This window comes from Reichenbachiella sp. 5M10 (genome assembly GCF_002742335.1).
Taxonomy (GTDB): domain Bacteria; phylum Bacteroidota; class Bacteroidia; order Cytophagales; family Cyclobacteriaceae; genus Reichenbachiella.
In genome coordinates this window covers 288,357-346,027 of sequence record NZ_MDGR01000007.1, presented here as the reverse complement: position 1 = coordinate 346,027, position 57,671 = coordinate 288,357, and the positions used below count along the sequence as shown (strand labels likewise).

The following is a 57,671-nucleotide window of genomic DNA, read 5'->3' as shown; positions in this document are numbered from 1 at the left end:
TACGATCCTTTTCATACCTCTTTCTGGTGAAGCCTTCGTAGTAAGTGTTCGTGTTCTTGTAACTGAAAATAGCATTGTAACCCCAAGTCAACTTTTCTCTTTGTATCTGGTTTCTATGCGAAACAGACAGCCCCGTATTCATAAAACTAGTCGTACGATCAACTCCTAGCGTTGGATCAAATTTACGAGTTGTCTCTGCTACAAAATCATTGGGCAAAGTAGGGATCTGAGTATTGGTGGAGATGGGCAGCTCTCTCTGACCATTGTCCCAACCCAAGAAATCCGTAGAGGACCCTTGATAGCTGACGCTATTGGACTGGAAGTGCATGTCGGGGTTGTATCCTACCATGAGTGAAATCGACGTAGTCTTTTCTTCTGGAAATGCCTTGGTTTGGATATCAACCAGCCCTCCTGCAAAATCTCCATTCAGATTCGGAGTAAATGTCTTGTAGACCATCACGTTTTCCAATACTCCTGTAGGGAAGATATCGATCTGTACATCGTTTCGGTCTGGATCCAAACCAGGTACGACCATACCGTTGAGTGAGGTTTTGGTATATCTATCCCCCAATCCTCTCACGTAGACATATTTACCGCCTTGCACGGTCACTCCAGTGACTCTCTTCATCGCAGAAGACAGGTTGCTATCTCCTACTTTTTTGAAAGCTGCAGATGATATTCCATCAACTGTATTCACTGATTTCTTTTGAACAGACAACAGTGCTACGTCGTTGTCTCTGATCTGCTCAGCCGTCACGACTACCGCATCCAGTTGCTGCACATCTTCTGAAATCGTCACATCCAAATTCGTCACTTTACCAGCCACGATCTCTACACCTTCTATGGTTTTGGATTGGTACGAGATGAACTGCACCTCTATAGTGTGTATTCCAGGTTCTAAACTCAAGGAGAAGTTACCATCAAAATCAGCAACCGAACCTTGTGAAGTTCCCTTCTTGGTGACTGTCGCACCAAAGAGTCCCTCACCTGTTTCTCCATCAATTACTTTCCCTCTAAGGAACCCGTTCTGCGCTGAGGCCGCTCCTGCTAGACAGGCCATTAGCGCTACTAATAAAATCTTTTTCATTTTCTGAATTTCTAAATCTGCCGCAAATTTAGATGGACAGCCCTCTGAGAATCAGTTTTGTAGTTTATCAATTATTTACGAATACAGGTACTCATTCAGATTGAATAACATTTAGATAATATTGAAACAGTATTGAGTTAACAAGTGTACCCCAAGGGTAGTATGGCTATTGTTTCCCATCGCTTACATTCTCATCATCCATTCTAACAACGAAAGGCGCCATGCTAATGCACGAGCGCCTTTCTAATTCAGAAAATGAACTTTAATATTCTTACTCTTCGAAGCTAGTAGTGTATGCCTCGAACTCAGTAGTATTCACTTTTGAGAAGATCAATGTACCTGCTGCTACGTTATAAGCTGCATCTTCTTCTTCATCGTAATCAGGAGTCTCAGCATCGAAAGAAGCAGAAAGCTTCACTTTGCCGTTCTCGAATACTACGTTAGTCACAGATCCTTTTGCCTTAGACTTGAAATCAGCAGTAGTAGAAGCTCCAGCGATTGATAGGATAGACCCGTTCTTCAATACGAAAGTATCATCCATAGCACCTTCTCTACCGTCGATTTCCAACCCTTCGTCAGAGTTTTCATCTACATATACTACGAAGTTGTCTACTGTACCAGCGTATGACTGATCTACATCCAGTCCGTCATCACCTACTGCATATACCAATACGTTTGACACGTCTACTGTACCTCCGAAGAACTCAACCCCGTCATCAGAGTTTCCATAGACCTCTACATAGCTGATAGAAGTTCCAGCACCTACACCACCGAGAGTTAATCCGTTGATTTCACTACCTTCAGCGATTTGAGCACCACCATGTCTGATAGACACATACTTCAACACTCCAGAGTTGTCATTGGCATCATCTCCACCGTACTGACCGTTGGTATCAGAAGCATCCACTCCTTCGATTTGTGGGTTGTCTGTTTTAGCACTTACAGGCGCTTTTCCTAGGAGAACAAGACCTCCCCATTTGCCTTTATCGTCTTGATCTAGGGTAGTACCTGCCAATTGACCTGGCTCGATATCATCGTCTGTAGATGTCATGATGATTGGCGCATCAGCAGTACCTTCTGCCATGATTTTACCGCCTTTTGCGATCATCAACACTGCAGCGTTAGCACCTGTCAAAGAAGCGTCTCCTTTGATGACAGTCCCAGCTTCGATAGTCAAAGTAGCACCATCCAATACTGTAACTCTTGCTTTCAACACATATACATTGTCAGCAGTCCATTCCGTATCCGCAGAAATATTTGCAGTTACTTCCACTTCTGGAGCAGCAGTCGTACGGCTACCCCCGTCAAGTTGATCTTCGGTGAATGTCAATGTCCAATCTTCAAAAACAGACACGTCAGAAGCACCTGTAGCAGAAGCATCTGGTGTAGCCTTTTCATCCACTGCATTTTGAGATTCCATCAATACCATCTCTTGCTTTTCTTCTGGAGTCAATTCAGTTGATCCACCGTCATCTTCAGAACATGAAATCATGGAAACCATTGCTCCCCCCATCATTAAAAGTGATAATAACTTTTTCATTGTTTTAATTTTAAATTATTCTGTTTGTATCGTTTCAATTTTGTTTCGCAAAGCTGATTCATGACACGCACAGAAGACGGCAAGTAGTAGTTATGTTTATGTTAAAGAAGGGCAATCCATTATGACGGCTTCTTTACCTGTGTTAAGGATTTATGAAGTGGCCACAAAAAAAGCGCCTCCATTGGGGCGCTTCGCTGTTTGATTCCATGAAAGCGATTGCTTCACTCTCTGTAGCTACGTTTTATCGATTGACATTGACTTTTTGTAGTAGTGTCTCGATCACCTGATGGGTCGTGACGCCATCTGCCTCTGCTTCGTAGTTGAGGATGATTCGATGATTGAGTACATCAGGAGCCACTTCTTTGATGTCTTCGGGCAGAACAAAATCCCTCCCATCCAAGAAAGCAACCGCTTTGGCTGCCAAGTTCAAATTGATAGAAGCCCTCGGCGAGGCACCAAACTGAATGTAGTTCGCCTCCTCTGTCATCCCGTAGGATTTTGGGTCTCGTGTGGCAAAAATCAACTCAATGATGTACTTTTCCAGTGACTCAGAAAGATTCACCTCATTGATTGCCTTTCGAATCGCAAAAACATTTTCTTTGGTAAGTACTGTTTTCACTTCTTCTTTGAAACTCATGTTGGACATACGACGCATGATTTCCAACTCGTCCTCCTTGCTTGGGTAGTCGACATGTACTTTCATCATGAATCGATCTACCTGTGCCTCTGGTAGTGGATAGGTCCCTTCTTGGTCAACGGGGTTTTGAGTAGCCAACACTAGAAACGGACGATCCAGATGAAAAGTAGTCTCTCCGATCGTCACTTGCTTCTCTTGCATCGCCTCTAGTAGTGCCGACTGCACCTTGGCTGGAGATCGATTGACCTCATCCGCCAAAATCAGATTGGCAAAAATAGGCCCTTTCTTCACTTCAAAATTAGATGCCTTCTGATTGTAAATCATTGTTCCAATCAAATCAGCAGGAAGCAAATCTGGGGTAAACTGTATCCGCTTAAAATCCAAGTGGAGAACATTGGCCAGCGTATTGACAGTCAAAGTCTTGGCAAGACCCGGCACCCCTTCGAGCAAAATATGCCCTTGGGTAAACAAGCCAATCATCAAACGGTTGACCATGTATTGCTGTCCAACGACAACCTTGCCAACCTCATCATAAACCTGCTTTACTTTATTTTGCAGCTCCTTTTTTTCTTCAGTACCAGCGCTTATTTCCATTTCTTAGCTATTCGCATTTGATTCTCAACTAGACAAATCTAAAAGACTTGACGTATTTATAAAATAGTCTCCCCTACTCCCATCGCCCAATTCGGTCTACTTGTGCCTATTCACGTAGGCGATGGCCTACGCAAAACGCATCCAATCCCCGATATCTCCACTATTCGCAAAGATTATGGAAGGCCATTCTCTCCGAGTTAAAAATTGTTAAATCTCACTGATGTGTATCTTTGAGCAAATCATTGACCGTTTTGACCGGGTTGAAGGTCGAAATCGGCACCTCCACAAAAAGGGTATTCCAATAGGCCATCGCTCCATTCCATAACCCTGGCAGCTCCATTGCCTTGAGATCACGACCGTTTTTGGACTTGGCAGTGACAAAACCTGTATTGTCGTCTCGATAGGCCAGCAGGTCAAATTTGTTTCCTTGATAATCCTTGGTCGCACAGATCAAATCCACTGGATTGAAATGCGTCGACCCCTTGAGCATCTCTGCTTTCTGCGGATCATCTAAATCAATCTGTGCAGTCTCTGCAATCTGCAACGACGCACTCCCATCCGCTGCACTTACCCAAAACGGGCCTCCGCCTGGCTCACCTGTATTTTTGACCATTCCACAGACACGAATCGGTCGATTAAGCTTGTCTCTCAGTTCACTCACCTTGTCCTTAGTAGATTTGGCAGCAAACCCTTCGCTCATTTTCAAAAAGTACTCTCTCTCAAAACGAACCGCCACCTCGTCAGGATCCGAAACCTCTCCTGACAACACCTCAAAGACCTCTTTCTGATAAGTGACCAACAGCCCTGCCAAAGCTTTCTTATACGTATAAGTATCTCCTTTCAAACGATCTGGCACCACATTGTCTATGTTTTTGATAAAAATCACATCGGCATTTAGGTCATTGAGGTTTTCGAGTAATGCTCCATGGCCTGCTGGCCTGAAAAGCAAACTGCCGTCCTCTTCGCGAAATGGCTCGTTGTTCAGATCTACGGCGATAGTATCCGTCGACTTTTTTTGCTGCGAAAAACTAATATCGAAACGCACATGGTACGTGGACTCATATACCTCACGAACTTTGTCTACGAGTGCTTCAAACTTTGGCAAATGCTGAGGAGAAACCGTAAAGTGGAGATGTACATCACCTTCTCCAGACTGGGCATAATTGGCGCCTTCTACGAGATGTTCTTCGAGGGGAGTCCGTGCACCGTCCTCATAGGCATGAAATGTCAACAGAGCTTTGGGCAAAGAGCCATACTCCATCCCCTGATCTGACAACAACCTGTCTACGATGACTTCAGGAGCTACGTCATCAATATCTCTAAATTGGGCAGAGAGTTCCTCATAAAATGCAAACCCTTCTAGTTCTCTGATGAACTGCTGAGCGGCCGAATTGCCCGCCATATCATGGTCCTCCAAAAAAGCAAACAGGTCCTTGAACATCCGCGTAGCTGCTCCCGAAGCAGGTACAAACTTGAGCACCTTCTTGCTACGCTGAACCTCTTCATAGCATCTGGTCATAGTCGTAATCTGCTCTTCGGTGAGCTTGATCACTCCCTCTCCTATTGAGGCTGCCCTATTGATATCCAAAAATGGAAACCCTTTTTTGAAATTGGCAATTTGTTCGTCTACTAGAGCGATATCGCTCCCTCTCTCCTCGATAAATCTTCTATCCTTGTCGTTAAACATCTTTTGATAATACTGTTAATTAGGTGTACGTTAGTTTTCTATAGGGAATTTCTCACAGGCAATCGCATATGCCGCTTCGTAGTGCTTGATCAAATTCTTCCAATCAAACTCTTCCGAAAGATCCTCCGCTTTGTTTCTTGTTTGTGTCCGGGCTCTACTGTTACTTTTAGTATAGGCAAGCAACTTCTCCGACAGTTCCTCAGCTGCTGAATAAAAATCCTGATTGGCCCGTTCGATCATGTATATTCCATGACTCTCATCTCCGATTTCTAGGTTTTTGACATAATCCCCAAACCCAGACAAGTCGGACGTCACTGCAGACACTCCTCTGGCGAGACACTCTACTGGCGTATACCCCCACGGCTCATAGTAGCTCGGAAATATCCCCATGTGACACCCTCTTACAAACTGACCGTATTCCATCCCAAACAAGGGATTGGTCGAAGAAATGAAATCTGGGTGATACACGATTTTCACTTTGTCACTCTCATAGTTGAGCAAATTGGCACCACGCAAAAACGTCAATATCTGATCCTCCCCATCGTTGATCAAATTATGGGTCACAACACTAGGCAACCTATCTGTCTTCCAAGATTGAATGGTCCTACGGTAGCGAAGCTTCCAATAATCATCTACGAGTTCGTTGAGCTCAGGCAATCGGTGATCTGAATTGACTGCTGCCGACTCAAATAGGCGCTCTTTGACCTGCTCCATGATCGCATCACAGTTGTGATCTATTTCCTCCAGCATCGCACGAGAAGTCAACACTTCTTGATTGATGCTATGAAAAGGCTGCTTCGTCACGAAAAACATCACAATAGTCATGTCAATGTTCTGCTCCTTCATCTTGTGATTGAGCCGAGCCAAAGCTTCCAGAGTCAAGTCATACCCCTTGTTTTTGTACTCAAACCGCCCTGAAGTAAAAAAATACATCACTTTGCCCAAGTCGAATGTATAGGACTGAAAAAAATGTCCCATCACAAAGTGATTGATTTGTTCTTTGTATTGATGATGAAGGTTTTGTACCTCGTGCAGTACCGAGAACCGTTCGATATTGAGGCCATTCGGCAAAATCGCATCAGGGCTCCTCCCCAGCAAGTGCACACATTCTTTGGCTGTCACTTCACTGACCGTGGTGAGTACATTAGCTCCGTGCGCACAGGCCCGTTCGATACGTGCAATGGTATCGACATTGAAATTTCGTGCCTCAGTCTCCCAGTTGAGGTAGGGTAGATGATCGTAGAAATAAGGATCATTCATCGCCAAGTACCTCCCCAGTAGCGTCGCATGCGTCGTAAAAACTGTCTTGATAGGGATCTGTTCTCTGCGAATATCAGGGATACACGTCCCAGCCATCCACTCATGAAAGTGCGCCAGCATCTCCATCCCCTCCTCCAAGCAGACACGAGCATACCTTGACAAAAACTCATGGACCATATACCCCAAAGCCATCACTTGATCCATCAAAGGATCGTGGCTAGAAAAATCGATGTGATGGTTTTGCCAATAATAGTACTTGATGTTGCCCAATTCCCCCATCACACTACCTGGGTTGAAAAGCACCGTCTGTGGCCGTCCAGATACGAGCCACGTACCAAATTGTACATCCCAGCCGAGTTCATCCCTCATTTCTCTCACGACTTGTGCGATAGAATTATCTGCAGATACACAGGATTCAAAATCGGAACTGACGTTGGGGTGGATATTGGGACCGAGCAACACATAGTTGTCTCCCCAATTTTTGACCATGACAGGGACCTTGGAGCGAATCACCGTATATATCCCTCCCACCTGATTACAAACTTCCCAAGCTACTTCGGCAAGGAACTTACCTTCTCTATCCAATACCTTCGGCTTCTTTTTCTTCACAGTCATGTTGATCTTTTAAGATTTGAAAGATAATAAGTCTTGTGGGGCCCCATGAATTTTTGGTTTACAAATTTCTATACCTACCGTTTATTTATTTTTTGCCTAACAAAACGCAGTGTTTAATCACACAAATGACAGTCTTACATGATATAATTCAAATTGTCACCCACGCCTCACATACTTTTTTCAAAAATCGTGATAGATAAACTGTATTTATATTCAACTTTAACATGAGTTTAGCAAAGAACAAATAGGGGTAGAAAAATTCACAAAGACTTAATCTAGATGTATACCACACCTCTCACACAGACTCATAGAAAAGGTATATTTACACCTATTAAAACATTATAGAAATGGAAGGGACTACAGCCGAAACCACATCAGGAAACGAAGGACAAGATTTTTCGGGCAACTACATTGAAAACTTTCAAAACAAGGGAGTTGAGGAGTTTTTTGCAGGAAAATATGTCTCTTGGGAAAAGAAAGGGCACGCCTTCATCATACATGGTCAGCATGCCTCACTAGAGATCACTATCATCGATCAAGACATCCTCAAATTCCGACACGGGAACGACGGCTATTTCGAAGATGACTTCTCCTATGCTATCGATCCCAATTACGAGCCGCCTCTCACAGAATATAAATTCGAAGAGCTCAAAGCCAGTTTCGTCATCAAGACGGCTATCCTGCGCTGCTATGTATCCAAAGAGTCACTGTCTGTCAAAATCACTAATCTAGATGGCACAGTCATACACCAAGATGAAAAAGGCTACCACTGGCAAGAACACAAATACCACGGTGGCACGATCAACATTTGCACGAAAGTGCTCCACAAAGGAGAGAAATTTTATGGTTTGGGAGACAAAACTGGCAAACTCAACCTGATCGGAACCAAGCGTCAGCTCTGGGGCACAGACTGCTACGGCTATGGCAATGACACTGACCCAGTCTACAAAAACATCCCTTTTTATCTAGGTCAACATAGCCAAGTCGGCTATGGCATCTTTATGGATAACACCTTCAGAAGCTATTTTGATTTTGGCAAAGAGCGAGATAGCGTATCCAGTTTTTGGGCACAAGGAGGAGAGATGCGCTACTACTTCATCTATGGACCCAAACTCCTAGACGTCACCCGAAAATACACGCAACTCACAGGTAAACCACAGCTCCCCCCAAAATGGGCGCTCGGCTACCACCAGAGCAAATGGAGTTATTACCCAGAGTCGGTCGTACGAAAACTCGCCGAAGAATTCAGAAGCAGAAAGATCCCTTGTGATGTCATCCACTTGGACATAGACTACATGGACGGATTTCGCTGCTTCACATGGGACAAAAAGAAATTTCCCAAACCTCACAAAATGATTGCCGACCTGAAACAGGATGGCTTCAAAACCATTGTCATCATCGATCCTGGGATCAAGATTGACAAAGGGTACAAGGTATACGAACAAGGACGCAAAGGCGACCACTTTTGTAAACGCATGGATGGGGCACTTCTCAAAGCCAGCGTATGGCCCGGCCCGTGTCACTTCCCAGACTTCACCAAAAAGCGCACGCGCAAATGGTGGGGTACACTCTATGAGGGCTTGGTCAACGACGGGGTAGATGGCGTGTGGAACGACATGAACGAACCAGCGACATTTGAAGATGGGACCTTCCCAAATGATGTACGGTTTGACTATGACGGACACCCATGCAGTCACCGCAAGGCGCACAACGTCTACGGTTCTCTCATGGCACAGGCGACCTGTGAGGGGCAGCAGCGCTACCTCGACAACAAACGAGCCTTCACCATCACGCGATCAGCCTATGCTGGCGTGCAGCGATACGCTTCGGTATGGACAGGTGACAACTCGGCTAGCTGGGAACAACTCAAGCTCGCCAACATCCAATGCCAACGACTGAGTGCATCAGGAGTGTCTTTTGCAGGCTCTGATGTCGGTGGATTCATCGGCTCTCCTAACGGCGAGCTGTTCACCCGCTGGATACAAATGGCCGTATTCCATCCGTTTTTCAGAACACACTCCTCGGGTGATCACGGAGACAAGGAACCTTGGAAGTTTGACCAACAGTATGTCGATATCGTGCGTACATTCATCGAGATGCGCTACCGCATCTTGCCCTACATCTATACGGTATTTTGGCAGTACAGTACGACTGGACTACCCATGCTCCGCTCGCTACATATGGAAGCGCACATCGACCCAGAAACATTCTACCGCGAAGAAGAATTTTTGCTCGGGGAGCACCTGCTGATTTGCCCGATATCAGAAGAGAAAGCGACAAGCCGACTCATGTATTTGCCAAAAGGCGTATGGTACAACTACTGGACAGACCAACTCGAAGAAGGCCAGCGTGAAATCAAAGTAGATGCACCACTGAATCAAATCCCTCTTTTCGTTAGGGCGGGCTCCATCATTCCAGAGCAACCTGTCATGCAATACGTCGGAGAATTTGTGATCGAAGAGTTGACGCTCAACTTCTACAAGCCGTACATCGATACCACATCTGAAATATATGAGGATCGTGGTGATGGCATGGAGCACAAGGACGGTCAATACCTCCACAAAACCTATGTCTCTCAGCAAACGGACGATCTCAAATGGAAAGTCAAGCAAAGTTGCGAAGGACAGTATGCCACGGAATATAGCAACTACCTAGGCAAGTTTCATGGACTGGACGGAATGCCTTCGTCTATCCTCGTCGATGGCCAAGAGCTCATCCTCGAAGCTGAAAGCGTCGGTCAAGTGATCCAAGTCAAATTACCGAAAAATTTCAATGAAATATTAATAAACTAAATCCACCCACATGAGTATCAAGAAACAGTTTTTCAAATCAAAAGATGTCTGCAAAATCACCTGGTCGATTGACAAAAAAAACGTGCCTGGCGCAGAAAACATCTCGTTATCCGGAGACTTCAACAACTGGAGTCTCAGCTCACACCCTCTCAAAAAAATGAAGAGCGGAGATTTCAAATTGGTCCTTGAACTGCCAAAGGACAAAGAATATCAATTTAGATACTTGGTTGATGGCACGACTTGGATCAACGATGAAGAAGCAGATGGATTCGTCAACAACCAGGTATCCAACGAGTCCAACTGTATCCTATCCGTATGACCGCACCATGATGATATGGAGTTAGATTTCGATCAGATCTGACCACATATGAATGAGTTCCATAGACCTCCTACCGGTCAATGGAACTTTCCTTACTGTACAGAGTAAAAACCACAAATCTACCGACCTATGGAAAAAACACGAATATTGATGCTTGGCCCTGGCGAACCCAGTTCCAAAAATAGCGGCCTAGGGATCGCTGCACACGAAATCGAGCAATTTCTCTCGCGCCATTGTCAACTGACACTCATCCAGCCCAATGACATGGAAGCCCTCACTGATATCGAAAACAACCTCTCTCTCTCCAAACAAAAAGTCGACATAGCAGACTTTGACGACTTCAGTGTGATCGCAGAGATGTCCAAGATCAACATCGAATCCATCATCTCTCCCTACTGGAGTGATCAAAATGCCACACGTACTGCCCCTCAACCAACAGCTCACCCTCTACAGGGTCAGCATGATGACTTTTCGAAGCAAATCAGTGCTGCAGCGGACAAGGTCAATTTTGACGTCATCTATGCCCATGATTGGATCACGTTCAGAGCAGCGATTGACATCAAAGCTAAACTCGACAAACCTCTCGTAGTACATATCCACTCACTGGACTATGATCGCAACTGCGGCAACTTGAGCTCATGGGTTTTCGATTTAGAAAAAGAAGCACTGCAGGTCGCAGACCAAGTCATCTGTGTCAGCCATTATTCCAAAAGCATCATCGAAACCATCTACGGCATAGATGGAGACAAAATCCAAGTCGTCCACAACGGGTATTCACCAAAAAAATACCCCGAACACAAAAGTCCGTTCAAAGAAAAAATCATTCTATTTGTCGGAAGACTCACGGGCCAAAAAGGCCCTACAAAATTCCTGGAAATTGCCGAAAAAGTCTACGAAGAATACCCCAATAGCCGGTTTGTCATGGCAGGGGAGGGAGACCTCTACAAGCCGCTCATCGAAGCGGGTGCCCACTCCACCGTGGCGGCTAGATTTCACATCACAGGCTATCTCCAAGAACCCGACCTGCTCAAAACATACGCCATGGCGGACATCTACTGTATGCCTTCGGTATCCGAGCCCTTTGGGCTCACTGCTATGGAAGCGGCTGGCGCCAAAATCCCCATGGTCCTCTCCAAACACTCCGGTGCTTCTGAAGTACTGACCAATGCGCTCACCGCTGAATTTGACAACACCGAACTCTTCGCCAAACACATTGTTTCCCTACTGAAAAACGAAAAAGTAGCCCATCACATCGCTAGCGAAAACAAAGCTCTCCTGGCAGGACTATCATGGGAGCAAGCCAACCAAAATATATTGCGTATCATTGAGGCTACTGCACAATGAACAAAACACTTTCGATCATACTCACTTTTGACTTTGCCCCTGCGGTCACCCCGTACTCTTTGTTTGACATAGGTCAAAACAAAAAGTACTACAACCAACAACTCTCTGATCAGGAGTACATGGTGGCATATGAATCAACAATCAAGGTCGAGCTCAAAAACATACTAGCACTCTGCCTGACCAAATCCACTCCACTGGCGGTCTATTTTTCTGGGACCTTTTTGGAGATGCTTCAAAAAAATGACCCTGCCATGATCAAACAAATCAAGGCAGCACTCGCCTCCAATCACTTGGAACTACTGGGTGGCACTTATCATCATAGCCTTGCTTCGATCTACTCAAGCACACATTTTGACCGAGAGATAGTACTGCATCAGCGATTGTATGCAACCCTATTGGGATACAAAGCCATGCATTTTTACAACACCGAAAACTTATATTGCAAAGAAATCACTGACAGGGTCTACCAACATGGCTACCGGGGGATTTTCGCCGGCACGATTGACTGGTATCTATGGAAGGACAAAAACAGACGGATCTTTCATGCTCCAGAGCATCCTGACCTGAATGTATACTTGCTGGATACAGATGGAGGGACGGCACTATTCTCCCTTCCAGAGCGAACCAGCCATTTCATACAGTTTGACTCAAGCCAACTCACACACTATGGAGGAGTCCAAAGTATTGTCCACAAAGCCAAAACCAAAGCTGAGATTCTACCTCTGAAGGAGCATGCTCAAACTGAACCATCACTCACTCCCTACCACATCAAATCTCCCGTCATGGGCAGCAATCGAGGGCTCGATACCGAATCTCTACACTCCAATAGCCTCCAAAACAGGGCCACCAAGGAGTACTACAAGTTGGAAAAAGCAATCGTGCAGACTAAAAATGAATCGCTGATCAATGATTGGAAACGACTGGGCCACCTGGCTTACATTCTACAAATGTCCAAGGACGAAAACAAACACGTGATCCCCTATGATTTCTACAATTCCTACCTCAATATCCTAAACGACATGGAAATCCGAACCAGAACCAACAAATGACCATCCTGACGCCCACCCATTCTAACTAGCCTATTTGACAACCCCATACACTTGTGCCGAGCGACAAGGTGTATACAGACTCAATTGAAGCTGTCCGTCCAGGAGAACCGTCTGATGTATGACACTTGCATCGCATCGCGAATGTCCTCCAAAAGCTGCAGCATCACTGTCCAACAAAAGCTTGAAGGCTCCTTCTCTGTGAGCATAAAACCTATAATCAGCCACCGAACGACTCACACTAAAATTGAATACAAAAAGCAAATTGTTACGCTCAAAAATAACAACCTTATTGTCTTCATCCATATTGAGCTGTTGTGCTGGAAACGCAGATAGCACTTCTTTCTCTTTGAGCAGATGAATCATCTCTCTATCAAATGCATTGAGATATTGATACTTCAGGTCTGGATTATCCACTAGTGACCACTGACGTCTGGCATACTTGTAGCTCCAGCCATTGCCCTCTCTCGGAAAATCAATCCACTCGGGGTGCCCAAACTCATTGCCAATAAATGTCAAATACCCTTCTCCTCCCAGAGCAGCCGTGAAGAGTCGCAACATCTTGTGCAATGCCACCCCTCGATCAATTACTGGATCTGTATCCTCCTTAGTCATATGCCAGTACATCTCTTTGTCCATCAGCCAAAATGCCAACGTCTTGTCTCCCACTAGGGCTTGATCATGTGACTCTGCATAGGCTATTGTCTTTTCTTTGTATCGACGATTGGTTAGCACATTCCACATTTCATGAATGTCCCACTCCTCATCTGCCTTGTGCTTGAGTGTCTTGATCCAGTAATCTGGAATCCCCATCCCTAAGCGATAGTCAAAACCTATCCCTCCATCCTCTATGGCACGACACATGCCTGGCATACCGCTCATATCTTCAGCTATAGTGATCGCACCTGGCTTCAGTTCATGCGTCAATGCATTCGCTAATTGCAAAAAACAGATTGCATCCCAATCCACCATTTCCTTAAAATACTTGTCGTAATGATCAAACGCCACCCCTTCACCATGATGATGATAGAGCATAGAGGTCACCCCATCGAAGCGAAAACCATCAAAATGAAACTCCTCTATCCAGTAGCGTACACTGGACAACAAAAACTGCAGCACTTCATCTTTGGAATAATCAAAAAGCTTAGAATCCCATCCGGTATGATAACCTCGTCCGCCGGGATGAAAATATTGGTGCTCCGAACCATCAAAGTTGTTGAGCCCCTCTGCGATGTTTTTAACCGCATGCGAATACACCGCATCCATCACCACAGCAATCCCCATACCATGCGCCTTGTTGATAAGGTATTTGAGATCATCTGGAGTCCCAAATCGCGAGCTAGGAGCAAAAAAGTTAGACACATGATACCCAAACGAACCATAATAGGGGTGCTCCTGCACCGCCATCATTTGTAGACAGTTGTACCCCAGCTTACCCACTCTTGGGAGCACCTCATCAGCAAATTCTCTATAAGTGCCTACCCCCTCTTTCTCCTGTGCCATTCCTACATGGCACTCATAGATCACAGGGTTGGAAATCACCTTAGGATCGAACTTCTTGTCAGTCCATCTAAATGTCTTTTCCGGTGCCCACACCTGCGCTTTGAAGTCATAGGTCTCTGGATCTTGCACCGTCCGCTTAATATAGGCTGGGATTCTATCTCGATCTTCAAAACCGTTCTGCACCTTGACCTTGATCAAATCACCATGTCTCAGTGGGTGCTCTGAGTCATCCGCTACGAATACCCCCCAAACTCCTTGCTCGTTTTGGGTGAGGGGGTGCAGCTCTGCATCCCAACCATTGAACTCGCCAATGAGTGACAAGCCATCTGCAGCAGGTGCCCACTCTCGGTACCACCAGCCTTTGGCCTTGCGGTCATAGTTAAGCCCAAAATAAGCATCCGCAGAAGCAAACTCCCGCAATGATCCCGACACTGCCTCAAGGGACGCAAGCCTATCTTGATAAAACTGATGACGTTGCTCTATATCCGATTCGTAAGGCTTGAGCCATCCATCGTCTGCTACTAAACCAATTTCTTCTTTCATGGGAGATTCTTCCAAGTAGTATTTTCCTTTAACATAAGATTACTATTTAATCTTATTCCCATACAAGATATCATTCGTCCTTGGTGAATCGAAACAACTTGCTCAATATCTTTTACTACTTAATCATCAACTGTGCATGAATGGAAATAAGCAGCACATTTCATATCAACTTATCCATCCTTCTCAATATAAGAATCAGAAAGGACTCTGCCCTGTAACGTTACCCGCAGGGTCGTATTGGCAGACCCATATTTCTTGTCCATCACAAGTGGTTGTCCCACACCCTACCTTGGTAGTATTCTTCCACACGATTTGAGTATAGTGTCCGCAAACAGCCCCTGTAGCACAAGTATGATCCATCGCACTGTAGTCTGTCTCTTCGGATCCCCAAGAGTCTACCACATCCGTCGGTGCAAAAGCTCCAGCTGTACCCTTCCATATGTTTTCACCATAGCTACTATTAGAATGACTGAAACTACAATTATCTCCAAGGTGGTTTGCCCATTCTTGGGCAGAAGCAGCTACTTCGTCCGACCATACTAAATTTGCAACCCCCACTGCCTTTCTATATCTATTGTGGCTATCTACAACTTCCTGAATCGTAGATGTATCGAAATCACCCACCGTTTGTTCGGAGGCATCGTCACTCGATACACAACGGACAGCAACAATCGCTACAAGCAGAAAAAGAACATATTGATATTTCATTGTATTCAAGGTTTGGTAGAAGTAGTAAATCTAATCTGAACAAAAAGTAATGCGGCAGTCTCGATCCTAAAAAACCATCTCAAAACCAAGACTTTGGCCCTCGCACTTCATCTCCTCAAAAAAACAAAAAAGCTGCCTTGGTTAGACATATACCCAACCAAAGCAGCCTTTCAACTTGACGTCATATTATATAACCTAAACGGACATGCTATTGTACTTTATCAAAAAATGAATTGACAAACTCCACTTTATTGAAAACCTGTAAGTCATCGATCCCCTCACCTACGCCGATGTATTTGACAGGGATTTTAAATTGGTCAGAGATACCGATGACTACTCCACCTTTGGCCGTCCCATCGAGCTTGGTGATCGCTAGTGCACTGACATCTGTTGCCTTAGTGAACTCCTGAGCTTGTAGAAAGGCATTCTGCCCTGTACTACCATCTAGCACCAACATAATCTCATGCGGAGCATCTGGGATGAATTTCTGAATTACTTTCTTGATCTTAGTCAGCTCGTTCATGAGATTGACTTTGGTATGCAGACGACCTGCCGTATCAATGATCACGATGTCTGCTTGCTCATCTACGGCTTTCTTGACCGCATCAAATGCGACCGCCGAAGGGTCGGTATTCATTCCATGAGACACAACAGGCACCCCGACTCGGTCTCCCCACAAGATCAGCTGATCTACAGCTGCTGCACGAAACGTATCGGCGGCACCTAGGACCACACTCTTTCCCGCCTTCTTAAACTGTGCCGATAGCTTGCCTATCGTCGTGGTTTTGCCCACACCATTGACTCCAACTACCAGAAGTACATAGGGAGTCTTGTCCTCAGGAATGGAAAAATCTGTCCCATCCGTAGTATTACTCTCTTCGAGGAGAGCAGCAATCTCTTCTCGCAAGATCACATTGAGTTGGCTCGTATTGAGGTATTTGTCTTTGGCTACTCTAGCCTCGATTCGATCGATGATTTTGACTGTCGTATCTACCCCTACATCAGAGGTAATGAGGACCTCTTCGAGTTCGTCCAGCACCTCCATATCGACAGTAGATCGACCGGCAACTGCTTTGCCCAGTTTATCAAAAAAATTCTCTTTAGATTTCTCTAGACCCTTGTCTAGGTTCTCCTTTTTCTCTTTCGAAAATAAACCGAATAAACTCATAATGGATACAATAAGGCGGATATCAAAGCTAAACGAAAACCAACAGGTTGAGTCCAATCCTTGGTTCTAGTTTCTTCCATAAGATAGAAGATAAATCACGAACCCCTGCCAGTTGAAACAAAAAAAGTCTCCCGTTTGCAACAGGAGACTTCTACACAAAATCTTTTATCGATTACTTCGCAGAGAGTACTTCCTTTACTCTATCCTCGGTAACGATCTCTTCACGAAAAGAATAAGCACCTGTCTTAGTCTTTACCGCTTTGATCACTTTGGCGTATTTGACACCATCCTTTTTCTTCAGCGTTGCAACTACCTTCTTAGCCATGGTTATTTAATTTCTTTGTGAACAGTATATTTCTTCAAAATGGCGTTGAATTTTTTCAACTCCATTCTATCAGGAGTATTTTTCCTGTTTTTCGTAGTGATGTATCTAGAAGTACCCGGCTGACCACTTTGTTTGTGCTCCGTGCATTCCAAAATTACTTGTACTCTATTACCTTTCTTAGCCATCTTATCTAAATATTATAGTACAATATTTCCTTTATCTTTGGCCTTTTTCAACACAGCAGAGATTCCATTCTTATTGATGGTTTTCAATGCTGTAGAAGATACTTTCAAAGTCACCCATTTATCCTCTTCAGGAATATAGAATCTCTTTGTAAAAAGATTCGGGTAGAACTTTCTCTTCGTTTTATTGTTGGCGTGGGATACGTTGTTCCCTACTCTTGGCCTCTTACCTGTTATTTGACAAACTCTTGACATTATCTCTCGTCTTTAATTCGATCCTAGAAAAAATCGGAGTGCAAATATAGACTCTTTTTAAGAAAAACCATAGCTAGCACTCAAAATATCAAATAATTATGAATAAAAATCATCCTCCAACTCTCTTGGCTGTATAGCCTTCTTTATGGAGCACTTGGAGCACTTTGTCACGAAAATCCCCTTGGATCAATATTTCTCCATCTTTGGCATTTCCTCCCACACCACATTTGGATTTGAGCAGTTTAGCGAGATCCTTGAGATCATCATCACCCCCTACAAAACCTGTGACGAGCGTCACTTGCTTGCCTCCACGGTTCTTTTTATCGAGCATCACTTTCAGCTTTTGCTCATTGGGATCGAGTGTTTCCTGATCAAATCCCCCCTCCTCTTGGTAGTCGAAGGAGTCGTCGGTTGAATAGACGACTCCAATTCTAGTTTTAAATTTAGCTTTCTTTGACACCTTTTTCCTTTTTTACATTGATGGTCCAGACTGGTCTCTTGGCATGATTAGCCACATCTTCGGCAATCGACCCTAGCAACAAATGAGCGATTCCTGTACGACCATGTGTCTCCATAGCGATCATATCAGCACCGATCCCTTCTGCAAAGGAAACAATCCCGTCTTCTTCAGAGTAATCATTGTACACTTCTGTGCTGCAATTTTTAAATCCATAGTCTGAGACAAATTTCTCCATGGCCTTTTTGTTTTCTTTCGTGCTCAAAAATGCACTAGGCGTATTGATTTTAACAAAATATAGGTGTGCTCCCAAAAATTCCTGCAAAGACATCAAATGCTTGATAAATTCAGAACTCACCTCGCTAAAAGTAGTCGCTACAGCGATCTTGTTGAGTTTATTGACATCCTCACACTTCGTCTTGAGGGTAATCACAGGCACTTTGCTCTTACGGATCACTCGTTCAGCATTGGATCCTACGAGTTCCTCGCCAAAACCTTCTGCCCCTTCGGTACCCATCACCACAATATCGCACTTCGTCTCAGCGATCTGTTCGGTAAGCTCGACAAATTCATTCCCGATTCTGATCTTAGATTTCGCACTGGCTCCTTGTGCCGATGCCTCCTCTAGTTTCTTCGCCATCTTGGCTTCCGCAGATTCGATCATTCGCTTGATAAACAGCGACTCCATGGGATCAGCGTCGACCACACCCATCGTGTGAATCGCAGAGCTAGACGGCCCTTCTATGATGTGCAACAAAAGGATTTCACTTTGTGCTTTTTTGGACATTTGAATCGCCATGTCAAATGCATGATCCGATACCTCGGTAAAATCGATAGGGACTAATATGGTTTTCATTCTTTAAGATTTATTGATTCCTCATAAAATTAAGCAACTTATTCTAGGTGCACACATATATACAAAAAAAGGGTGACAAAAAGCCACCCCTTGCTTTCCTCAGATGAGGATTCTACTTGTCTTGACGCTTACCACCCCATCGCTTCGACGATTTTGACTTGTATATGCTCCGTATCAACTGTCGCATCGTCTTTTTTCAACACCTCCATGCTCTGCACATAAGCATTAACAGCTTGGTCATTCAGGTTGCATTTGAGGTAATAATCCCCCAATATTGACAGGTTGTAACTGTCTTCTTTGATTTTGAGTGACTGGTCTAGCCATGATTTGGCAGTGCTCAACCCCGCTTCTTTGCGGAGCAAAAATTGTGCTTGCTTAGCTAGCAACATCCAGTCATCTGGAGCCGCATGCTCGATTACATCATTGGCCTTTTCTACGGCCTTTTCTTTGGCCCCTCCTGCGTACGAACTTGTAGAGATGAGTACAACTGCTAATAGGGATAACGCGATAGATTTGATTGAATTTTTCATAGGTACTTGATTTTTGTTTTTGACATCTGACCTGAATTTGGCCATTGTCATGCCAAAACAAACAAATAACTGAAAATCAGATACTTATATAAAATACCAGCACGACGCATATCACAAAAAAGGCACAAAACCGATCACTACTGAACGCAATCGTACACAAAACCTATTGAGAAAAAACGCGTAGTGAGGGCTCTTAGATAATTTGGCCCAAGCCAAACAAAACAACGAAAAGAAGGGTACTCAGAGCAAGTTGTTTGAGGTAAGGATCCAGATCAGCCGCATCGTGCTTGGTACGCACGGCTTGGTAGTTCACTATCAAAAACGGTATAACTCCCACAAAGAGGTACGATGACCACCCCTGCCCTGCACCCCAAGCAAATATAAACGCACAGCTCATCGCGAGGACGAGCAGTCCCAAATGGTAGCCAACTGCCTTGACGCGTCCGATACGCACAGGTATGGAGCGCTTACCCGCCTTTTCATCCGAAATCAGATCACGGATATTGTTGACATTGAGTACCCCGGTAGCAAGAGCCCCACAACTCATCGCTGGCAAAACCATCCATGCATCAAAGGCATGGGCATAGAGAAAGTAAGACCCCAACACACCTACCAATCCAAAAAACAAAAAAACCGATACATCACCCAACCCCATGTATCCATATGGATTCTTGCCTGAAGTATAGGTAATGGCTGCATAAATACACAGCAACCCAAGGCCCAAAAACATCAATACAAAGACCAATTGATCTGCAAAGGCCGCATACAACAGCATCAATCCAGACACCAGTGATAGTACAGCAAACACAACCATAGCTCGCTTCATAGCTACTGGAGTAATCACACCCGCTTGTACCGCGCGCTGAGGCCCCATACGATCGACGCTATCCGCTCCATGCACCGAATCACCATAGTCGTTGGCAAGATTAGAAAGGATCTGCAGAAAAACTGTGGTGAGAACCGATAAACCCAAGATCATCCAAGAGAAGTCTCCTTGGCCATAGGCCAAAAACCCTCCCATCAATATACTAGACAATGCCAAAGGCAATGTCCTCAACCGAAATGCTGCTAACCAATGTTGAATCATCCTCTTTGCTTACATTCGCTCAGGCACGGCTATGCCCAACAGTGACATCCCCAATTCAATCGTATGTGCCACCTGCTTGGACAAGTTGACTCGGAGTCCTACCACATCAGCGCTCTCCTCCGTGAAGATCGGCTGATCTGCATAAAATTTATTGTACTCTTTGGCTAGATCGTAGACATACTGTGCTATCACCGCGGGACTATACTCTTCTGCTGCTAGTTGCAACTTGTTTTGACACTCTGAGAGCAAGTAGATCAGTTCTACTTCGTTGGTACTCAAGTTGAGATCAGTCGCTACACTCCCTCTCTCCACCTTCAATTCGTCCGCACGACGAAGAATCGCAGAGATCCGCGCATAGGTATACTGAATGAACGGCCCTGTATTGCCCTGAAACTCGATAGACTCCTTGGGGTCAAACAACATACGCTTCTTCGGATCGACCTTGAGCAAGAAATACTTCAAAGCGCCCATACCAATCGTATCATACAATGCCGTCGCCTGCTCGGCACTGAACCCGTCGATTTTGCCCAACTCACGGGTGTGATCCTCTGCGATCTGAATCATCTCAGCCATCAAATCATCCGCATCTACCACCGTACCTTCTCGTGACTTCATTTTGCCAGAAGGCAAATCTACCATACCATAGGACAAGTGAAAACACCCATCAGCCCACTTGTATCCGAGCTTCTTGAGGATCAAAAACAGCACTTTGAAATGATAGTCCTGTTCATTACCCACGGTGTAGACGAGACGCTCGAGATCGGGATATTCTTTGAATCGCTGGATCGCTGTACCAATATCTTGCGTCATGTAAACTGCTGTCCCGTCACTACGACGTACGATCTTCTGATCTAGACCTTCGTCTGTCAAGTCAATCCATACCGAGCCATCTTCTTTCTCGAAAAAGTGTCCAGATTTCAGTCCCTCCTCTACTGCATCCTTGCCCAACAGGTAAGTATCTGACTCATAATACAGCTGATCAAAATCTACCCCCATCTGCGCATAGGTCTTATCAAACCCTTCGTACACCCAACCGTTCATCGTTTCCCAAAGACGGTACACTTCTGGATCTTTGGCTTCCCATTTTCGCAACATCTCCTGTGCCTCTAAGAGTGAGGGGGCTTGCTTTTCGGCCTCCTCCTTCGTCTTTCCTGCTGCTACTAGTGCTGCGATCTCCTCTTTGTAGGCTTTGTCAAACGCCACATAATACTTCCCGACAAGCTTGTCCCCTTTCATAGCCGAAGAGGCCGGAGTCTCACCCTCCCCAAACTTCTGCCAAGCCAACATGGACTTGCAGATGTGTATACCACGGTCATTGATAATCTGTACTTTGACCACCTCATACCCTAGGGCATCATAGATTTTAGCCACGGAGTAGCCCAAAAATATATTTCTGAGGTGACCTAAGTGCAAAGGTTTATTGGTGTTAGGTGAGGAGTACTCGACCATTACAGACTGCTTTTTCTTATGGCCCTTGCCAAAATTCGGATCAGCCAAAGCGGCGTTGAGCACTGCCAGCCAGGCCGATGGTGCGATTTCGATATTCAAAAAGCCTTTGACGACATTGAAGCCTGCTACCGTCGCGACGTGCTCTGTCAAATACTCGCCAATTTGCTGCGCTGTATCTTGCGGGCTTTTTTTGGAGATTTTCCCATACGGGAAAGTCACAAACGTATAGGTCCCTCCAAACTCCTTGCGGGTAGGCTGTAATCCGAGTTCAGACCATGCCACCTCATGACTATACAATTCTCTGAGAGCAGACTGTATTCCTTTTTGTATATCTAATGCTAAATCCATGTATCTATGCTTTGGGGAGAAACACCTCTGCCATCATGCAGCGGGCACTCCCTCCTCCTAATGTTTCGATCGTATCTAACGAACTATAAATAATTTCTTTGTTGTACCTCAATAAGGTGTCGACCTGATCCTGATCCAAAGACTGGTAGGCAGACTGGGACATCACCATGTATTTTACTCCTTGGGCATCTTCGACCTGTAGCATGTTGCCCGCAAAGGATTCCTTTTGCTTTTCGCTAATTTCAATGATCTCCTTATCAGACTCTTCGAGGCTCTCGATGACCTTGGCACGGTCGTCCATATCATCGATACTATCCAAACAGATCACCGCAAAACCATCCCCTACACTCATCATTACATTGGTATGATAAATGGGTAAACGCTTGCCATCATGCGTTTGATTGGCTTCAAAATCAATGATAACAAATCCAAACTGCTCACGAAAAGCCTGCAACACATCGGGATGCGTGCGCTCGGACAGTGCTGCATAGGCAATCTTATTTTCACGATCCAGCACCATACTACCAGTTCCTTCCAAGTACTGACTTACATGCTCGAAGTCCGTCAGATGTATCTCCTGCGTGATCACAAACCCTTTGTCTTCTAGCAAATCAAAGATATCCTCTCTGCGCTCCAAACGTCTATTTTCTGCATACATGGGATATAGCCCTACCGTCCCATCGTGATGAAAAGACACCCAGTTGTTGGGAAAAATCGAGTCTGGAGTATCGGGTTTGAGGGTGTCATTCACTACGATCACTTGTATCCCTCGCTTCTCTAGCTCTTCCACAAAGTCATCGAATTCTCCGAGTGCTTTGGATTGAATATCCACGCTCTCTTCTCCTTCCATTTCAATTTGATAGTAGTTATTGACAGCCGTCTCCTCGTTGTATCGAAAACGAATCGGGCGAATCATCAATAGGGTGGATGTGGTATTGGCTCCCATATCAGTAGCTACGTTTGAGTGGCAAAGTAGAACAACGGAACAAGCCTTCCATCTTGGAAACCTCGGCATATTTGACTCGCTCGACGATGAATCCACGATGCTCTAGCTCCATATTGAGACGATCAAAACTCGCTTCACTGACGATGATCTCTGGCGAAATTGAAAACACATTCGAATGCATCAGATACATCTCCTCTTGTGTGATCTCGATGCATCGATCTGCACCAAACTCCCCTACCAACCATTCATAGTCGCTACGATTTTTGAAACCTCCTGGATAAATGATACATTGATCATGACCAATCGGCTGAAAACAACAATCCAAATGAAGTGCATTAGCTCTTGCATCGGTATCCGACTTTTGAAGCTCAAACCCGATCACTTCATAATTATGAAAACTTTCTTCCAAAAAATTCAGTCCAGCTTTATTGGTTCGACTGACTTTGTATTGCTCGAAATCCTGCTCTTCCGAATACCCCACGAACAAGCGTCCCTTCCATGGCATCACATCTCCTCCTTCGGCATGCGCACCCTCGGGCATGAAGAGTAGCTGTGACTCATCGAGTCGTTGTGTCAGATACCCGATACCATCCTTCTCATGCTCCCGGTCGGAAATAATGTTGGGCACAACGAATCGTTCGTCTATCACAAATCCAATATCTCGAGCATAGACCTGGTTGATGTTTTCTAATACATCAGGGCGATACACCTGCACGTTGTATTTTTCTAAAACAGCACAAAAAGCCTCATTTTCTTGAATCAAATCGGATTCTTGAGGAAATGTGCCGTTGAGCACATGCTCACGCGACTTAGGATCATAGACATGCGCCAGATCGGGAGTCCCTCCCAAACTGCGAGCAGTGCCTAACACCACTGCTTCCAACTGCGCTGTTTCATCCTGAATCATCAACTCTATCATTCTATATCATTTTTTGGGTCAGCAAATTTAAGGGTATTTTGTACAAATCATTTGATTGAGCGAAAACATAAATAATTGGAGTATAATTTTAAAAAATTCTGATATTTGCGCGGTTCGCAAAAACACTTTTAACCCAGGTATTATGAATAGGTATTTAGATCTGATTGAGCAAACGTTTTACTTCCCATCCGAAGAACTGGAAGTAAAAAATGAATCGCTACATTTCAATGGAGTAGATTTACAAGCCCTCATCGACGAATACGGTACGCCACTCAAACTCACCTACCTACCCAAAATATCCGAAAGAATACAGCTTGCCAAGAAGCTGTTTGCGAACACGCTCAAGGAGAAAAACTATCAAGGCAAATACACCTATTGCTACTGCACAAAATCGTCCCATTTTCAATTTGTAGTAGAAGAAGCTCTCAAAAACGACATCCATTTGGAGACGTCCTCTGCATACGACATAGCCATCATCAAGAGTCTCTACGAAAAGAAAAAAATCACCAAGGACACCTACATCATTTGCAACGGATTTAAAAGACCACTGTACTTAGAAGAAATCAGTTCGCTACTCAACTCGGGATTTGATAACTGTATGCCAATCCTCGACAACATGAAAGAACTCGAGCACTACGAGCAGCATGTGAAAGGCAACTATCAAATGGGCTTGCGAGTGGCATCAGACGAAGAACCAAACTTTAGCTTCTACACCTCGCGCCTTGGCATCCGCTACAATAGCATCGTGGAGTTCTACCAAGACCGTATCAAAGACAAAACCAAAGGACAACTCAAGATGCTCCACTACTTCATCAATACGGGCATCAAGGATACCTCGTACTATTGGAGTGAATTGAGTCGATTCATCAACAAATACTGTGAACTCAAAAAAGTCTGTCCGACGATTGACTCTATCGATATCGGAGGAGGGTTTCCTATCAAAAACTCCCTTCATTTCGAATACGATTATGCTTACATGGTTGACCAAATTGTAGAGCAGATCCAAACGATCTGCGCAGAACATGACGTACCCACTCCCAATATATTTACGGAGTTTGGGAGCTTCACTGTTGGAGAAAGTGGTGCAACTATCTACTCGGTCCTTGACCAAAAGCTACAAAATGACAAGGAGCTATGGTACATGATGGATGGCTCGTTCATCACGCACATGCCCGATGTATGGGGCCTCAATACCAAATTCATCATGCTCCCTATCAATCTATGGAAAAATGATTACCATCGAGTCAACCTAGGCGGATTGACCTGTGACAGCATGGATTACTATGATTCGGAAGCCCACATTGGAGAGGTCTTCTTGCCCAAGATCAAGGAAGAGGACAAGATGTACCTAGGCTTCTTCCATACAGGCGCCTACCAAGAATCTCTCGGAGGATATGGAGGAATACAACACTGCCTCATCCCGGCTCCCAAGCATGTGATCATAGACAAAGATGCCGACGGCACAATCAACACCAAACTGTTCGCTCCCGAACAAAGCAGCGAACAAATGTTGAAAATCCTCGGCTACTAAAGCAAAAGCCTACGTACTTTAGCATTTTGTTTCACTCTAGTATCACAACACACTTGAACGATAGTCTCGTCATCATCCCGACCTTCAACGAGAAGGAAAACATCCAAGCCATCCTCACGACGGTGATTGAGCTAGATCAGCACTTTGATCTCTTGATCGTGGACGATGGTTCTCCAGATGGTACGGCAGACATCATCAAGAGCATGATGAAACAACACCCTGAGATCCACTTGATCGAGCGTTCTGGCAAGTTGGGGCTGGGCACAGCATACATCACGGGCTTCCAGTATGCCCTCGACAGAGGCTATGACTTCATCTTCGAGATGGATGCAGATTTCTCACACAACCCCGAAGACCTGATTCGTCTGCGCAAAGCGTGCAAAGACGATGGATATGACCTAGCCGTCGGTTCGCGATATATCTCTGGGGTCAATGTAGTCAACTGGCCAATGGACCGTGTACTGATGTCGTACTTCGCCAGTATCTACGTGCAATTCATCACAGGCATCCCCGTCAAAGACACCACGGCAGGATTCAAATGCTACCGAAGAGAAGTCCTCGAAACCATCGGGATGAACAACATCCACTTCGTCGGATATGCTTTCCAAATCGAGATGAAATTCCAAGCTTGGAAGTACAATTTCAAAATCACCGAAGTCCCCATCATCTTCACTGACCGCACCTTAGGTTCCTCCAAAATGAGTCGAGGAATATTCAAAGAAGCCGTCATCGGTGTGCTCCAAATGAAGATCAAGAGCCTTTTCAAAAAATACATCCGCTGATAGATAGCTACTATGATGTGATTAGGGATTTTGATCTATAAAAGACATCTGCTGGCGCAGTATTTGCGTACTTTGTAGTAGAACTTAAAATTAAAATAGATCATGAAAAAGAATCAAGAAATCATAGACCAATTGAATCAATTACTATCTGATTTTCAAATATACTACCAAAACCTTCGAGGTTTTCATTGGAACATCCAAGGCCGTAACTTCTTTGAATTGCATGCAAAGTTCGAAGAACTATACACCATGGCCAATGAAAAAGTAGACGAGATTGCTGAGAGAATTTTGACAATAGCCGGTACGCCGATCCACAACTTTCAGGACTACCTAGAGACTGCCTCTATCCAACCCGTCAAAAACGTCCACGATGATGAGACTGCGGTACAGACCATCGTCTCCAACCTAGAGCACCTCATCTCCAAAGAAAGAGCCATCAAGGAGCTCGCAGGCGAAGCAGGAGATAGTGGTACTGAAGACCACATGTCCGCCTACATCGAGGAGCAGGAGAAAACCCTCTGGATGTACAAAGCGTGGTTGAAATAAAATAACGGTCAGTTCAAGCAGCCCAAAGAAAGCAAAGCCGTTCCACAAGGGACGGCTTTTTATTTTAGTAGCCCGTTGATGATCGTGTGCTTCACCAAACCAGCGGTATTCTTCACGCCCAGTTTGGACAGCAAATTCTTGCGGTGTGTATTGACGGTATGCTGAGAGATAAACAGTTTTTCTGCGATCTCATGTGCGGTATACTCCTCTACGATGAGCGAGAGGATTTCCTTCTCCCGCTTGCTCAACTCCGCATGTACATTCACTTTGGGTACCGTTGCAAACAGACTCTCAGTATACTTGTCCTGAACCTCTTTCGAAAAATACTTCCCTCCTTCTGCTATCCTCTCTATCGCTGTTAGCAACTCCTTCTTTTCAGCGTTCTTCAAGAGGTACCCATCAGCTCCTCCTTTGATGAGCTTTTGTATCGTCGGGGGATTACTCTCCGTACTCACCACGAGGGTCTTTGGGCAAACAGGATGTTTTTTGAGCGCGGCATTGAGTTCTACTCCATCCATAATCGGCATGCTGATGTCAGTCATCACGAGATCCACATGATGGCGATCCAAATAAGCCAATGCTTCGCGCCCTTCGGTGAGGATAGCCGCCACATGTATGTGTTCTTCACTAGACAGGATAGAACTCAATCCTTCCAAAAACATCTTGTGATCATCTACTATGAGTATTTCTATCTTACTTTTCATAATTACTACAAGTTATGCATCGCATCCACTCCCTCATTGGGCCAGGGCAAATCAATATTGACAATAGTGCCTCGCCCGAGAGTTGAATCAATATTCATTTGTCCATTCAGGACCTTGATACGATGTTTGATATTCTCAAAGCCGATCCCTTTGGAGCTTCGAGACACCTCAAACCCTCGACCGTTGTCCTCAACCAGAAGATTGATCTCTTCTTCGTTTTTAGTGAGTACCACCTCGATATATTTGGCTTGTGCGTGTTTGACGGCATTCGCCAAAAGCTCTTGAATGATACGGTACACATCCACCTTAAAAGAGTCTGGCAGTTCGTTGAGTACCTCACATTGCGACGACAAAAAGCATATTTCCAACCCTGTAGATTGAGCGAGCTCCTCCACGTAGCTTTTGATCAATTCCACAAAAGGTGCATTGAGCACTTTGGTAGGTGTCAAATTGTGAGAGAGGGTTCTGACCTCCTCGTAGGTCTGATTCACTTGCTCTACAATCGGCTTGACCGCTTCTTCCCCACTCTTATCGAGTGTCAGGTTCTCCAATCTCAGCTTCACTGCTGCGAGGGACCCCGCGACACTGTCATGCAATTCTTTGGCGATCCGCATTCGTTCTTCCTCTTGCCCCTTAATGGTCGCCTTGATGTTGACAATTACATTTTCTTTGAGTATTTCGCGGAGAGTCTGCCGGTTGATCTCCTCATTCTTTTGAGCCAGCACCTTGTTGTTTTTTAGTTTTTGCGCATAGCTATAAATCAACAATACAGAGACCCCTAGCATCAACAAGCTCCCCCCCATCGCTGTGTTTCGAATCAAACGCTGCCTCTCCAAGCTCGCTTCGTGGAGCGCCTGTTCTGCTTGCAATATGGATATTTCCTTCTCCTTCGACGCAGATTCATACTTGGCCAGCAACTCCTCGACCTGCCAACTTTTCTCCAAGGTCAGCACAGAATCCTTCATGGTCGTATGGATATTCAATTCCTCATACGCCTTTTTATACTCCCCTTGATGTGCGTGATTGAATGCCAAATTAGCATAGATATACATAACATCTACTGAGCCTAAGGCTTGAGCAATCTCTAGGCTTAGGTGATAATAGTAGTCCGCCGAATCATAATGATTGACTTGAGCATGTATGAGTCCTATTCTGTTGTATGCTTTGAGCAACTCAGGCGCTCTGTTATCCCGTTCATAGGCCTTCATGGTTTGATAGCTATATGCCAATGCCTTGTCATACTCCCCCTTCTGCAAAAAAAGAGCAGACATAAAGTCCATCGTCGTATATTGACTCACTGGATCTCCCAATCGCATAGAGATATCTAAACTTTCTTGGTAATATTCTAGTGCCTTATCATGGTTTCCATCCTTCTCTTCTGCCAATCCCAAATTGCCCAAGAGGATGGCCCGAATGCGATCCTCTGGATTTAAGGCCAAACTATTTCGAAACTGAGCCTTAGCCAATTCAAAATGTCCCTGCCCCAAATGAACCGCACCTATATTATTCATAATTTTGAGAGACTCCTCGGGCAGCCCCAGTGCCTCAGACAAGCCCAAAGCTGTCGTCGCATACTCTATACTCTCCGCGGCATTGCCTCGCGCCCTGTGTATAGACCCCTGCTGCTTGTAACTGAGCATGACATAGTAATCTTCGCCCAACTGAGAGAGCACCTCCCTTGCTCGAACAATGTTTCGCTCGGCCTCATCGTACTTTCCCGTATTGAGCTGCGCAACTCCCAGAAAGTAGGAACTGAGTCCAATCCCATACCTATACGTCCCCTCTTGACTCAAGGCCTGTGCTTCTTCCAGTAACAGTACTGTACTATCCAGTGACAGTTTGACATTTTGGGATTGGTCAAGCAGGAGATTGACCTGAGCTCTGACGAGAGAATCTTCTACTACCGGGGGCTTGGCACAGAGGAGCAAGTGACACACCCATAGTACTCCCGTCATAATCATTACCTTCTTTCTCTTTTGCTGCATTTAGTTGGTATTGTCTTAGCAGACAAATATAAGTGTGATATGTGGAGAGCACCTCGCACTCATTAAAAATGGTGATATTTTTTTTTCATTATTTATAGCGATGCATAGGCTCTCGGACCTCTCTAACATTGCACCCTAATTATTTCACAAACAAAAACACAATGAAACAAAACGCAAGCAAGATCAGCCTATTGGCACTTCTAATTTGTCTAGTCACCGTGAGCCAAATCAATGCTCAAAAACTAGGAAGCTTCGGCAGCCTTACAGAAAAAACAGTAGGTCCGAAAACCATCAAAGTACCTTATACTGATGTCGTATCATACCTCGGCTATGCAGCAGCAGGCAATGAAGATGCAACCGTAGATGGTAAAAAATTCTACTACATCTACATCTGGGTACCAGCAGTAGCTCCAGAATTGGGTGTAAGAATGATGTCTCCAGTAGGAAAAACAAAGATCAAAAACGCCACCGAATCAGCAGACTATGCAGATCACGCAAGTGACAAAGATTACTTTGACACCTACATCACTCTTGAGAGATCAAACATCGTATCTAAAGACAACCTGACGCAAGCTGCCGCTGATGGTGCTACTTGGACTACTCTAGCCCGAAACGATGACAGTAGCGAGATGCCGAAACAGCCTAGCGGAAGCAGCTACAACTCACTGTTGAGATACAAAAGCGAAGCAAGCAACCCAACAAAGGCTCTAACTGTAGGATTGTACAGAGTAGGATTCACTACCTACAAAACAGGTGAAGTCAACGGTACCTTCCTCGCGGAAGTAGCCGCTCCGATCAAGCTACCTGGTGTCGCTATGGCTAAAACCATCGATGAGTTGAACGAACAATTGAAGTAATATCACATGGCCTGATTCCCTGGAGTCAGGCCTGATTCCCCCCCACAATGATTCACAGCATTCTATCCATTAGTCTAGGACTTCTTTCCTTGCTCACCATCACCCTCAAGTACCAATCCAAACTATCCACTCAACCTATACTCAACATCGCGCAAACCATTGTCAGCTTAGGGTTTTGTGCCGTTGGGCTTTATCTTCTTTTGTCAGAGATACTCAATCAAGATCAATGGCAAACGATGATCAACTATCCTCAGCTTCTGGTCAGTCTCAATCACCTTGCCCTCATCCTGCTCGGCATGTTCATACTCAACGACGCGATCATCTCGCTCAATTCGATAGAAGAGCACGTGTATGCAAGTTTTCGTATCTACCAGAGAGCAAAGATCAAGCAACTCATTCTAAGTTTCACTAGCATCGTAATTGGGGTGTTGCAAGCCTACACACTCACTACCTAATACGGGCTACAACTCCCGCAGGCTCCTTATAAATTGTGCAGGCTTTTGATAACCGGCTATGCTATGATGGGACTCCATCGAAGGAGCGATGACGACCATGGTCGGTAGCCCCGTCACTCCCATCGATTGCGCCATAGATTTGGCAGTGGTGCTTGTGCCGCCAAATACAAACGTGTCCCCATTGTCTACATCGAGCCTCACAGGGTAATACCCCTCGTTCATTACCTTCACCACTTTGGCATCTGCAAAAGTCGTCTGGTCCATCTTCTTGCACCAACCGCACCACACCGCGGTAAAATCGACAAAAATGGGTTTGGCATTCTCTTGCGCCAGTACTTGCGCTTCTTCGATGCTATACCATTGGATGGCCGAATCTTGAGCGACCGCACCCTGACTCACTACCAGAGCAAAAAACAATAGGATAATATTTGTTTTCATCATTTTCATTTCTTTAATCTCAACTCTCCTCCAACGAAGAATCACCAAATGCGACGTGTAATATTGTAAAATATATCTCAATATGTCTTCAATCAGTTACTATTTCAAGTCGAGCGTATTAAGTTTAACGAAGACATTTTTTCATACCCTATGTACATCAATTTATCTGGACTCAACATACTGGTCACAGGAGCAAGCAAAGGAATCGGCAAAGCCATCGCTACGAAATTAGCAGAAGCAGGAGCCACGATCGCCGTACACTACAACAAGAGCATGCGTGAAGCCGAAAACCTCGCCCAAGTCTTGGGCAACGAGTCACGTGCCTTTCAAGCAGATCTTTCTCAACCTGATGAAGCCGCCAATCTTTTTGACCGAGTGATCCTTGAGATGGGCAGTATCGAAATCTTAATCAATAACGCTGGAGTCGCTGTACCAGCAAATATTGACACCAAAGAGGACGATTGGATTGACGCTTGGAACACCAACATGCAAGTCAACCTGCACTCAGCAGGTATACTTTGTAAAAAAGCCATCGAACACTTTCTCAAACGAAATGCCGCAGGCCGTATCATCAACATCACTTCTCGTGCGGCATTTAGGGGAGACACTGCAGAGTACATGGCCTATGCCGCATCCAAAGCAGGACTAGTATCCCTCACACAAACCATCGCTAGAGCCTATGGAAAGCAAGGCATCAAAGCCTTCAACCTCGCTCCTGGATTTGTACGCACCGACATGGCCAAATCCATCATGGAAAAATACGGTGCGGAGCACGCTACAGGAGACTTGTCGTTGGAGCGATTGACCGAACCGAAAGACATCGCTCCTGTGGTCACTTTCTTAGCCAGTGGCATGGCCGATCACGCTACCGGCAGTACCATCGACCTCAATGCCGGCAGTTACATGCACTAATCCAGCCCAACCACAAAAAACAAAAAGAGCAGAAAGACCAGCATAAACACGTAGAAAAAAAGGTCGTTTCGAAAATACTTGCGGTACTTGGTGTAGAACTCTTTGAAACTCATGACGGGTCGACAATCAATATGATGGGATAAAAGTATAGCAAAAAAATGGCGATCGGGATTACTTTCGTAAATTTGCGGCAGCAATTAACATTAAACAACAAGAGATATGCCCAAAGGAATATATCCCGTCCCAAATCCGACAAATGAACCCATCAAAAGTTATGGTCCAGGTAGTCCGGAAAAAGCAGCGCTCAAAGCGGCTGTTGCAGAATTAAGAAATCAAGAAATCGACATTCCGATGTATATCGGTGCTGAACAAGTCACCACTGAAAACAAAGTCAGAATGTCTCCTCCCTACGATCACAAGCACACACTGGGCTACTTCAACAGAGGAGATGCTGGTCACGTCGAACAAGCCATCAATGCTGCGCTTGGCGCCAAAGAAGATTGGCAAAACCTCCCTTGGGAACACAGAGCGAGTATTTTCCTCAAAGCAGCAGATTTGATCGCTGGGCCGTACCGTGCCAAAATCAATGCTGCGACGATGCTAGGACAATCTAAAAATGCTTTTCAAGCAGAGATCGATGCAGCTTGCGAACTCATCGACTTTTTGCGCTTCAATGTGCATTTCATGACGCAGGTCTATGCTACCCAGCCCAACTCAGATGCTGGCATGTGGAACAGACTCGAATACAGACCTCTCGAAGGGTTCGTGTTCGCCATCACCCCGTTCAACTTCACCGCAATCGCGGGCAACTTATCGGCAGCACCAGCCATGATGGGCAACACCGTCGTATGGAAGCCAGCTGACACACAAGTCTACTCAGCACAGGTGATCATGGAAGTATTCAGAGAAGCAGGATTGCCAGATGGCGTGATCAACTTGATCTACACGGATGGTCCAGAAGCAGGCGAAGTGGTCTTCAACCATCCTGACTTTGCAGGCTTGCACTTCACAGGGAGTACGGCTGTATTCCAACATCTGTGGAAAACCATCGGTGAAAACATCTCCAAATACAGAACATACCCTAGAATCGTCGGAGAGACAGGAGGGAAAGACTTCATCATCGCACATAAATCTGCCAATCCAAAAGCGGTCGCAACTGGAATCGTCCGAGGTGCTTTTGAGTTTCAAGGACAAAAATGCAGCGCAGCATCCCGTGCATACATCCCGCAAAACATCTGGGATGACGTCAAAAATTACGTCACAGAGGATTTAGCCTCTATCACAGTAGGGTCACCAGAAAACTTCTCCAACTTCGTCAATGCTGTCATCGACGAAAGAGCATTTGACAAAATCTCAGGCTATATCGATCAAGTCAAAGCAAGTGACCTAGCAGAAATCATCGCTGGCGGAGGCTATGACAAATCAAAAGGTTATTTCATCGAGCCAACGGTCATTGTGACCAAAGACCCGATGTTTACCACCATGTGCGAAGAAATATTCGGGCCGGTGATCACGATCTATGTCTACCACCCAGAGCACTTCGAAGAAGCTCTTGAGCTCGTAGACAAGACTTCAGGCTATGCCTTGACAGGAGCTATCTTTTCGGACGATAGGTATGCGATCGATTTGGCGACCAAAAAACTTGTCAATGCAGCAGGCAACTTCTACATCAACGACAAGCCAACAGGTGCAGTAGTAGGACAGCAGCCTTTTGGTGGAGCAAGAGGGTCAGGAACCAACGACAAAGCAGGCTCTGTTCTCAACCTACTTCGTTGGGTATCGCCACGTACCATCAAAGAGACCTTCAACTCTCCGCAAGACTACAGGTACCCGTTCTTGTCAGAAGAATAAGCATCAATCAAACAACAAGTTGGGTTGACTTCATCCTAAAGCCCTCAGTGACACCTCGTCGCTGAGGGCTTTTTCATGCCAATCCCCCATTCAATTCACACGAATTATAGAGATTTGCAGCCATATGGTAGAACTCTTCGGTTACTCTCTCTCACACGAATCCCTGCTCGCTTTTTTGTTGGTAGGTGTACTCGTAGGTATGTCCAAAACAGGCGTACATGGCGCCAACATGCTCGCAGTACCACTCCTCGCGGTGATTTTCGGAGGCAAAAGCTCCAGCGGCATCATGCTCCCAGTACTGATCATGGCAGATTTTGTCGGAGTGAAATACTACCATCGACATGCCGAATCCAAGTACCTCTGGAAGCTCTTGCCCTGGACTATCTTAGGTGTATTGCTCGGCACCTACTTTGGTCAAACCATCGATGACGACATGTTTCGTCTAATCATGGGGATCATCATCTTCTTGAGTTTGGTGGTGATGCTATGGATGGAGCGAGCCGACAAAGAAAGCATCCCTGACTACCTCTGGTTTGCGGCGATGATGGGTATTGTGGCAGGGTTCACCACCATGGTTGGCAATCTCGCCGGCAGTGCAATGGCGCTCTATCTCCTCTCCATGCGTCTCCCCAAGAACCAATTCATCGGCACAGCTGCTTGGTTCTTTCTCTGCGTCAACCTCTTCAAGGTTCCCTTCCACATCTGGGTCTGGCACACCATTACATGGGACTCTTTCTTGCTCGATCTGATATTGATTCCCTTCATTGCTCTTGGGGCATATCTCGGAATCAAAGTCATCCAAAAAATATCAGACCGAAATTTTCGTTGGTTCATTATCATCATGACAGCTGTCGCCGCAATTTTCATGATCCTATGATTTCGGCACGCTTTATGAACAGACGTTCAGAGATTTAATCTTTGCAATGGGCAGACAATTGTTTGATGCTTCGAGGATATTTGATTATTCTTGTAGTACCAATCTTTGAGAGAAAGACTCTATCTCAATCCATTTCACTGACTAATTCGTATTGTCAAATCTTTAAAAAATTCTGGGCGCGGGAGTGTAGCAGGGAAATCAGTATGATCAAATACAAATTTAAAAGTAAGCAAAAGGACGATTTTTGGAACACACTTCGATCACGTGTCAATGGGTATTTCAACGACAATCAAATCGAAAAAAATGCCAATCAACACATGGTCATCAAATCCATCGTACTCTTTGCCATCTACTTGACCCCTTATTTTGTTTTACTTTTTGCAGGCTTTACCAACCTCTATTTGCTCATGGCTCTTTGGGTCATCATGGGATTGGGCAAGGCTTTCATTGGGACAGCAGTCATGCATGACTCGATCCATGGAGCTTATTCTAAAAATAAGAGTTACAATGCCATCATGTCGTTTTCGGCAGCTCTCGTCGGAGTAGATCGCCTCATCTGGAAAATCCAACACAACGTCATCCACCACACCTATACCAACATCGAAGATACCGATGAGGACATCCTTCCAAGATTCTTTTTCCGGTTTTCAGAACATCAGCCCAAGCGATGGTTTCACCGCTTTCAGCATCTCTATGCGCCGATATTCTACTGCGTCCCCTTGCTCGAGTGGATCACTACCAAGGATTTTGTCAAAGCATTCGAGTACCGACAGATGGGATTGATCAAAAAGGGGGCAGAGTTTAGAAAAGAATTTGCTGGAATCCTCGGACGAAAGCTCATGTACTACGCGGTGTTCTTGATCCTTCCGATCTATTTGATCAACATCCCCGTTGGCCAGACTATCCTCATGATATTGGTATCCCATGCGGTGACTGGCATCATGCTGGCTTTGATATTCCAGACCGCTCATGTGGTCCCCAATGCCAGTTTCATCAAAGCCGAATCCAATGATTTGGATACGTGCTGGGCATCACATCAGGTCCTGACGACCTCCAACTATGGAATGAAAAACAAAATATTGACTTGGTTCGTCGGTGGACTCAATTTCCAGATTGAGCATCATCTCTTCCCTGATGTATGTCATGTACACTATCCGGCTATCGCCAAAATCGTAGAGCAAACTGCCAGTGAATACCAATTGCCCTACTACAGCTTTCCGAGTTTTAGATCGGCAGTAGCTGGACACTTCGGTATGCTACGAGATTTGGGCAGGTAGACTGCTTCGCTCAACCTCTTTGTTTTTGACTGGCCCCAAACTAAAAACTGAGTGATTTGGAAATGTGGAGCACTAGCGTTGAATACTCGCAGCATCTAGCCGAATAGAAATCTTGGTCCCCTCTCCTAATTTGCTATCTATCCAAAACTTCCCCTTGGACTTTTCTACGAATTCCTTGACCAAATTAAGTCCCAAACCGCTCCCTTTTTCGTTGGCCGTACCTCGACGAGAGACGAACTCTTGGGTATAGAGGATTTTGTCCACTTGCTCCTGTGACATCCCAACACCATGATCCTCCATGGCAAAGGTCACACGCCCACCGGATGAGCTGGCCGAAAAGACAATCACCCCCTCTGCATGGGAAAACTTGATGGCATTGGAAAGCAGATTGCGAAGAATTGCCAACAAGGCTCTATCATCCATCCACACACGTGTTTCGGCAGACAATTGATCATCAATCTTGAGCCGTTTGTACTCAAGCTGATCTTGAAACAATTCTATACAATACGCCGCGGCATCCTTGAGCACCAAAGCACTCGGAGTAAACCGAAAGCCTTCTTGCTGAGAGATCGACCAAGACAAAAGATCGTTCAACAAAAGACTCACCGAATGCGAGGCATTGTTGAGTTCCTCGAAAAGTTCCTGTACTTCTTCTGATTCTTGTGATAGCTCGGGCTTGATCATGTCTATCAACATCTGAATATTGGCCACTGGCGCTTTCAAATCATGCGCTACAAAACCAAAAAGTTTGTTTTTGGTTCGATCTGCATGAGTGAGGAGTATTTTGATTTGATACAGTTTGACAGCCAACACCAGAGCAATCAGTAAGAGTATGAACAACACTGCCCCAAAGAAGTAATGCTGCTTGATCACCGCCTCTTGGTGTGCCAGTTCCTGCTGCTTCCATTCATTCTCTTTGGTCAGCAGTTCATTTTCCTTCTCCTTTTCCTCCAACTCGTACTTGCCCATGATGTCCAAGAGTTCGATACTTCGGTTGACACTGAGCAAAGAATCATGTACCTCAGCATATCGCTCGTGATAGTGATAGGCGTCTTGGTATCTCCCCTGTCTGGCATAGCAATCAGCCATCAGTTGGAGGACACGTGGTTTTTCTCGAGCCTCCCCTGTCTCGGCTATGAGAGCCAAACTCCGCTGATAGTACTTCAGTGCCAAAGCATATTCGTCGCGCTCCATATGTGTCAATCCTCTACTGTAACAAACAAAGATAAGTCCCGAGTTGAAGCCATGCGCTCCCAGCACAGCCTCAGATTTTTTGAAATACACAAGGGCTTGATCGTATTGCTGCAGATAATTATATGCCTCCCCGATATTGGCATAGGTCACTCCTGCATCTATCTCCTGCCCCAGGCGCAAATTCATCTGCAAGGATTGCTCATACGCAGCAATTGCCGCGGCATACTCTTCTTTAAAAAAATACACCACTCCCAAATACTCGTAGCTACTGGCCATACCCAGTGAGTCCCGGCTAGCCTCAGCCATGGACAATGCACGCTGATAAATCTCTTTGGCCTCATCGACCTCTCCTGTACTCACATAGATCCCTGCCAAGATATGCGAAGCGGTAATTACAGAGGCTGTGTCTCTCAAGTCCCTGAAAAGGGCCATACTCTCCACAATCAATTGGATGGATTTGACATTGTCGCCATAGCGCCAAAGGATATGAGACATCCCTTGCAGGGCTTCCGCTTTCTCATGAGACACCCCAAAGGAATCCGCTTGAGCCAATGCCAACTGATAGTATGCATAGGCTTGCTGAAAATGCCCCTGATCGTAGTGCACTTTCCCTAGGCGGTTTTGAAACGTCGCATACAGCCCACTCGAATCACCAAAACCCAGTTGCTTTGCACCTTCTTCGTATAGCTGAATCGCACAAGCATAATCCAAAGCTACAGCACAAGAGTCTCCTCGCTCCATCCAATCCGCTGTATCTACTGCTCTCCCTAGGGTAGACCACCCAGCCAAAAGCACCCACATCCAAATTTTAATCCCTGCTCGTACCATTTCTATTCCACCGACAAGCCATTATCTTACAACTACCCTCATTGGGTTTTAAAGACACAATATGCAAACTCATCCGATCGCAACTGTACAAAAAATCAAATTAATTTTCAAGCCCCTGTAATGATTCATGGTTTTGGCCACTAAACAAGAAAAACTTGAATGAGTAGTGATTTTTACACTTCGTACATATTGCCTTATGCGGCAATCATCATCAAAATCTGCCGAGCCTATACCAATACACAGGAAGATTTTGAGGATTACTACCAAGAGGTCTCGTTGCAAATCTGGCGGAGCAGAGACAATTTTCGCGAACAATCCGAATGGTCGACCTGGGTATACCGCATCTCACTCAATGTCTGTCTGACTCTACTCAAGAAGAAAAAGAAAAATGGGCAGTACTTTGCCTCGGACTACCTGCCAGACATCGTCACAGAGGACAGTCGAGCTTTTGCTGACGAGTCTCTCAACGCCCTCTATGATGCTATACGTCGACTTTCGGAAGTAGACCGAGCCGTCATACTGCTCTACTTAGAGGAGAAATCCTACCAAGAAATCGCCGACATCATCGGCACCAATGCCAACAACATAGGCGTAAGAATCAGTCGAATCAAAGAACGTTTAAAAACACTATTGGATGGAAAAGTCAATTGAAACAATCTGGAAAAATGGTTTTGTGGATAGCCATGCACTCATCGCTCCCAAACTCAACAATCTCTACAACCAAAAGTCACAAGACATCGTGGAGAAGTTCAAACATATGTTCAAGCTCAACCTATGGGGCCTAATGATCCTCGCGATGATCATGCTACCGATGAGCTTTGCCCTAGGCATGCCTTATATGGGAGTCCCTTTTTTCATCATTATCAACCTTACTGTTTTCGTCAACTATCGGCTGAGTCAATCACTCGGAGACCTAGACAAGAGTACCAACAGCTACGAATACCTCCGTTCATTTCACGAATGGCTCCAAAAGCAGATCCGCATCAATGCCCGCCTCTCCCGTATCCTCTATCCTATGATCTTCTCATCGATGCTTGCAGGCATGTGGTTCTTGGACTTCCATGGCGTACCCATGGGTACGAAACTGACCCAAAAGCTATTGGTTTCCTTTCCCGATCTACACTTGACCTATGGCGTCCCTACGCTCTTCTTGGCTGGGTTGGTACTCATCTGCGCAGCGATGTTTGCCCTAGGTGGCAAAATCTATACCCTAGATCTCAATATCGTCTACGGTCGACTACTCCGAAAACTCGACGAAATCATGGCCGACATGGAAGAACTCAGAAAAGAAAGCTGACACAAGACAATTTTGTGTCTTAGCAATAATTTCTTATCCTTGCCAGCGTATTAAGGATGATACAACTATTAAATTGTACAATTCTAACAATCAACTTAAATCCACCTATTATGAAAAGAGTACTCACTCTGGGCACGGTCTTGTTGCTATCCATACAATCCTTCGCCCAAACCTATGTCGCACAAGTCAAACCAACAGGCTCCAAAAACTGGGGGTATGTTGCCAGCTCTGGCGAAATGATCCTAGAGGACAACTACCGCAAGTGCACCGCGTTTTCTGAAGAAGGTCTGGCGCTCTACTACGTCCGTCCCTATTTCAAAATCATCAACCTCGAAGGAGAAGTCATCCCCAGTGACATCAACGGATACAAAATCCTAGAATTATTTGGGTTTGGCATGAAAGGCTTCCAGGACGGCATGCTCGCTGTGCATCGGGACGACAAGTGGGGCTTTCTCAATACCGAAGGAAAAGTCGCCATCGATTTAGAGTACGACAAAGTCATTGCATTCAATAATGGAAAATCTGTGGGACAAAAAGGGGAGAAGTTCTACCTCCTCAGCACAGACGGATCATCGTCGCTGATCGACATCCCCGACATCATAGAAGTCAATGATTTTGTCAACGGTCTGGCTCCTTTTCGCACCGCCGACAAAAAATGGGGCTTTATCGACTCTTCAGGACAAGTCGCCATCCCTGCCATGTACATGGCTGTAGGCTACTTCACCACAGATCTAGCTTGGGCACGTGGAGACAATGAGCTCCTCGGGTTCATAGATCAATCCGGGAAGTGGGTCATAGAACCCAAATTCCAAACAGCTAAAAGCTTTGACCCAACCAACGACATAGCACGCATCAAAATAGATGACCAATGGGGATACACCAACAGATCTGGTGATGTCATCCGTATAGAAGATACCAGCAAGTGGGAAGATTTCAATGACGGGCTAGCGCTCGGAAGGAAAGATGACCAATTCGGGTTCTTCGATGAATCAGGTCAATGGGTCATTGAGCCGCAATTCGAAGGGGCAAGACACTTCAAAAACGGTTTTGCGGCTGCCAAGAAAGATGGACTCTGGGGCTACATCGACAAAACTGGAAAATGGGTCATCGAGCCGCAGTATGCTGGTGTCAAAGACTTTGAAAAAGTAAACTAATCCGCCTCCCAAGAGACAAAAAGCCAGCTCGTCTTCTACGAGCTGGCTTTTTCATGAGCCAAAATTGACGCTAAAACACCTCGTTAAGCCCGAGGTACCAATTGAATCCGTCTCCATACCCCATATCAAAGGTCAGATTCGAGTCAGAAAACTTGTTGAACTTCAACCTTATCCCCGTGCCTACGGCAGGTTTGATGTATTCAAATGCCTGGCTTGCTTCCTCCAATTCACTCTGCATGTTGGCAAACACCACACCTCCAAACAGGCCATTTGGAGTGAAGTCAAAGCGAAACTCCGCCTCCGTATATACCATCTGCCTCCCCCTGAATCGTGCCCTATGGTACCCACGTCCCGTCCATCCAAAAAAATCCATGCCACTTGCAGGCATTTCGAGATAGGGCACCTCTCCATAGGTCGCCCAGTACAATCCCCAAAATGCCAACACACGATGTTTCTCTTGACTAAAATTGATGTACTTGCGTGTATCCAAATACATCGAGTACCACAAATCGTCACTACCCATCCAAGTAGGGTTGACCCTTAGCGTCAGGTTGACATATACGCCTTCGAGTGGATTGATCGGGTTGACCCGGCTGTCGATCAGCATATCAACAGTCAACCCTGACGATATACTCGTGCCCTCCGTCCCGTAAGGGTACAAATCAAAATCGGTCTGACGATCTGCCTCAGACTCCTCCCGAATGTCATAATAATAATCCAAGGCATAGCCTCCACCCAGATACACGTGATTCACCAGACGCTTGTTGAAGGAGACATGGGCTCGGCTCAATTTGTACTTGATCACAAACAAACTGTCTTCAGAGGTATTTGCTCCCAAACCATAGTTATCCTGTGCATCCTGTGTAAACTCCAACTTGCCTGGTATGTTCCAGTTGTTGCTAGCAAGCCAGAGGTTGGGGATGGCCTTGAGGTGAAAATACGTACGTAGATTTGTCGAAGGATATAGCGTGACATTCGAAAACTTGGTATCCTCGGCATTGCCCAAATGAAAGGAGGCATTGACCACAGAAATAGCGATGTTGGGACCTCCTGATCCGGACGACAGAGGCATCAGCGAAAAATACACCTTCTTCTCTTCCTGCAACTTGGCTTGGTTGACACTATCACGGCGCTTCTTGAATACCACGTCCAAAATATCTACCTGCGCCTGTATACTATCACTGACCACTGGTTCTTCTTGCTGCGCCCATACATTTTGGATCGCAAACACAAGTACTATACAAGCAAAAAGGGATTTCATGTCAGGTCGATAGGGGGCCTTATTTTGTTTGATATACAACTTAAGATTTCTCCTCCAAGAAACAAAACCAAGAGAAAGCCTTCGTGCAAAAAAGTCTCGTTTCACCCCTGCTCGCTAGTGTCCAGAAACTATCGATTCGAAATAGGCTGCACTCAAACGCAACCGACTCCCGTACCAACTGTACATCTCCCCATCGACGAGCAGCACGCGACTATTGGGCAGCAAAGCTTGCATGCGCTCCAGATGCTTTTCCTGAAAAGGGAAAGGTTCTGAAGAGAGCATCACGATCTCGGGCCGAAGTGCAACGATCTCCTCGTCCGTCATGACAGGGTAGCGTGTAGCGGTCACGGCGTTGACATAGCCGGAGCGCTGCAACATGTCATCGATGAAAGTGCCTCGCCCAGCACTCATCCATGGCTCCTGCCAAATCAGGTAAAGCACACGCTGCGGCTTAGTCTGAGTCAGAGCCTCGAAAGATGCCTCGATCTCATCTGCCAGTGCCCTCGCCCGAGACTGACTCTCTGTGAGTTCGCCCACAGACCGGATCATCTCGAGTGCCTCTGACAGGTCATGGACATCACTCACCCAGACAGGGTAGTGTGGCATCAGTGCCTCTACATCCTCTCGTATATTTTCTTCCTTGTTGGCGAGGATGAGATCGGGCGCTAGTGAGGCAATCACAGCATGCTTCAGCTGCTTCGTGCCACCTACGCGCGTCTTGGATCTCCACCACGCATCGGGGTGTACACAAAACTTGGTGAGGCCTACTACTCGGTCTCCCATCCCTAGGTCGTACAGCAGCTCAGTCAACGATGGCACTAAGCTAACAATCCGCTGAGGCAACTCAGGGACAATCACGAGTCTATCTAATTGATCTTTGTACTGGGGCATTTAGGAAATAAACTCCGTTTCAACTAGCATATTGAATATACCATGGTCGTTTTCACAAATCCCCCAACTTTTAAGGTGCTTCACATTCCTTTTCAACATGCTTGTCTTCAGATTTCTTGAATTTACCATCAATAACTATGTAGGTCAAATAATCTGTTCCACATTCATAATCAACCACCACCTTGAATTGCTCCCCAAGTTCATATGTCGTTTTCGTATATACATACGGGTCACCAATCTCGGACAGTACTAGTTCATCAAGTATATTTTCATCAGAATCTACGAGTACTGCAAATATTGTATTACTAATGGATAAGACTAAAATAGACGTATCATCATCAAAGCTTATTTTACCTAAAAGGTCATATGTATCAAAATACCAAAATGACAATTTAGAATTACTGTCAGTTACTTTATAAGATGATGTGCTAATCTCAACTGATTGAAAGCCCTCTTTATTTTGAACATCAAAGAAGGTACCTACTGGAATGATATTCTCCTTTTTCACAGGTTCGCACCCAAAGCAGATTAACAAAAGAAAAAATACAATTGATTTATGTTTCATATTAATATTGTTTTTTAAAAACTACTGCATACTTGATTTCTGTTTTTAGCAAATCCTCCCATTTCCACAAATTATCTTCTCCCACACCTGATTCTGTAGATTTAGAATTTCTATTATCATATGCTCCCTCACCCTTTTTATAATACCCGCTTAAACCTGATTCTCTATCGCCTAAGTGATCACTCACCTTACCATATGGATCATCAACTCTCAACCCCTCAAACTCTATCCCCTGTAACCTTACAATGTGCCCCTTACTCGATTTGTATGAAAAAGCAGATAAAACTATCCCTGCCCCTTCTTTCAATTCCCCCTCCAATTTAGACCTTAAAACATCCTCTTTATTCGAACCCACATTAATTGTCTGAGATGTAACACCAAGACTAGATGCTAGCTTTGACCAAGTAAGGTCCTTTGTTCTTGGCAAACCTGGAAAATCCTCTATGCGTTTACCTTCTAAATAATCCTCAAATTGAATTTCGGGTTCTGGATTACTGACCCCCAAATATTCTAATGCCATAGCTACACTAGTTAAATTACACATGATGTCCCCTGCAGTACTATTAGAGTTTATCCAATCATGTTTCTTCTCATCACTTTCCGTTGCATCAGACTCATTATTTCGTTGATTCTTATAGTTGACTTTAGATTGCAACTCAATGTAATATTTAGCTTGACCTTTTTTGGGTAATTTGGCTACTAGTTTTCTTACTTCAGCTATTTGTTCAGGCTCAAGCCTTTCTTGAGACATTAGTCGATCCAAATCATTTTTCCCTTCTTCTCTTTCACTACTCGTAAATTTCTTCAACCTCCCTATCTCCTTGCTATAGTCACTCATCGATACGAGCCAAGCCTCTAGAGCTGACTGCATCTGCACCAAAAGATCATCCTCGACACTGGCCAGTTCTGCATCTGTCATCCGTTTCATCAGGGCATACACCACGTTGTCTCTGTCCATTCTGCCTGACTCCTGGAGGAGTGCCATGACGAATTTAGGATTGATCAGCACGTACTCTTTCAGCGCCTTGGCTAGTTGGATAGTATCAGGGTATTTTTCGATAAACCGTCTGACATTGTCAACTGTAGCAGCTTCTTGTTCTATGCATTTGATCCTTTCGGCCTCTTGCTCCGCTTTGTGCTTGGCTTCTGCAGCGGCTACCTTTTTCTCCTCCTCTTTTTTCTGATCGGCTTCCCTTTTGGCTTTGAGAGCGGGGTACGCGGCGAGCTTCTTTTGTACAAGATCACAATCCATGCGCTCTGCCACCATCTCTTTCAAAGTAGCACTATTGGGACCAGAGATGTTTCCATCTGAGCTTTTCCAATGAAGCACCTCCTCTTGAAACCGTGTGATCGCAGCGATTGTCTTTTTGATTTTCTCCTTTTCTACCGAGGGAGTAGGAGTATTGTTGACCGAGGTACTTTCCTCTACAAATGCGGTCTCAGACAGTATTCCTAGATTGAGCAAGGCTTTTTGGATAATGAGTACGTCAGCCTTGAGGTTCTTAGCCGAACCAGCACCTACACCTGCAGTGATTTGTGTGTTTTTGTTCTTGACTTGCTTGGATTCTGCATCACTTTTGAGAGAGGCCTCCGACCCGGTGTACTCTCCGAACACTTCTCCTCTGACGATGACACCCCACTTGAGGCCTATGAATTCGGCTTCCAATGCATCCACGAAACCTCTCGTGCCGACTTCATACCCGGCACTCCACATCTCAGCTTCAAAATCTCTAAAGGCTTGTTTGAGGTTTGGGTGCGCCTTTCCATGTTTGAATAGTGTATCTCTTTTTAGTTTAGAATAGTGCTTGTCAGCCCCTGCTCTTTCGACGGCTTGTTTGGAAGCTTCTTTTTGAAGATCCGCTTCTGTGCGTCTCGGCGCTTTTTGGCTTTCTGGCTCTACTGTCGTTGCTCCTGCGCCAGACCCTACGAGATTTTCTAGGGTGTGTACATCCTCTGCAAGGAATTGTTCAATCTGAGTTTCTACGGGAGCTTCCGAAGCTCTTCTTCGCGCATTCTCTTCAGCTACTTTTTTGAGTACTTCTCTTTCTCGATCGCTAAGACCCGACTCAGATCTTAGGCTTGCGTTCGAGCTTTGCTCTTTGTCAGCATAATACATAGGTTGATCCTGGTTGGTTGGTTAACGGTCGTAAAGGTAAAAATTATTCCCAATCAACCCAATGTACCCCTCTTGAAACCCAAACGGATTCAACCAAGAGCCTGCGCAAGTTATACGTCAAGCCACAGCTGACATCACTACATTCATCTAAGAGACTCGATCGTCACATCACCTTATTCTTCGACCAAAGTCAACCTTAACCCAGCATATCGATCTCCGGTATCATTCACATCGATTTGATACGTGTAACTGCCCGTTTCGAGAGGAGTCTCTCCGACGTAATCTATAGGCTGTAAGGTATACGTCTCTCCTTCTATCTGTAGTTCTACAAAGGCATACCTGTATGCTCTATCAAACACTTTATAGGCTGATTTTTGCCCAGCCAGCAGGTCGCCAAAATCGACATCCCCAGTGGTGGTATTGACTACAACCGTATGGTAGTCATATTGACTCTCGTTTGACAAACGAATATTCAGTACGTTAGGATTTTCGGCATCCTCGTTAGAGCAACCCGCGAGTATTGCTGTTGTTACCAGTATTACAAATAGACTCTTCATGGTTTTCATCTTTTCCCTAAGACACACAAACGGGCAATTTAGTTGTCGTCTCAATCAGCATTGACACAAAATCAACCGAATCATCTCTATAAGGAACCTTTTGACCAAGGATACGGTTACCTTTACCGAAACACAACAATCAATTTTACAAAATGAAAAACATTGCATTATTCAGTCTATTGGTCCTGTGCACGGTATGGGTCAGCTGCACACCCAAAAAGAAAGAAACACCCATGGAAAACACAACAGAAACTCCAGTAACGGGAAATTCGCTCCAAGCAACCCTCGATGCAAAAAAGGCGGCTTTCGAAGAAAAAGCCTCTGACGAGAAAAAGAAAATCTATGCAGAAGGCATCGCAGCGGTCGCAGAAAGTGGCGTACTCTCCAATGCCAAAAACGTAGGAGACCAAGCACCAGACTTCACCCTGACCAATGCCCTCGGCGAACAAGTCTCACTCAGTGACTACCTCAAAAAAGGGCCCGTCGTACTGACCTGGTATCGTGGGGGATGGTGTCCCTACTGCAACTTGACGCTCAACAGCCTCCAATCAGAGCTGCCCAACTTCCAAGCCGAAGGAGCCAACCTCCTCGCACTGACTCCAGAGCTACCTGACAAGTCCATGTCTACCAAAGAAAAACACGAACTGGCGTTTGAAGTACTCAGTGATGTACAAAACCAAATCGGCAAGCAGTACGGTATCGTGTACAAACTCACGGATGATGTGGCCGCCAGCTACCAAAAGAGCTTTGACCTACATGGCTACAACGGTGACGAGAGCGACGAGCTACCTCTAGCCGCCACTTATGTGATCGATACCGACGGCAAGATCACCTATGCATTCTTGGATGCAGAGTACCGCAACCGTGCAGAGCCTAGCGAAATCATCGCTGCACTACAGGCACTCAAGAAGTAAATCCATCGACTCCAAAGAGTTGGTTAAGTAAAAAAGGCGAGGTACACATACTGTGTACCTCGCCTTTTTTGTGACCAGTACATTGACATCCCTGCTTGGAGCGAGGGTGTCCACCCGTTCATTTTAGCTAATCATCGGCATGTACTTGTCCTTGTTGTCTAGGATCGCCCAGAGGTTGATCGCTAGCATCACCAAGGCCACCACCAAGGTCGACGGATCATGCACAATGTGGTGAATCACAATCCCTACCATCACAGGCAAGATCACTATCGCACCCAAAGCTCGCAGCTTCGGTATCGCAATCAAGATCCCTCCGACCACTTCTACAGCTCCCACCAACGGAAACAACCAGCCGATCGTAGCAAAAGCACCAAACAATGCCATCTGCTCCTCGCTCATCTCTGGCATAGGCATGTAGTTGAAAAATTTGCTCAAACCTGAGTTGACCATCATCAACCCAAACAGTACTGTCAGTACCAAAAGTATTTTACTTTTCATAGTTCAATTTGTTTTCGATTAAATGCAACGAGAAATAAAATAAAAATGATTCAAATTTCTCGCCTCCGCTCAAAATAACTTTACCCCTTCTCCTTGATAGGGCGATAGATCATCACTTTGCCTTTGGTGACTTGGTCGAGGCGAAAGTTGCTCACACCGACTTTCTTGCCCCACTCCCCTGTATTTTGGTGGGCAATCTCGTAGTTCATTGGGGCATTGACTTGGTATACGATGGCCGTATGCTGCGCCATGGTTGCCGAATAGGTCGTATTGCCCTCCTGCCACTTCATCTCGACATTTTCGAACTGGATCAAGTCTCCCGGTAGTACCTCTTCCTTCTTAGGGTTGAGCTTCCGACCATAGATACTGATCGTTTTCATCGAGCTGCGGTCAAAGTACGCCCCGGAGTACTTCAGCGCCCCAGCGGCTAGATCCCAGCATTCGCCACGGTCGACCTTTGTCCCCATGACACTATCCACATACTCGACGACTTTTTGATTGAGTTCGGGCAGGTCGGTCTGGAGTGACAACCCAATGAGCAGGACAGACAAGACAGATTTGATCATAACAAATGTTGTTTTTGGTTCGGCTACTCCAACGGAATAAGAACTGATGGGTTGTCTGCAGCTGCTGTGTCTCGTATCTCTTGTAGCCTACTCTTCGACCACACAACTCTTGCTGTTCGTTCCATCGCCCTCATCAAGAAACCCCTCCAAGCTTACAATCTCTAAAAATAGCTCAATGCTAACCATAGGTCAACAAGTCCAAAGACTTGCGTTTTATCAGTAAGTTTCAAGTACTTTTAAACCGAAAGGAACACTTGAAACAGCGGGGTGGCATTTGTCCTATTAAAGACAAGTCTTATTCCAAAAGGAAGGCTGATTTTGCCAAAAATCGCTAAAAAACCACAGCCTCTTCATCACGCAAAACCCGTCAAAAAAGGCTTTTGAGCAAGATTTATGCGCTTTGAGCAAAAACTAAGCTTACCAGAGCCTGAAGCTAAGCTTACCAGAGCCCCAACCTAAGCTTACCACAGGGTGGAACTAAGCTTACCTCGGCCCTGAGGTAAGGCAACATGGGGGCCGAACTAAGCTTAGGTTGGACAGGTCAGGTCTCATCCCCCTCCCAACCCAAAATATAGCACCCATCTCATAGCGTATTGTGATATACCAAGGGATTTGCCTGTAGCCTTGGTATATATCGACAGGAAATACTAGTTTGGCTTTACCAAGCCGATCAGCAGTCGGCTTCCCGCAGCATCATTCGAGAAGAGAAAACATTTTTTTAACGTATATAAACACGTGCAAACGGGTTTATATACATTTGATTCAGTGCGCATTATAGTGCACACGAATGTTAGATTTAAGTGCCCGCCAAAGAAATATTCTGCAATAAGCACATATGCAAGTCGCGCAACCCTCCCAAAACCAAAACTTGCAAATGTGCTTAAAACGATCAAAAATGGAATCCTGATCTTAGATTTCGTAACTTTGCAAAATGTACTACAGGAGGAAAATATTGTTTGCGATACTTGAAGCATTTGAAGGAACTTTGTCCCATACAAAGCTTCAAAAGATACTTTTTCTTGTAACTCGTAAGCAGGCCGAAAAATCATTTGATTTTGTACCGTATAAATTCGGTAGTTTCTCATTTCAGGCCAATCAAGACTTATTAACACTAACTAAAAGGGGCTTTTTGAGTAATCAAATATCCAACAAGACTTCTAATTGGGTTTTCGAAAGCAGCGACAACTACTTCCATGCATTGAAAAAAGAAGACCAAGCAGCAATCAAACAGACGATAAAGGAAGTAGATGGGTTAACTCAAAAAGAAATGGTGAGATACACATATCGTAAATACCCATATTTTGCCATTAACAGTCAAATAGCTTCTGAATTACTAACCAACGAAGAACTTGAGAAAGTGGCACTCCAAAAAAGAGAATTCAAAGAGCAGGCTTTTTTCACAATTGGCTATGAAGGGATTAGCCTTGAGAAATACTTGAACAAACTGATTATTAATGGTGTGCGCTTGCTTTGTGATGTCCGTAAAAACCCTTTGAGTATGAAGTATGGGTTTTCAAAAAACCAACTAAAACATGCTTGTGAAAGCATAGGAATCAATTACATGCACATCCCCGAATTGGGAATCGAATCAAATAAAAGAGCTGATTTGAAATCAATTAATGACTACAATAGACTTTTTGATGAGTATGAAAAAACAACACTTGTTGAAAATAACGACCAACTCGAAAAAATATTAGACCTAACTAATTCATTTCAAAGAATTGCAATAACTTGTTTCGAAAAAGAACCATGCATGTGCCATAGAAGTAGAGTTGCTAACTCACTTAAAAAGCTTCCTGCATGGGATATTGAACAGAAGAATTTGTAATGCCTAAGGAGAAAGTCTTAATAACTGTAAAAACCTACCCTTCTATCTCCGAGAAATATGATGAACTTGTTTGTACTGCTGGATTTAGGGAAGATGGTTCATGGGTAAGGATTTACCCTGTTCAATTTAGAAAGAAAACTTACAATCAACAGTATTCTAAGTACCAATGGATTGAGATTGATCTTGTAAAAAATACAAGTGACTTCAGAAAGGAAAGTTATCGTCCTTATAGTCATGAGACCGAGATCAAAATTATTGGAGAAATCAAACCTGATGGAGACGATTGGAGGGAAAGAAGGAAAATCGTTTTAAATAAAGTTTATACTAATCTTAAAACACTTTTCGCAGAGGCCAAAGACAAGAAAATCGGAACCTCTCTTGCTGTTTTCAAGCCCTCTAAAATTCATAAGCTTGAGATTAAGGAGGTCGATAGAGAATGGAGCAAAAAGAAACTTGAACAGATGAGCCAACTCAACCTTTTTGAATCTGAGAATAAAGGAGAGTTTGAGGTAGTGAAGAAGCTACCATACAAATTTTCTTACAAACTGTCAGACAATGAAGGTACAGAAAGTACTATGATGATTGAAGATTGGGAGATTGGTCAACTTTTTTGGAACTCACTAAGAAGGCATGCTGGAGATGAAAAGCTAGCTTGCGAAGATGTTAGAAAGAAGTATATAGACGATTTCGCAAGGACTAAGGACTTGCATCTTTTTTTGGGAACAACTAAACTTCACCACAATACTGCCCCCAATCCTTTTGTGATAATTGGAACTTTTCACCCCAAGCCAACTACTCAGATTTCGATATTCTGAGCAGCCACACACATTGTCAGATCGCGTAGACCTACCCACAAATCCAAACCTGTCAAAGAGTGTGTCTGCGAGATTCTGCAATTGGCGGGACAACTAAAAATCTAACAAACGATATAAACGCATGCCTCAAACTGCCTAATTGAAACTGATCTGTGATCATTCTAGGAACCAAGCCGATTGATATTAAAGATGAAAATAAATTTGACCTAGCTAGATTGATAATCGATAAATACGGCAAAGGATATTCAAGTCACCCGAGATTAACATCGATTCTTGAAATGAATAAAATCTCCTCTAAACATTGGTTGAGTCGAGATGAAGAAGCAAACGCATTTGATTCGAAGGAATTTGTCAAACTCCATCAGTCTACTCTAGCTAAAGTATCCAAATGCTTCTAATCAGTAGACGGCTGACGGTCAAATGCCCCCGCTCTTTTAAGTCTTAGCGCAAAGAGAGACTTAAAAGCATATATACAGGGCAAGTCTCCAAACTTGCTCCACCAACTTTAAATCGTAATGATTATTCATAACTCAAAACTGACAATTAACAAAACAACATATAAAGCACTATAAACCAACGTTTTACAAACTATTCACAATACACACAATTAACATGAATACGAATCCAAAATTAACACCTTAAATAATTAGAACTTAACATGTGAATAAAAACAGATGCCAATCGAGTAGATGGCTGACGGTCAAATGCCCCCGCTCTTTTAAGCCTTAGTGCAAAGAGAGACTTAAAAGCATATATACAGAACAAGTCTCCAGACTTGCTTAGTCCTAATTGGCGATCTTCATTGGCTCAATACCCAGCCATAACCATGCGTTCATCAGGGTATCAAATCAGAAATCAGCAGAGGGAGCGGTGAGCCGTTCCATTCATAAAAAAGACCTGATAGGTTTTGAGAACCTGTCAGGTCTAAAAAGTATCAGCTTGAATGGTCAGATAGCCTCATGGCAATCAAAACCCCTCCATGGCAGGCATGGAGGGGTTTTGTTAGGCCTTTTCTAAGATTTGGATCAACTCGTCCTGTGTCGCATCGATCTCGGTGGCGACTTTGGTGCGCTTGGCAAACTCCGCTAGGCGCTCAGGCATCTCTACAGGCTGCTGGATGATAGGTTCGACCACATCACCAAACTTGGCGGGATGCGCCGTCTCCAAGAAGACCCCTACGCTCCCCTTGTGATCCTTCATGTATTCTTTGAGACCGAGGTAGCCTACTGCGCCATGTGGGTCGAGTAGATAATCGGTCGCTTGATAGACCTGCTTCACAGTCTCAGCGGTTTGTTTGTCGTCGTAGGCATAACCTTTCACGCCTTCTTTCATCGCCTCCCATGACGAACCGAAGACCTCTTTCATACGGTAGAAGTTGCTCGGGTTGCCGACATCCATGGCGTTGGAGATGGTCGAGGTAGACGGGCGCGGTGTGAACTCACCAGTCGTCAAATACGATGGCACGATATCGTTGACATTGGTCGATGCGACGAATTGCTTGACAGGCAGTCCCATCTTTTGTGCCAGCAGGCCAGCTGTCAGGTTGCCAAAGTTGCCGCTCGGCACAGACACCACCAGATCACCCTGATCCTTGAGCAAGGCATAGGTCCAGAAGTAGTAAAACGACTGAGGAATCAAGCGCGCCATATTGATCGAGTTGGCAGAGGTCAGGTTGTATTTCTCCTTCAGTTCTTTGTTGAGGAAAGCGTCTTTGACCATTTTTTGACAGTCGTCAAAAGTCCCACGCACTTCGAGTGCTTGGATGTTTTGACCAAAAGTCGTGAGCTGTTGCTCCTGTATTTTGGAGATCTTCCCTTTCGGGTAAAGGATGATCACATCGATGTTTTCCACCCCAAAGAACCCACTCCCTACGGCTGCCCCTGTATCGCCAGAGGTCGCCACGAGGATGGTAGATTTCTTGTCGCTCTTGGCAGAGAAGTAGCTCAGGCATCTCGCCAAAAACCTCGCCCCCACGTCCTTGAACGCACAGGTAGGACCGTGGTACAGCTCCAGCGAATAGACCTTGTCCTCCACCTCTACCACAGGCAACTCAAAGCTCAAAGTCTCCTCGACGATCCGTCTCAGGTCTGCCTCGGGGATCTCCTCCCCGATGAACTGACTCGCCACCTCGTAGGCGATATCGTGCAGTTTCATGTCCCCGATATTCTCGAAAAACTCTGCCGATAGCGTCGGGATATGGTCGGGCATGTACAGGCCATTGTCATCCGGCAACCCGTTGAAAATCGCGTCCTCATAACTCACCTCTGGGACTTGTCTGTTCGTGCTGTAATATCTCATGGTATTCTTCTCTTGTGTATGGAGTATTGTGACTTAAAGAACTCTCACGCCTTCTGTGCCGATTTTGGATAAGTAAGTATAAGCCAGTATGCCTACTTCGTCGTAGATGGCTTGCATGCTGGCCTTGATTTTTTCTGCGGTTGCTTTGCCCTCGGCAAATGCGAATATCGAAGGGCCTGACCCAGCGATGCTGCATCCGATGGCACCCTCTTCGAGCGCTTTGGCCTTCACTTCGTCATAGAGCGGAATCAGCAACTTGCGTACCGGCTCGACGATATGGTCCTCCATCGAGCGACCAATCAGCCCAAAGTCCGATTCGTACAGTCCCGACACGAGCCCACCGACATTGCCCCATTGGGCGACTGCTTGGTCGAGCTTGACCGTCTGCTTGAGCATACGCTTGGCATCTGTGGTCTTGACCACCACCTGTGGGTGGACGATCGCCACGTACATGTTGTCCGGTGTGGGCAACTGCAGCACGTCGAGTGGCCCATAGGCACGCACGAGCGTAAAACCGCCGAGCAGGTTGGGCGCGACGTTGTCTGCATGTGCCTTGCCTGAGAGCATTCTTTCTCCTTCCATCGCGAACTCCACGAGCTGATGCGTATTGAAAGGTCGGCCGATCAGTTCGTTGACCGCAAACACAGCGCCTGCCGAGCTCGAAGCACTCGTCCCCATCCCACTACCGGGATGGATCTGCTTGTCAAACGCGAAGCTGTAGCCCTTCTTGATACCTGCTGCATCGAGTAGCGCCTGAGCGGCCACCGATGCGACGTTTTTGTCAGGCTTGAGCGGCAGATCAAACTTGTCATTTTCGAGGATGACCATCTTGTCATCAGACAATTCGGTCACGACCATTTCTTCGCCTATGCCATCGAGAGCGAACCCCAAAACGTCATATCCACAGCCTACATTGGCGACTGTAGAGGGTGAAAAAACTTTGATTGAATTAGACATGGCTTGACTCGGTTTTTGTTAGCTATTTGCGATGCGCATTACGTCCGCAAATATACCCGAAGCTGTCACTTCTGCACCCGCTCCGGCGCCTTTTATCACCAAAGGCTGATCCTGGTATCGGTTGGTATAGAAGAGTACGATGTTGTCTTTTCCTTCCAAGATATAGAACGGGTGGTCTTTCGGAATCTCCTGCAAGCCCACAGATGCTTTGCCCTTGTCAAAGGTCGCTACGACCTTGAGACGGCAGTTTTTGGCTTCTGCATCGCTCACCAGTTTCTGAAACACCTCGTCGTGTTGTTCTAGGCTGGCATAGAACTCTTCGTTGGTTTTCGTATCCATACAGGCCGCTGGGATGAAGGATTCGCTGACGATATCGTCCAGTTCGAATTTCAACCCACTCTCGCGGATCAAAATCAAAATCTTGCGCATCACGTCTACCCCGCTGAGGTCGATTTTCGGATCGGGCTCGGTGTAGCCTTCTACACCCGCTTGCTTGACCACATCCACGAATTTCACCCCTGGTTTGAAGGAGTTGAAGATGAAGTTCAAACTACCCGAAAGGACGGCTTGTATCTTTTGGATTTTGTCCCCGCTCTTGATCAAATCCCCTAGGGTCGTCAAGACAGGTAGCCCTGCACCGACGTTGGTCTCGTAGTAGAATTTGGCCTGGTATTCTCTGGCGGTGCTTTTGAGGTTGACGTAGGTATCATAGTCGGATGCACAGGCGATCTTGTTGGGCGTGACGACCGAGATACTCTTGCGCAAGATGCCTTCGTAGAGTCCTGCAATCTCTGCATTGGCGGTATTGTCCACGAAGATACTGTTGCGCAGGTTCGACTCGACCATCTTGTCTACGAATACCTGGGGAGCCATTTTCTCTCCTTTGGACTCCAGTTGCCCTTTCCAATCGGCGAGATCGATCCCGTCTATATCGAAGAGCATCTGACGGCTGTTGGCAATCCCCACGATACGTAGGTCGACATTTTCGAACTCATCCAAATAGTTGTACTGCTTCTTGATTTGCTCGATGAAGGTACCGCCGACATTGCCGATCCCGATCATGAACAAGTTCATGCGCTTGCGCTGGGATAGGAAAAAGCTCTCATGCAAGACGTTGAGTGCCTTGCTGAGGTGCTTCTCTTCGAGCACCACGGTGATGTTTCTTTCGGATGATCCCTGCGCGATGGCTTTGATACTGATCCCGTTTTCGCCCAGTGCAGAAAACATCTGCCCACCGATCCCAACGTGCTCACGCATCTTGTCACCGACGAGTGCCACGATGGCCATGCCTGTCTCGACCTCTAGCGGGTCGATTTTGCGCAGGCTCAGTTCGAGCTGAAACTCCTCCGCAATGGCTGCTTGGGATATCTCGATGTCTTTCTTGTCTATGCCCACACAGATCGAGTGCTCCGAAGAAGCCTGCGTGATGATGATGACATTAACTTTGGCTTCTGACAGTGCTTTGAACAATCTGAAGGAGAACTTCGGCACACCGACCATGCCACTGCCTGTCAGGTTGAGCAGCGCGATATCGCTGACGCTGGATAGTCCCTTGACGAACTGCTTGTCGCCATTGGCATCTTCGCAGATGGTAGTCCCCGCGTCCTCCGGTGCAAATGTATTTTTGATTTTGATTGGAATCTTCTTGTCCAACACGGGCTGGATCGTCGGTGGATAGATCACCTTCGCCCCAAAGTGCGAGAGCTCTAGTGCCTCCTGAAACGACAGTTTCTCGATCGGATGAGCCGCTGCAACCTGACGCGGATCAGAAGTCATCATGCCGCTCACGTCAGTCCAGATTTCAAACGAATCTGCATCCAAGGCCGCCGCGAAAATAGCCGCTGTATAGTCAGACCCTCCTCTACCCAAGGTAGTTGTCACGCCCTCTGCATTGGACGATACAAATCCTGGACAAACCACCAAATTGGCCGCTGTAGGAATATAGTCTGTGATGTTCTTGTTGGTCGAGGCAAAATCCACGTTGGCATTGTTGTGGATATTGTCGGTTTTGATCAATACGCGTGAGTCACCAAGGTCGGTTTTCAACCCTTCTGCGTTGAGGAAGTCCACGATGATATTGGATGAAAGTATCTCCCCAAAGCTAAGCACCTTGTCCAAGGTCTTTGGCGAAAGCTCACGAATCAGGTAAATCCCCTTCATGATGTCTTCGAGATCATTGAGCAGGATTCTGATCTTGCTAAAGGTCACCGATTGGCTCTTGACCGGAATCAATTCCTTGATCGTATCGAGGTGTCTCGCTTCGATCTGTGCCAACGACGCTTCGTAGGACTCGTCACCCACTGCTGCGAGATCGCTGCATGCGTGTAGCAGATTGGTCACTCCGCCTAGAGCCGAAACCACACAAACGGTTTTCTCAGGCTGACCTGCTGCTAGGATATCCTTTACTTTTCTCAAGTTGTCTGGGGTACCTACGGATGTACCTCCAAATTTTAATACTTTCATTTATTTTTACGTTCAAAGTTTAATGCCTGCCATCGACAGGCACGTTGACTCTCGTCAATTTATATTCTTGTATGTAACAAACACTTCAATATTCATTATTAACAATATCGAACAAGGAATGTTGAGTAGTGAATGGCGAAGTTATCGCTTATCCCTTCTTCTGATTTCCTTCTGCTGTGACTACACTTCAACGCTATGAAGAGTAGAATCACTTCAATATTCGTCATTCCTTGTTCTTTATTCGATGTTCAAAATATCGAACAAGGAATGTTGAATAGTGAATAGCGAAGTTATCGCTTACACCTTCTTCTGATTTCCTTCTGCAGTGACTACACTTCAACGCTATGAAGGTGGAATCACTTCACAACCTACCTTTCGATAGATCAATTCAATATTCTGTATTCAATATTCGACATTCGTTATTAACAAGATCGAACAAGGAATGTTGAGTAGTGAATGGCGAAGTTATCGCTTACACTATCTTCTGATTTCCTTCTGCAGTGACTACACTTTTTACAAAGATTGAAATCAACTGATTATTCTCATCCAAAATCTTTTCGATCAATTCCATGTGGTCAAACAATTTGGCTCGCTTAATAATTTGAAGATTGATATAAGACTCTCTCAATTCTTTCAATACTACTTTCAGTTTATGAATAAAATCCCGTCTGGATTCCCCTGCCTGAGCCTCTCCATAATTCAATGCTACTGAAGTCCCAGACCGAACCAATTGCCCAGCCAAATGATTTCCTGCTTTTGAACTAGGCATTTTGTCCACAACATCAATGATCGAGACCGAAAATTCAATTAGTCTTTCTTCTAAATCATAATTGTACTTCATACTTGGTTGGTTCTAGTCACTCACTTCAATATTCGACATTCCTTGTTCTTTATTCGATGTTCAAAATATCAAATAAGGAATGTTGAATTCCGAAGTTCGTATATATTTCATTCAATCTATTGATCGTCTACCAACTTTTGCCTCTATCCAGCCATACCCTTCGCAGGTTCAGCAAAAACAAAAGCACGACCCACAGCGCACACGCCTGATACACTA

Annotated in this window: 53 protein-coding genes (2 of these 53 cut by a window edge); 19 read left to right on the top strand and 34 right to left on the bottom strand. The window is 45.3% G+C overall.

Features of this window, described 5'->3' with window-relative positions:
* From BFP72_RS01470 to BFP72_RS01450, 5 genes are all read right to left on the bottom strand, one after another.
* Nucleotides 1-1,087 carry the start of a TonB-dependent receptor domain-containing protein gene (locus BFP72_RS01470; protein WP_099597414.1) on the bottom strand. It extends 1,721 nt beyond the left edge of the window, so 1,087 of the gene's 2,808 nt are visible here — the first part of the coding sequence; the start codon lies at nt 1,085-1,087; its stop codon lies off the left edge, out of view.
* Nucleotides 1,088-1,358: 271 nt separating this feature from the next.
* Complete coding sequence (locus BFP72_RS01465) at nt 1,359-2,627, bottom strand: hypothetical protein (protein WP_143519898.1); 1,269 nt, start codon at nt 2,625-2,627, stop codon at nt 1,359-1,361.
* A 241-nt stretch (nt 2,628-2,868) separates the two neighbouring features.
* Nucleotides 2,869-3,858, bottom strand: coding sequence for a MoxR family ATPase (locus BFP72_RS01460; protein ID WP_099597412.1), 990 nt, complete (start codon nt 3,856-3,858; stop codon nt 2,869-2,871).
* 214 nt (nt 3,859-4,072) lie between these two features.
* The gene (locus BFP72_RS01455) at nt 4,073-5,545 is read right to left on the bottom strand and encodes a DUF4301 family protein (protein ID WP_099597411.1); all 1,473 of its coding nucleotides are present in this window, start codon (nt 5,543-5,545) and stop codon (nt 4,073-4,075) included.
* Nucleotides 5,546-5,575: 30 nt separating this feature from the next.
* Nucleotides 5,576-7,420, bottom strand: a complete 1,845-nt coding sequence (locus BFP72_RS01450; protein ID WP_099597410.1) for a glycosyltransferase — start codon at nt 7,418-7,420, stop codon at nt 5,576-5,578.
* Between the two features lie 347 nt (nt 7,421-7,767).
* Here BFP72_RS01450 and BFP72_RS01445 point away from each other — a divergent pair, with 347 nt between their 5' ends.
* From BFP72_RS01445 to BFP72_RS01430, 4 genes are all read left to right on the top strand, one after another.
* Nucleotides 7,768-10,212: a glycoside hydrolase family 31 protein gene (locus BFP72_RS01445; protein WP_099597409.1), complete on the top strand. Its 2,445-nt coding sequence runs from the start codon at nt 7,768-7,770 to the stop codon at nt 10,210-10,212.
* Nucleotides 10,213-10,222: 10 nt separating this feature from the next.
* Nucleotides 10,223-10,531: an isoamylase early set domain-containing protein gene (locus BFP72_RS01440; protein WP_099597408.1), complete on the top strand. Its 309-nt coding sequence runs from the start codon at nt 10,223-10,225 to the stop codon at nt 10,529-10,531.
* Between the two features lie 129 nt (nt 10,532-10,660).
* Nucleotides 10,661-11,875 (top strand): glycosyltransferase family 4 protein, encoded by a 1,215-nt coding sequence (locus BFP72_RS01435; protein ID WP_099597407.1) that lies wholly within the window; start codon nt 10,661-10,663, stop codon nt 11,873-11,875.
* A complete protein-coding gene (locus BFP72_RS01430; RefSeq protein WP_099597406.1) occupies nt 11,872-12,924 on the top strand; it encodes a hypothetical protein in 1,053 nt (350 codons plus the stop codon). Before BFP72_RS01435 ends, BFP72_RS01430 begins: the two co-directional genes overlap by 4 nt.
* Before the next feature lie 30 nt (nt 12,925-12,954).
* On the opposite strand, the gene BFP72_RS01425 is transcribed toward BFP72_RS01430, so the two are convergent.
* The 13 genes from BFP72_RS01425 to BFP72_RS01365 form a co-directional block, all read right to left on the bottom strand.
* Entirely contained in the window at nt 12,955-14,967 is a 2,013-nt protein-coding gene (locus BFP72_RS01425) for an alpha-amylase family glycosyl hydrolase (protein ID WP_099597405.1), read from the bottom strand.
* Nucleotides 14,968-15,162: 195 nt separating this feature from the next.
* Nucleotides 15,163-15,675, bottom strand: coding sequence for a CAP domain-containing protein (locus BFP72_RS01420; protein ID WP_099597404.1), 513 nt, complete (start codon nt 15,673-15,675; stop codon nt 15,163-15,165).
* Between the two features lie 208 nt (nt 15,676-15,883).
* Nucleotides 15,884-16,843, bottom strand: coding sequence for a signal recognition particle-docking protein FtsY (ftsY, locus tag BFP72_RS01415; protein WP_099597403.1), 960 nt, complete (start codon nt 16,841-16,843; stop codon nt 15,884-15,886).
* Nucleotides 16,844-17,015: 172 nt separating this feature from the next.
* Nucleotides 17,016-17,168, bottom strand: coding sequence for a DUF4295 family protein (locus BFP72_RS01410; RefSeq protein WP_099597402.1), 153 nt, complete (start codon nt 17,166-17,168; stop codon nt 17,016-17,018).
* Nucleotides 17,169-17,170: 2 nt separating this feature from the next.
* On the bottom strand, nt 17,171-17,353 hold the full coding sequence (gene rpmG / locus BFP72_RS01405) for a 50S ribosomal protein L33 (RefSeq protein WP_099597401.1): 183 nt from the start codon (nt 17,351-17,353) through the stop codon (nt 17,171-17,173).
* Between the two features lie 12 nt (nt 17,354-17,365).
* Complete coding sequence (gene rpmB / locus BFP72_RS01400) at nt 17,366-17,605, bottom strand: 50S ribosomal protein L28 (protein WP_099597400.1); 240 nt, start codon at nt 17,603-17,605, stop codon at nt 17,366-17,368.
* Nucleotides 17,606-17,714: 109 nt separating this feature from the next.
* Nucleotides 17,715-18,065 carry a translation initiation factor gene (locus BFP72_RS01395; protein WP_099597399.1) on the bottom strand — a complete coding sequence of 117 codons (351 nt, stop codon included), beginning with the start codon at nt 18,063-18,065 and terminating at the stop codon, nt 17,715-17,717.
* The gene (locus BFP72_RS01390; protein ID WP_099597398.1) at nt 18,049-18,918 is read right to left on the bottom strand and encodes a universal stress protein; all 870 of its coding nucleotides are present in this window, start codon (nt 18,916-18,918) and stop codon (nt 18,049-18,051) included. The genes BFP72_RS01395 and BFP72_RS01390 overlap by 17 nt, the downstream gene beginning before the upstream one ends.
* A 128-nt stretch (nt 18,919-19,046) precedes the next feature.
* Nucleotides 19,047-19,448 (bottom strand): hypothetical protein, encoded by a 402-nt coding sequence (locus BFP72_RS01385; protein ID WP_143519897.1) that lies wholly within the window; start codon nt 19,446-19,448, stop codon nt 19,047-19,049.
* 193 nt (nt 19,449-19,641) lie between these two features.
* A complete protein-coding gene (locus BFP72_RS01380; RefSeq protein ID WP_099597396.1) occupies nt 19,642-20,535 on the bottom strand; it encodes a 1,4-dihydroxy-2-naphthoate polyprenyltransferase in 894 nt (297 codons plus the stop codon).
* A gap of 9 nt (nt 20,536-20,544) precedes the next feature.
* Complete coding sequence (gene argS / locus BFP72_RS01375) at nt 20,545-22,332, bottom strand: arginine--tRNA ligase (RefSeq protein ID WP_099597395.1); 1,788 nt, start codon at nt 22,330-22,332, stop codon at nt 20,545-20,547.
* A gap of 4 nt (nt 22,333-22,336) precedes the next feature.
* Nucleotides 22,337-23,278, bottom strand: a complete 942-nt coding sequence (ctlX, locus tag BFP72_RS01370) for a citrulline utilization hydrolase CtlX (RefSeq protein WP_099597394.1) — start codon at nt 23,276-23,278, stop codon at nt 22,337-22,339.
* 1 nt (nt 23,279) lies between these two features.
* On the bottom strand, nt 23,280-24,197 hold the full coding sequence (locus BFP72_RS01365) for a dimethylarginine dimethylaminohydrolase family protein (RefSeq protein ID WP_099597393.1): 918 nt from the start codon (nt 24,195-24,197) through the stop codon (nt 23,280-23,282).
* Between the two features lie 142 nt (nt 24,198-24,339).
* On the opposite strand from BFP72_RS01365, the gene BFP72_RS01360 reads away from it, so the two are divergent.
* The 3 genes from BFP72_RS01360 to BFP72_RS01350 all read left to right on the top strand — a co-directional run bounded on the left by BFP72_RS01360 (nt 24,340) and on the right by BFP72_RS01350 (nt 27,056).
* Entirely contained in the window at nt 24,340-25,728 is a 1,389-nt protein-coding gene (locus BFP72_RS01360) for an arginine decarboxylase (RefSeq protein WP_099597392.1), read from the top strand.
* 53 nt (nt 25,729-25,781) lie between these two features.
* Complete coding sequence (locus tag BFP72_RS01355; RefSeq protein ID WP_099597391.1) at nt 25,782-26,510, top strand: polyprenol monophosphomannose synthase; 729 nt, start codon at nt 25,782-25,784, stop codon at nt 26,508-26,510.
* A gap of 102 nt (nt 26,511-26,612) precedes the next feature.
* Nucleotides 26,613-27,056, top strand: coding sequence for a Dps family protein (locus BFP72_RS01350; RefSeq protein WP_099597390.1), 444 nt, complete (start codon nt 26,613-26,615; stop codon nt 27,054-27,056).
* Between the two features lie 59 nt (nt 27,057-27,115).
* Here the strand turns inward: BFP72_RS01350 and BFP72_RS01345 are convergent, their stop codons facing one another.
* Both BFP72_RS01345 and BFP72_RS01340 read right to left on the bottom strand, forming a co-directional pair.
* The gene (locus tag BFP72_RS01345) at nt 27,116-27,760 is read right to left on the bottom strand and encodes a response regulator transcription factor (protein WP_099597389.1); all 645 of its coding nucleotides are present in this window, start codon (nt 27,758-27,760) and stop codon (nt 27,116-27,118) included.
* A 5-nt stretch (nt 27,761-27,765) separates the two neighbouring features.
* On the bottom strand, nt 27,766-29,745 hold the full coding sequence (locus BFP72_RS01340; RefSeq protein ID WP_099597388.1) for a tetratricopeptide repeat protein: 1,980 nt from the start codon (nt 29,743-29,745) through the stop codon (nt 27,766-27,768).
* Between the two features lie 161 nt (nt 29,746-29,906).
* Here BFP72_RS01340 and BFP72_RS01335 point away from each other — a divergent pair, with 161 nt between their 5' ends.
* Nucleotides 29,907-30,602: a Lipl32 family lipoprotein gene (locus BFP72_RS01335; protein ID WP_099597387.1), complete on the top strand. Its 696-nt coding sequence runs from the start codon at nt 29,907-29,909 to the stop codon at nt 30,600-30,602.
* 47 nt (nt 30,603-30,649) lie between these two features.
* Nucleotides 30,650-31,057, top strand: coding sequence for a hypothetical protein (locus BFP72_RS01330; protein ID WP_143519896.1), 408 nt, complete (start codon nt 30,650-30,652; stop codon nt 31,055-31,057).
* Between the two features lie 6 nt (nt 31,058-31,063).
* Here the strand turns inward: BFP72_RS01330 and BFP72_RS01325 are convergent, their stop codons facing one another.
* A complete protein-coding gene (locus BFP72_RS01325; protein ID WP_158233226.1) occupies nt 31,064-31,498 on the bottom strand; it encodes a thioredoxin fold domain-containing protein in 435 nt (144 codons plus the stop codon).
* 147 nt (nt 31,499-31,645) lie between these two features.
* Between BFP72_RS01325 and BFP72_RS01320 the strand changes: the two genes are divergently transcribed.
* From BFP72_RS01320 to BFP72_RS01305, 4 genes are all read left to right on the top strand, one after another.
* Nucleotides 31,646-32,407, top strand: coding sequence for an SDR family NAD(P)-dependent oxidoreductase (locus BFP72_RS01320; protein WP_099597384.1), 762 nt, complete (start codon nt 31,646-31,648; stop codon nt 32,405-32,407).
* A 219-nt stretch (nt 32,408-32,626) separates the two neighbouring features.
* Nucleotides 32,627-34,258 (top strand): L-glutamate gamma-semialdehyde dehydrogenase, encoded by a 1,632-nt coding sequence (gene pruA / locus BFP72_RS01315; protein ID WP_099597383.1) that lies wholly within the window; start codon nt 32,627-32,629, stop codon nt 34,256-34,258.
* A gap of 124 nt (nt 34,259-34,382) precedes the next feature.
* Entirely contained in the window at nt 34,383-35,135 is a 753-nt protein-coding gene (locus tag BFP72_RS01310) for a sulfite exporter TauE/SafE family protein (RefSeq protein ID WP_099597382.1), read from the top strand.
* A 203-nt stretch (nt 35,136-35,338) separates the two neighbouring features.
* Nucleotides 35,339-36,412, top strand: a complete 1,074-nt coding sequence (locus tag BFP72_RS01305) for an acyl-CoA desaturase (protein WP_158233225.1) — start codon at nt 35,339-35,341, stop codon at nt 36,410-36,412.
* A gap of 72 nt (nt 36,413-36,484) precedes the next feature.
* Here BFP72_RS01305 and BFP72_RS01300 read toward each other — a convergent pair whose 3' ends face one another.
* Entirely contained in the window at nt 36,485-38,434 is a 1,950-nt protein-coding gene (locus BFP72_RS01300) for a tetratricopeptide repeat-containing sensor histidine kinase (protein ID WP_099597380.1), read from the bottom strand.
* Nucleotides 38,435-38,593: 159 nt separating this feature from the next.
* Between BFP72_RS01300 and BFP72_RS01295 the strand changes: the two genes are divergently transcribed.
* The 3 genes from BFP72_RS01295 (at nt 38,594) to BFP72_RS01285 (ending at nt 40,885) form a co-directional block, all read left to right on the top strand.
* On the top strand, nt 38,594-39,085 hold the full coding sequence (locus BFP72_RS01295; RefSeq protein ID WP_099597379.1) for an RNA polymerase sigma factor: 492 nt from the start codon (nt 38,594-38,596) through the stop codon (nt 39,083-39,085).
* Nucleotides 39,069-39,731, top strand: coding sequence for a hypothetical protein (locus BFP72_RS01290; RefSeq protein ID WP_099597378.1), 663 nt, complete (start codon nt 39,069-39,071; stop codon nt 39,729-39,731). Before BFP72_RS01295 ends, BFP72_RS01290 begins: the two co-directional genes overlap by 17 nt.
* A 110-nt stretch (nt 39,732-39,841) precedes the next feature.
* Nucleotides 39,842-40,885 (top strand): WG repeat-containing protein, encoded by a 1,044-nt coding sequence (locus BFP72_RS01285; protein WP_158233224.1) that lies wholly within the window; start codon nt 39,842-39,844, stop codon nt 40,883-40,885.
* 70 nt (nt 40,886-40,955) lie between these two features.
* Here the strand turns inward: BFP72_RS01285 and BFP72_RS01280 are convergent, their stop codons facing one another.
* The 5 genes from BFP72_RS01280 to BFP72_RS01260 all read right to left on the bottom strand — a co-directional run bounded on the left by BFP72_RS01280 (nt 40,956) and on the right by BFP72_RS01260 (nt 46,275).
* Entirely contained in the window at nt 40,956-42,146 is a 1,191-nt protein-coding gene (locus BFP72_RS01280; RefSeq protein WP_143519895.1) for a BamA/TamA family outer membrane protein, read from the bottom strand.
* A gap of 114 nt (nt 42,147-42,260) precedes the next feature.
* Entirely contained in the window at nt 42,261-43,037 is a 777-nt protein-coding gene (locus BFP72_RS01275; protein WP_099597375.1) for a helical backbone metal receptor, read from the bottom strand.
* A gap of 70 nt (nt 43,038-43,107) precedes the next feature.
* Nucleotides 43,108-43,602 carry a hypothetical protein gene (locus BFP72_RS01270; protein ID WP_099597374.1) on the bottom strand — a complete coding sequence of 165 codons (495 nt, stop codon included), beginning with the start codon at nt 43,600-43,602 and terminating at the stop codon, nt 43,108-43,110.
* Nucleotide 43,603: 1 nt separating this feature from the next.
* Nucleotides 43,604-45,718, bottom strand: a complete 2,115-nt coding sequence (locus BFP72_RS01265; RefSeq protein ID WP_099597373.1) for a C39 family peptidase — start codon at nt 45,716-45,718, stop codon at nt 43,604-43,606.
* A 173-nt stretch (nt 45,719-45,891) separates the two neighbouring features.
* On the bottom strand, nt 45,892-46,275 hold the full coding sequence (locus BFP72_RS01260) for a hypothetical protein (RefSeq protein ID WP_143519894.1): 384 nt from the start codon (nt 46,273-46,275) through the stop codon (nt 45,892-45,894).
* A gap of 152 nt (nt 46,276-46,427) precedes the next feature.
* Here BFP72_RS01260 and BFP72_RS01255 point away from each other — a divergent pair, with 152 nt between their 5' ends.
* Entirely contained in the window at nt 46,428-47,189 is a 762-nt protein-coding gene (locus BFP72_RS01255; protein ID WP_255397139.1) for a peroxiredoxin-like family protein, read from the top strand.
* Between the two features lie 123 nt (nt 47,190-47,312).
* Here BFP72_RS01255 and BFP72_RS01250 read toward each other — a convergent pair whose 3' ends face one another.
* The gene (locus BFP72_RS01250; RefSeq protein WP_099597371.1) at nt 47,313-47,687 is read right to left on the bottom strand and encodes a DoxX family protein; all 375 of its coding nucleotides are present in this window, start codon (nt 47,685-47,687) and stop codon (nt 47,313-47,315) included.
* 80 nt (nt 47,688-47,767) lie between these two features.
* The gene (locus BFP72_RS01245; RefSeq protein ID WP_099597370.1) at nt 47,768-48,253 is read right to left on the bottom strand and encodes a hypothetical protein; all 486 of its coding nucleotides are present in this window, start codon (nt 48,251-48,253) and stop codon (nt 47,768-47,770) included.
* A 952-nt stretch (nt 48,254-49,205) separates the two neighbouring features.
* Here BFP72_RS01245 and BFP72_RS01240 point away from each other — a divergent pair.
* Both BFP72_RS01240 and BFP72_RS01235 read left to right on the top strand, forming a co-directional pair.
* Nucleotides 49,206-50,081, top strand: a complete 876-nt coding sequence (locus tag BFP72_RS01240; protein WP_221406454.1) for a DUF488 family protein — start codon at nt 49,206-49,208, stop codon at nt 50,079-50,081.
* A complete protein-coding gene (locus tag BFP72_RS01235) occupies nt 50,081-50,896 on the top strand; it encodes a hypothetical protein (protein WP_099597368.1) in 816 nt (271 codons plus the stop codon). The genes BFP72_RS01240 and BFP72_RS01235 overlap by 1 nt, the downstream gene beginning before the upstream one ends.
* A gap of 1,002 nt (nt 50,897-51,898) precedes the next feature.
* On the opposite strand, the gene thrC is transcribed toward BFP72_RS01235, so the two are convergent.
* The 5 genes from thrC to BFP72_RS01205 all read right to left on the bottom strand — a co-directional run.
* Nucleotides 51,899-53,194 (bottom strand): threonine synthase, encoded by a 1,296-nt coding sequence (gene thrC / locus BFP72_RS01225; RefSeq protein ID WP_099597366.1) that lies wholly within the window; start codon nt 53,192-53,194, stop codon nt 51,899-51,901.
* Nucleotides 53,195-53,227: 33 nt separating this feature from the next.
* On the bottom strand, nt 53,228-54,151 hold the full coding sequence (locus tag BFP72_RS01220; RefSeq protein WP_073122614.1) for a homoserine kinase: 924 nt from the start codon (nt 54,149-54,151) through the stop codon (nt 53,228-53,230).
* 18 nt (nt 54,152-54,169) lie between these two features.
* Nucleotides 54,170-56,614: a bifunctional aspartate kinase/homoserine dehydrogenase I gene (gene thrA / locus BFP72_RS01215; RefSeq protein WP_099597365.1), complete on the bottom strand. Its 2,445-nt coding sequence runs from the start codon at nt 56,612-56,614 to the stop codon at nt 54,170-54,172.
* A 472-nt stretch (nt 56,615-57,086) separates the two neighbouring features.
* Nucleotides 57,087-57,455, bottom strand: coding sequence for a four helix bundle protein (locus BFP72_RS01210; protein ID WP_099597364.1), 369 nt, complete (start codon nt 57,453-57,455; stop codon nt 57,087-57,089).
* Between the two features lie 127 nt (nt 57,456-57,582).
* Nucleotides 57,583-57,671, bottom strand: partial view of a hypothetical protein gene (locus tag BFP72_RS01205; RefSeq protein WP_099597363.1) — the 3' portion only. 511 nt of this gene lie beyond the right edge of the window; only the last 89 of its 600 coding nucleotides appear in the window; the start codon falls outside the window, past its right edge — the gene reads right to left on this strand; its stop codon occupies nt 57,583-57,585.

What these genes read in the sequence shown, in the direction of transcription:
- BFP72_RS01305 (WP_158233225.1), top strand. Translation starts at nt 35,339, where the DNA reads ATGATCAAATACAAATTTAAAAGTAAGCAAAAGGACGATTTTTGGAAC.
- BFP72_RS01250 (WP_099597371.1), bottom strand. Translation starts at nt 47,687, where the DNA reads ATGAAAAGTAAAATACTTTTGGTACTGACAGTACTGTTTGGGTTGATG.
- argS (WP_099597395.1), bottom strand. Translation starts at nt 22,332, where the DNA reads ATGGATTTAGCATTAGATATACAAAAAGGAATACAGTCTGCTCTCAGA.
- BFP72_RS01295 (WP_099597379.1), top strand. Translation starts at nt 38,594, where the DNA reads ATGAGTAGTGATTTTTACACTTCGTACATATTGCCTTATGCGGCAATC.
- BFP72_RS01235 (WP_099597368.1), top strand. Translation starts at nt 50,081, where the DNA reads ATGCCTAAGGAGAAAGTCTTAATAACTGTAAAAACCTACCCTTCTATC.
- BFP72_RS01330 (WP_143519896.1), top strand. Translation starts at nt 30,650, where the DNA reads ATGATTCACAGCATTCTATCCATTAGTCTAGGACTTCTTTCCTTGCTC.
- BFP72_RS01245 (WP_099597370.1), bottom strand. Translation starts at nt 48,253, where the DNA reads ATGATCAAATCTGTCTTGTCTGTCCTGCTCATTGGGTTGTCACTCCAG.
- BFP72_RS01440 (WP_099597408.1), top strand. Translation starts at nt 10,223, where the DNA reads ATGAGTATCAAGAAACAGTTTTTCAAATCAAAAGATGTCTGCAAAATC.
- rpmG (WP_099597401.1), bottom strand. Translation starts at nt 17,353, where the DNA reads ATGGCTAAGAAAGGTAATAGAGTACAAGTAATTTTGGAATGCACGGAG.
- BFP72_RS01350 (WP_099597390.1), top strand. Translation starts at nt 26,613, where the DNA reads ATGAAAAAGAATCAAGAAATCATAGACCAATTGAATCAATTACTATCT.
- BFP72_RS01410 (WP_099597402.1), bottom strand. Translation starts at nt 17,168, where the DNA reads ATGGCTAAGAAGGTAGTTGCAACGCTGAAGAAAAAGGATGGTGTCAAA.
- BFP72_RS01325 (WP_158233226.1), bottom strand. Translation starts at nt 31,498, where the DNA reads ATGATGAAAACAAATATTATCCTATTGTTTTTTGCTCTGGTAGTGAGT.
- BFP72_RS01290 (WP_099597378.1), top strand. Translation starts at nt 39,069, where the DNA reads ATGGAAAAGTCAATTGAAACAATCTGGAAAAATGGTTTTGTGGATAGC.
- pruA (WP_099597383.1), top strand. Translation starts at nt 32,627, where the DNA reads ATGCCCAAAGGAATATATCCCGTCCCAAATCCGACAAATGAACCCATC.
- BFP72_RS01465 (WP_143519898.1), bottom strand. Translation starts at nt 2,627, where the DNA reads ATGAAAAAGTTATTATCACTTTTAATGATGGGGGGAGCAATGGTTTCC.
- BFP72_RS01425 (WP_099597405.1), bottom strand. Translation starts at nt 14,967, where the DNA reads ATGAAAGAAGAAATTGGTTTAGTAGCAGACGATGGATGGCTCAAGCCT.
- BFP72_RS01365 (WP_099597393.1), bottom strand. Translation starts at nt 24,197, where the DNA reads ATGATAGAGTTGATGATTCAGGATGAAACAGCGCAGTTGGAAGCAGTG.
- BFP72_RS01220 (WP_073122614.1), bottom strand. Translation starts at nt 54,151, where the DNA reads ATGTCTAATTCAATCAAAGTTTTTTCACCCTCTACAGTCGCCAATGTA.
- BFP72_RS01265 (WP_099597373.1), bottom strand. Translation starts at nt 45,718, where the DNA reads ATGTATTATGCTGACAAAGAGCAAAGCTCGAACGCAAGCCTAAGATCT.
- thrA (WP_099597365.1), bottom strand. Translation starts at nt 56,614, where the DNA reads ATGAAAGTATTAAAATTTGGAGGTACATCCGTAGGTACCCCAGACAAC.
- BFP72_RS01380 (WP_099597396.1), bottom strand. Translation starts at nt 20,535, where the DNA reads ATGATTCAACATTGGTTAGCAGCATTTCGGTTGAGGACATTGCCTTTG.
- BFP72_RS01450 (WP_099597410.1), bottom strand. Translation starts at nt 7,420, where the DNA reads ATGACTGTGAAGAAAAAGAAGCCGAAGGTATTGGATAGAGAAGGTAAG.
- BFP72_RS01390 (WP_099597398.1), bottom strand. Translation starts at nt 18,918, where the DNA reads ATGAAAACCATATTAGTCCCTATCGATTTTACCGAGGTATCGGATCAT.
- ctlX (WP_099597394.1), bottom strand. Translation starts at nt 23,278, where the DNA reads ATGGGAGCCAATACCACATCCACCCTATTGATGATTCGCCCGATTCGT.
- BFP72_RS01275 (WP_099597375.1), bottom strand. Translation starts at nt 43,037, where the DNA reads ATGCCCCAGTACAAAGATCAATTAGATAGACTCGTGATTGTCCCTGAG.
- BFP72_RS01335 (WP_099597387.1), top strand. Translation starts at nt 29,907, where the DNA reads ATGAAACAAAACGCAAGCAAGATCAGCCTATTGGCACTTCTAATTTGT.
- BFP72_RS01300 (WP_099597380.1), bottom strand. Translation starts at nt 38,434, where the DNA reads ATGGTACGAGCAGGGATTAAAATTTGGATGTGGGTGCTTTTGGCTGGG.
- BFP72_RS01260 (WP_143519894.1), bottom strand. Translation starts at nt 46,275, where the DNA reads ATGAAGAGTCTATTTGTAATACTGGTAACAACAGCAATACTCGCGGGT.
- BFP72_RS01280 (WP_143519895.1), bottom strand. Translation starts at nt 42,146, where the DNA reads ATGAAATCCCTTTTTGCTTGTATAGTACTTGTGTTTGCGATCCAAAAT.
- BFP72_RS01320 (WP_099597384.1), top strand. Translation starts at nt 31,646, where the DNA reads ATGTACATCAATTTATCTGGACTCAACATACTGGTCACAGGAGCAAGC.
- BFP72_RS01345 (WP_099597389.1), bottom strand. Translation starts at nt 27,760, where the DNA reads ATGAAAAGTAAGATAGAAATACTCATAGTAGATGATCACAAGATGTTT.
- BFP72_RS01460 (WP_099597412.1), bottom strand. Translation starts at nt 3,858, where the DNA reads ATGGAAATAAGCGCTGGTACTGAAGAAAAAAAGGAGCTGCAAAATAAA.
- BFP72_RS01435 (WP_099597407.1), top strand. Translation starts at nt 10,661, where the DNA reads ATGGAAAAAACACGAATATTGATGCTTGGCCCTGGCGAACCCAGTTCC.
- BFP72_RS01430 (WP_099597406.1), top strand. Translation starts at nt 11,872, where the DNA reads ATGAACAAAACACTTTCGATCATACTCACTTTTGACTTTGCCCCTGCG.
- BFP72_RS01360 (WP_099597392.1), top strand. Translation starts at nt 24,340, where the DNA reads ATGAATAGGTATTTAGATCTGATTGAGCAAACGTTTTACTTCCCATCC.
- BFP72_RS01285 (WP_158233224.1), top strand. Translation starts at nt 39,842, where the DNA reads ATGAAAAGAGTACTCACTCTGGGCACGGTCTTGTTGCTATCCATACAA.
- thrC (WP_099597366.1), bottom strand. Translation starts at nt 53,194, where the DNA reads ATGAGATATTACAGCACGAACAGACAAGTCCCAGAGGTGAGTTATGAG.
- BFP72_RS01455 (WP_099597411.1), bottom strand. Translation starts at nt 5,545, where the DNA reads ATGTTTAACGACAAGGATAGAAGATTTATCGAGGAGAGAGGGAGCGAT.
- BFP72_RS01420 (WP_099597404.1), bottom strand. Translation starts at nt 15,675, where the DNA reads ATGAAATATCAATATGTTCTTTTTCTGCTTGTAGCGATTGTTGCTGTC.
- BFP72_RS01255 (WP_255397139.1), top strand. Translation starts at nt 46,428, where the DNA reads ATGAAAAACATTGCATTATTCAGTCTATTGGTCCTGTGCACGGTATGG.
- BFP72_RS01340 (WP_099597388.1), bottom strand. Translation starts at nt 29,745, where the DNA reads ATGCAGCAAAAGAGAAAGAAGGTAATGATTATGACGGGAGTACTATGG.
- BFP72_RS01210 (WP_099597364.1), bottom strand. Translation starts at nt 57,455, where the DNA reads ATGAAGTACAATTATGATTTAGAAGAAAGACTAATTGAATTTTCGGTC.
- BFP72_RS01270 (WP_099597374.1), bottom strand. Translation starts at nt 43,602, where the DNA reads ATGAAACATAAATCAATTGTATTTTTTCTTTTGTTAATCTGCTTTGGG.
- BFP72_RS01445 (WP_099597409.1), top strand. Translation starts at nt 7,768, where the DNA reads ATGGAAGGGACTACAGCCGAAACCACATCAGGAAACGAAGGACAAGAT.
- BFP72_RS01385 (WP_143519897.1), bottom strand. Translation starts at nt 19,448, where the DNA reads ATGAAAAATTCAATCAAATCTATCGCGTTATCCCTATTAGCAGTTGTA.
- BFP72_RS01310 (WP_099597382.1), top strand. Translation starts at nt 34,383, where the DNA reads ATGGTAGAACTCTTCGGTTACTCTCTCTCACACGAATCCCTGCTCGCT.
- ftsY (WP_099597403.1), bottom strand. Translation starts at nt 16,843, where the DNA reads ATGAGTTTATTCGGTTTATTTTCGAAAGAGAAAAAGGAGAACCTAGAC.
- rpmB (WP_099597400.1), bottom strand. Translation starts at nt 17,605, where the DNA reads ATGTCAAGAGTTTGTCAAATAACAGGTAAGAGGCCAAGAGTAGGGAAC.